The sequence below is a fragment of the Bartonella sp. AU15XJBT genome (genome assembly GCF_028618615.1).
Taxonomy (GTDB): Bacteria; Pseudomonadota; Alphaproteobacteria; order Rhizobiales; family Rhizobiaceae; genus Bartonella.
On record NZ_JAQITG010000002.1, the window covers coordinates 115,343 to 173,013 of the forward strand.

At 37.9% G+C, this 57,671-nt stretch carries 42 protein-coding genes and 1 pseudogene (2 of these 43 running past the window's edge); 26 read left to right on the forward strand and 17 right to left on the reverse strand.

Features of this window, described 5'->3' with window-relative positions; genetic code table 11:
• The 4 genes from PVV57_RS01725 to rpoZ all read right to left on the reverse strand — a co-directional run.
• Positions 1–150 carry the 5' portion of a DUF2062 domain-containing protein gene (locus PVV57_RS01725; protein ID WP_273717585.1) on the reverse strand. 465 nt of this gene lie to the left of the window's left edge, so only the first 150 of its 615 coding nucleotides appear in the window; its start codon is at positions 148–150; its stop codon lies beyond the left edge, outside the window.
• 94 nt (positions 151–244) lie between these two features.
• Positions 245–823, reverse strand: a complete 579-nt coding sequence (gene pyrE / locus PVV57_RS01730) for an orotate phosphoribosyltransferase (RefSeq protein ID WP_273717692.1) — start codon at positions 821–823, stop codon at positions 245–247.
• Between the two features lie 16 nt (positions 824–839).
• Positions 840–3,062 carry a bifunctional (p)ppGpp synthetase/guanosine-3',5'-bis(diphosphate) 3'-pyrophosphohydrolase gene (locus PVV57_RS01735; protein ID WP_273717586.1) on the reverse strand — a complete coding sequence of 741 codons (2,223 nt, stop codon included), beginning with the start codon at positions 3,060–3,062 and terminating at the stop codon, positions 840–842.
• A gap of 128 nt (positions 3,063–3,190) precedes the next feature.
• Positions 3,191–3,589: a DNA-directed RNA polymerase subunit omega gene (gene rpoZ / locus PVV57_RS01740; protein ID WP_273717587.1), complete on the reverse strand. Its 399-nt coding sequence runs from the start codon at positions 3,587–3,589 to the stop codon at positions 3,191–3,193.
• 561 nt (positions 3,590–4,150) lie between these two features.
• On the opposite strand from rpoZ, the gene PVV57_RS01745 reads away from it, so the two are divergent.
• Entirely contained in the window at positions 4,151–4,819 is a 669-nt protein-coding gene (locus tag PVV57_RS01745) for a uracil-DNA glycosylase (protein WP_273783354.1), read from the forward strand.
• A 43-nt stretch (positions 4,820–4,862) separates the two neighbouring features.
• On the opposite strand, the gene smpB is transcribed toward PVV57_RS01745, so the two are convergent.
• On the reverse strand, positions 4,863–5,339 hold the full coding sequence (smpB, locus tag PVV57_RS01750; RefSeq protein ID WP_273717588.1) for an SsrA-binding protein SmpB: 477 nt from the start codon (positions 5,337–5,339) through the stop codon (positions 4,863–4,865).
• An 18-nt stretch (positions 5,340–5,357) separates the two neighbouring features.
• On the reverse strand, positions 5,358–6,242 hold the full coding sequence (gene dapA / locus PVV57_RS01755) for a 4-hydroxy-tetrahydrodipicolinate synthase (protein WP_273783313.1): 885 nt from the start codon (positions 6,240–6,242) through the stop codon (positions 5,358–5,360).
• 250 nt (positions 6,243–6,492) lie between these two features.
• On the opposite strand from dapA, the gene PVV57_RS01760 reads away from it, so the two are divergent.
• Positions 6,493–8,586 (forward strand): lytic transglycosylase domain-containing protein, encoded by a 2,094-nt coding sequence (locus tag PVV57_RS01760; RefSeq protein ID WP_273783314.1) that lies wholly within the window; start codon positions 6,493–6,495, stop codon positions 8,584–8,586.
• Between the two features lie 1,029 nt (positions 8,587–9,615).
• Here PVV57_RS01760 and PVV57_RS01765 read toward each other — a convergent pair.
• Positions 9,616–10,395: an energy transducer TonB gene (locus tag PVV57_RS01765; RefSeq protein WP_273717591.1), complete on the reverse strand. Its 780-nt coding sequence runs from the start codon at positions 10,393–10,395 to the stop codon at positions 9,616–9,618.
• Positions 10,396–10,650: 255 nt separating this feature from the next.
• Between PVV57_RS01765 and PVV57_RS01770 the strand changes: the two genes are divergently transcribed.
• The 5 genes from PVV57_RS01770 to PVV57_RS01790 all read left to right on the forward strand — a co-directional run bounded on the left by PVV57_RS01770 (position 10,651) and on the right by PVV57_RS01790 (position 16,970).
• A complete protein-coding gene (locus PVV57_RS01770; RefSeq protein ID WP_273717592.1) occupies positions 10,651–12,828 on the forward strand; it encodes a TonB-dependent hemoglobin/transferrin/lactoferrin family receptor in 2,178 nt (725 codons plus the stop codon).
• Between the two features lie 254 nt (positions 12,829–13,082).
• Positions 13,083–14,126: a hemin-degrading factor gene (locus PVV57_RS01775; protein WP_273783315.1), complete on the forward strand. Its 1,044-nt coding sequence runs from the start codon at positions 13,083–13,085 to the stop codon at positions 14,124–14,126.
• 11 nt (positions 14,127–14,137) lie between these two features.
• Positions 14,138–15,043 carry a hemin ABC transporter substrate-binding protein gene (locus PVV57_RS01780; RefSeq protein WP_273783317.1) on the forward strand — a complete coding sequence of 302 codons (906 nt, stop codon included), beginning with the start codon at positions 14,138–14,140 and terminating at the stop codon, positions 15,041–15,043.
• 17 nt (positions 15,044–15,060) lie between these two features.
• A complete protein-coding gene (locus PVV57_RS01785) occupies positions 15,061–16,140 on the forward strand; it encodes an iron ABC transporter permease (RefSeq protein ID WP_273783319.1) in 1,080 nt (359 codons plus the stop codon).
• Positions 16,137–16,970, forward strand: coding sequence for a heme ABC transporter ATP-binding protein (locus PVV57_RS01790; protein ID WP_273783321.1), 834 nt, complete (start codon positions 16,137–16,139; stop codon positions 16,968–16,970). Before PVV57_RS01785 ends, PVV57_RS01790 begins: the two co-directional genes overlap by 4 nt.
• 601 nt (positions 16,971–17,571) lie before the next feature.
• On the opposite strand, the gene PVV57_RS01795 is transcribed toward PVV57_RS01790, so the two are convergent.
• Complete coding sequence (locus PVV57_RS01795; protein WP_273783322.1) at positions 17,572–18,546, reverse strand: phage tail protein; 975 nt, start codon at positions 18,544–18,546, stop codon at positions 17,572–17,574.
• Positions 18,547–19,919: 1,373 nt separating this feature from the next.
• On the opposite strand from PVV57_RS01795, the gene thiC reads away from it, so the two are divergent.
• The 9 genes from thiC to PVV57_RS01840 all read left to right on the forward strand — a co-directional run bounded on the left by thiC (position 19,920) and on the right by PVV57_RS01840 (position 31,506).
• Entirely contained in the window at positions 19,920–21,740 is a 1,821-nt protein-coding gene (gene thiC / locus PVV57_RS01800) for a phosphomethylpyrimidine synthase ThiC (protein ID WP_273717597.1), read from the forward strand.
• On the forward strand, positions 21,737–22,687 hold the full coding sequence (gene thiO, locus PVV57_RS01805) for a glycine oxidase ThiO (RefSeq protein ID WP_273783323.1): 951 nt from the start codon (positions 21,737–21,739) through the stop codon (positions 22,685–22,687). The genes thiC and thiO overlap by 4 nt, the downstream gene beginning before the upstream one ends.
• A 3-nt stretch (positions 22,688–22,690) precedes the next feature.
• Positions 22,691–22,888, forward strand: coding sequence for a sulfur carrier protein ThiS (gene thiS, locus PVV57_RS01810; RefSeq protein WP_273717599.1), 198 nt, complete (start codon positions 22,691–22,693; stop codon positions 22,886–22,888).
• 5 nt (positions 22,889–22,893) lie between these two features.
• A complete protein-coding gene (locus PVV57_RS01815; RefSeq protein WP_273783325.1) occupies positions 22,894–23,664 on the forward strand; it encodes a thiazole synthase in 771 nt (256 codons plus the stop codon).
• Positions 23,664–24,269: a thiamine phosphate synthase gene (locus tag PVV57_RS01820; RefSeq protein ID WP_273783326.1), complete on the forward strand. Its 606-nt coding sequence runs from the start codon at positions 23,664–23,666 to the stop codon at positions 24,267–24,269. Before PVV57_RS01815 ends, PVV57_RS01820 begins: the two co-directional genes overlap by 1 nt.
• Positions 24,260–25,018, forward strand: a complete 759-nt coding sequence (locus PVV57_RS01825; protein ID WP_273758030.1) for a hydroxymethylpyrimidine/phosphomethylpyrimidine kinase — start codon at positions 24,260–24,262, stop codon at positions 25,016–25,018. Before PVV57_RS01820 ends, PVV57_RS01825 begins: the two co-directional genes overlap by 10 nt.
• Before the next feature lie 341 nt (positions 25,019–25,359).
• Complete coding sequence (locus PVV57_RS01830; protein WP_273783328.1) at positions 25,360–26,199, forward strand: uracil-DNA glycosylase family protein; 840 nt, start codon at positions 25,360–25,362, stop codon at positions 26,197–26,199.
• Between the two features lie 68 nt (positions 26,200–26,267).
• Positions 26,268–28,895, forward strand: a complete 2,628-nt coding sequence (gene pepN, locus PVV57_RS01835) for an aminopeptidase N (protein ID WP_273783330.1) — start codon at positions 26,268–26,270, stop codon at positions 28,893–28,895.
• Between the two features lie 289 nt (positions 28,896–29,184).
• Positions 29,185–31,506 carry a PAS domain-containing sensor histidine kinase gene (locus tag PVV57_RS01840; protein ID WP_273717604.1) on the forward strand — a complete coding sequence of 774 codons (2,322 nt, stop codon included), beginning with the start codon at positions 29,185–29,187 and terminating at the stop codon, positions 31,504–31,506.
• Here the strand turns inward: PVV57_RS01840 and PVV57_RS01845 are convergent.
• The gene (locus PVV57_RS01845) at positions 31,503–32,036 is read right to left on the reverse strand and encodes a methylated-DNA--[protein]-cysteine S-methyltransferase (RefSeq protein ID WP_273717605.1); all 534 of its coding nucleotides are present in this window, start codon (positions 32,034–32,036) and stop codon (positions 31,503–31,505) included. The two genes, PVV57_RS01840 and PVV57_RS01845, sit on opposite strands and share 4 nt — an antisense overlap.
• A gap of 709 nt (positions 32,037–32,745) precedes the next feature.
• On the opposite strand from PVV57_RS01845, the gene carB reads away from it, so the two are divergent.
• The 3 genes from carB (at position 32,746) to PVV57_RS01860 (ending at position 38,223) form a co-directional block, all read left to right on the forward strand.
• Positions 32,746–36,231 carry a carbamoyl-phosphate synthase large subunit gene (gene carB, locus PVV57_RS01850; protein WP_273717606.1) on the forward strand — a complete coding sequence of 1,162 codons (3,486 nt, stop codon included), beginning with the start codon at positions 32,746–32,748 and terminating at the stop codon, positions 36,229–36,231.
• 256 nt (positions 36,232–36,487) lie between these two features.
• Positions 36,488–36,697: a cold-shock protein gene (locus PVV57_RS01855; RefSeq protein ID WP_006590201.1), complete on the forward strand. Its 210-nt coding sequence runs from the start codon at positions 36,488–36,490 to the stop codon at positions 36,695–36,697.
• A 323-nt stretch (positions 36,698–37,020) separates the two neighbouring features.
• Complete coding sequence (locus PVV57_RS01860) at positions 37,021–38,223, forward strand: pyridoxal phosphate-dependent aminotransferase (protein ID WP_273717607.1); 1,203 nt, start codon at positions 37,021–37,023, stop codon at positions 38,221–38,223.
• Between the two features lie 1,856 nt (positions 38,224–40,079).
• Here PVV57_RS01860 and PVV57_RS01865 read toward each other — a convergent pair.
• The 3 genes and pseudogenes from PVV57_RS01865 to trxB form a co-directional block, all read right to left on the reverse strand.
• A pseudogene (locus PVV57_RS01865) lies at positions 40,080–41,183 on the reverse strand (Arm DNA-binding domain-containing protein).
• 298 nt (positions 41,184–41,481) lie between these two features.
• A complete protein-coding gene (locus PVV57_RS01870) occupies positions 41,482–42,387 on the reverse strand; it encodes a LysR family transcriptional regulator (protein ID WP_273717608.1) in 906 nt (301 codons plus the stop codon).
• Between the two features lie 42 nt (positions 42,388–42,429).
• Positions 42,430–43,386, reverse strand: a complete 957-nt coding sequence (gene trxB, locus PVV57_RS01875) for a thioredoxin-disulfide reductase (RefSeq protein ID WP_273717609.1) — start codon at positions 43,384–43,386, stop codon at positions 42,430–42,432.
• Between the two features lie 312 nt (positions 43,387–43,698).
• Here trxB and PVV57_RS01880 point away from each other — a divergent pair, with 312 nt between their 5' ends.
• A complete protein-coding gene (locus PVV57_RS01880) occupies positions 43,699–45,093 on the forward strand; it encodes a TrkH family potassium uptake protein (protein WP_273717610.1) in 1,395 nt (464 codons plus the stop codon).
• A 1,195-nt stretch (positions 45,094–46,288) separates the two neighbouring features.
• Here PVV57_RS01880 and PVV57_RS01885 read toward each other — a convergent pair.
• Positions 46,289–47,347 carry a glycosyltransferase family 4 protein gene (locus PVV57_RS01885; RefSeq protein WP_273717611.1) on the reverse strand — a complete coding sequence of 353 codons (1,059 nt, stop codon included), beginning with the start codon at positions 47,345–47,347 and terminating at the stop codon, positions 46,289–46,291.
• Between the two features lie 14 nt (positions 47,348–47,361).
• Positions 47,362–47,835: a transcription elongation factor GreA gene (gene greA / locus PVV57_RS01890; protein WP_005773808.1), complete on the reverse strand. Its 474-nt coding sequence runs from the start codon at positions 47,833–47,835 to the stop codon at positions 47,362–47,364.
• A gap of 334 nt (positions 47,836–48,169) precedes the next feature.
• On the opposite strand from greA, the gene PVV57_RS01895 reads away from it, so the two are divergent.
• From PVV57_RS01895 to PVV57_RS01905, 3 genes are all read left to right on the forward strand, one after another.
• Positions 48,170–48,469 carry an SH3 domain-containing protein gene (locus PVV57_RS01895; protein ID WP_273717612.1) on the forward strand — a complete coding sequence of 100 codons (300 nt, stop codon included), beginning with the start codon at positions 48,170–48,172 and terminating at the stop codon, positions 48,467–48,469.
• 306 nt (positions 48,470–48,775) lie between these two features.
• A complete protein-coding gene (uvrB, locus tag PVV57_RS01900; protein ID WP_273783332.1) occupies positions 48,776–50,911 on the forward strand; it encodes an excinuclease ABC subunit UvrB in 2,136 nt (711 codons plus the stop codon).
• A gap of 1,273 nt (positions 50,912–52,184) precedes the next feature.
• Positions 52,185–52,907, forward strand: coding sequence for a BA14K family protein (locus PVV57_RS01905; RefSeq protein WP_273717614.1), 723 nt, complete (start codon positions 52,185–52,187; stop codon positions 52,905–52,907).
• Positions 52,908–52,954: 47 nt separating this feature from the next.
• Here the strand turns inward: PVV57_RS01905 and PVV57_RS01910 are convergent, their stop codons facing one another.
• Entirely contained in the window at positions 52,955–53,623 is a 669-nt protein-coding gene (locus PVV57_RS01910; protein ID WP_273717615.1) for an MBL fold metallo-hydrolase, read from the reverse strand.
• A 154-nt stretch (positions 53,624–53,777) separates the two neighbouring features.
• On the opposite strand from PVV57_RS01910, the gene PVV57_RS01915 reads away from it, so the two are divergent.
• Positions 53,778–54,482: a response regulator gene (locus PVV57_RS01915; RefSeq protein WP_273717616.1), complete on the forward strand. Its 705-nt coding sequence runs from the start codon at positions 53,778–53,780 to the stop codon at positions 54,480–54,482.
• A gap of 12 nt (positions 54,483–54,494) precedes the next feature.
• Positions 54,495–55,835 (forward strand): ATP-binding protein, encoded by a 1,341-nt coding sequence (locus tag PVV57_RS01920; protein ID WP_273717617.1) that lies wholly within the window; start codon positions 54,495–54,497, stop codon positions 55,833–55,835.
• A gap of 46 nt (positions 55,836–55,881) precedes the next feature.
• Here the strand turns inward: PVV57_RS01920 and PVV57_RS01925 are convergent, their stop codons facing one another.
• Positions 55,882–56,382 (reverse strand): YbjN domain-containing protein, encoded by a 501-nt coding sequence (locus PVV57_RS01925; protein WP_273717618.1) that lies wholly within the window; start codon positions 56,380–56,382, stop codon positions 55,882–55,884.
• Between the two features lie 378 nt (positions 56,383–56,760).
• Positions 56,761–57,039 carry an accessory factor UbiK family protein gene (locus tag PVV57_RS01930; RefSeq protein WP_273717619.1) on the reverse strand — a complete coding sequence of 93 codons (279 nt, stop codon included), beginning with the start codon at positions 57,037–57,039 and terminating at the stop codon, positions 56,761–56,763.
• 304 nt (positions 57,040–57,343) lie between these two features.
• Here PVV57_RS01930 and lgt point away from each other — a divergent pair, with 304 nt between their 5' ends.
• A protein-coding gene (gene lgt / locus PVV57_RS01935; RefSeq protein ID WP_273717620.1) for a prolipoprotein diacylglyceryl transferase crosses the window boundary here: on the forward strand, positions 57,344–57,671 show its 5' end (the start). It continues 551 nt past the right edge of the window; 328 of the gene's 879 nt are visible here — the first part of the coding sequence; it begins with the start codon at positions 57,344–57,346; its stop codon lies off the right edge, out of view.

Consider the following 57,671-nt stretch of genomic DNA (forward strand, 5'->3'; position numbering starts at 1 on the left):
AAACCCTAATGCAACTTCATGCGGTGATGCTGATATACGCAAAATACGTTTATAGATGTAAGAAAATGAGCGAGAAAATGAACGACGTGGCCATAACCAAAGTCGAATACGCGTTACAAAATCTATTGGTTCTCGACGACGAAAAAGCATATGACTCTCAATATACATCTTTTGATGATGAAATAATCTATATCATCCAAATTAATCTTTTTAAGTTTTTGCATAAAAAAAAATAGAAAAACAATTAAATATTTCGACTGCCTGGTTTAATCGCTGGAAGAACAGAAAGATCTGCCGGAAGTGCATCACTCGCATAAGAGGCTATTTCGTATTCAGCAAGCGCAATCAATGGAACGCCAACATCAACTTTACCACCAGAACGATCAAGGATACATGCACTTGCCAATACCTCTGCTCCTGCTGCCGACAGCGCCTCAACAGTCTCACGAATGGAAAGACCCGTTGTCACAATATCTTCGACAATAACAACCCGTGCACCCTTCTTTATTTCAAAACGACGCAATTCAAAGACACCATTGACACGCTCCACCCAAAGAGAAGGAACTCCAAGGTGACGTGAAGTCTCATAGGAAGGGATAAGACCGCCAATTGCGGGACCAACGACATAATCAATTTGTTCCTCGATAGATTCTTTTATTTTTTCAGCTAATCCACGACAGAGCTTTTCCGTCAAGTCAGCATGCATAAACACTTTTGCCTTTTGCATATAAGTCGCACTATGGCGCCCCGATGTTAAAATAAAATGCCCTTCTAGAATAGCATCTGCTTGTTTAAAAATATCAATGACATCTTGTGTATTCATTGCAAAATCTTTCTTGTTATCCATGAACCCGCCGTACTGTACTGACTGAATCTGCATTTTTTAATTGAGAAAAAATACGATTCAAATGTTTTAAATCCCAAACTTCTAAATCAATCATCATTTCTGTAAAATCTGGTGCTGTACGGATAAAAGATAAATTTTGGATATTGGCATCGTTAGCAGAAATTATTTGCGTAATTTTAGCTAAAGAACCAGGACGATTTACAGCCAAAATATTCATCCGTGCAGGAAAACGTTCATTCATTTGGGCATCAATATCCCAGCGGACATCAATCCATCTTTCTGGTTGATCATCATACGCCATTAAAGCCGAAGACTGTATTGGATAAATAACAATCCCCGCGCCTGGTTGCATAATACCAACAATCCGATCTCCAGGCACAGCTCCTTCTGGTGAAAAACGTACAGGTATATCTCCCCGGGTTCCTCGAATAGGTAATGCTCTAGATTGATGATTCTCGACCATTGCATCCTTTTCATTTTCTGGAACCTTAAAAATCATACCTTGAGCATTTTCAATATTGAACCACCCTTCTTCCCCAGGCTTAAAAAATGACTTTTGGACCACACGCTCTTGATAATCAGGATAAACTGCTTTAATCACATCAGCGGAAAACAGTTCTCCACGCCCAACAGCAGCCAATACATCTTCTACATCTTTACGTGCCAAACGTGGCAAAACTTTCTTCAAAACGTCTTTTGAAAATTGTTTTCCCATATATTCAAAAGAACGCTCAAGAATACGATATCCTAAACCCGAATATTGCTTACGTACCGCGGCTCGGCTTGCGCGTCGAATGGCTGAACGTGCTTTACCTGTGACAACAAGAAATTCCCACGCAGCCGGTGGAACTTGAGCATGCGAACGAATAATATCAACTTCGTCACCATTTTTTAATTTAGTCATTAAAGGCATAATACGACCATTGATTTTTACGCCCACACAAGAATCACCGATGTCTGTATGGACGGCATAAGCAAAATCAATAGGTGTTGCGCCTTTAGGAAAAGCAATTAATCGACCTTTTGGTGTAAAACAAAAAACTTGGTCTTGAAAAAGCTCAAGTTTTGTATGTTCTAAAAACTCTTCCGGATTATCTCCATCAGATAAAGATTGTATCGTTTGACGCAACCATGCATAGGCATTCATTTCACTTGATAATTTTGAAGTCGAATAATTGGACCCCCTCTCTTTATATATGGAATGGGCCGCAACCCCATATTCAGCAACTTCATTCATGGCAGCCGTTCTAATTTGCAATTCAACGCGTTGTCTTGAAGGACCCACAATAGTTGTATGAATAGAACGGTAATCATTTTGCTTTGGTATAGAGATATAATCTTTAAAACGACCAGGAACCATCGGCCATGTCGTATGGATGACACCAAGAGCACGATAACAATCATTCACGGATTCAACAATCACACGAAATCCAAAAATATCCGATAACTGTTCAAAAGATAATGCTTTACTTTCCATTTTGCGAAAAACTGAATAAGATTTTTTCTGACGGCTTTTAACATCTGCTTTAATGCCATTTTCCCAAAAAAGTTTTGTCAATTCATTTTCAATTGTGGAAAGCAAATCACGGTTGTGCTTCAATAATTCAGAAAGTCGATTGGTAATCGTACGATGACCTTCTGGATTTAAATAAAAGAAAGAGAGGTCCTCTAATTCCTCGCGCATATCCTGCATACCCATACGGCCCGCAAGTGGCGCATAAATATCCATTGTCTCCTCAGCAATTCGCCGACGTTTATCGTCACGCATAACACCAAGGGTCCGCATATTATGAAGGCGGTCCGCAAGTTTGACTAAAAGAACACGAACATCATCAGAAATGGCAATAAGGAGTTTACGAAGATTTTCTGCCTGTACAGCTTTCTTGGATACAAGATCAAGCTTATTAAGCTTTGTAAGCCCTTCAACCAACTTCCCAATTTCAGAACCAAAAAGCTGATCAATTTCTGCTCGTGTAGCACTTGTATCCTCAATTGTATCATGCAAAAGAGCAACAGCAATCGTTGCTTCGTCCAACCGCATATCTGTTAAAATAGCAGCAACTTCTAAAGGATGAGAAAAATAAAGATCACCTGAAGCACGCTTTTGATGCGCATGCTTTCTCATTGCATAATTATAAGCTCTGTTTAAAAGAGCCTCATCTACGTCAGACTTGTAACGCTGAACACGTCCAACAAGCTCACACTGACGCATCATACGCGCATATCCTTTATCTTTTCACACTTCTAATCCTTATTGAACACATCTTATCAACAAAAGACAAGAAAAATAACTGCTCCTTACATGACAAGGTATCTCTATTCCTGTAATATCAACCACCGCAATTAATAATCTTCACCTTTTTCTGGAACAACCAAACCTTCAATACCCGCTAAAAGCTCTTCTTCTGACATATGATCAAATGAAGTTCCTTCTTCTTGCGATGATGTATTAAAAACACTTTCAGCTTCACTTGAATGAGTGATAAATCCACTTGCCATTTCTGGCTCATCTACTTCCACATGCTTTTGCAGCGAATGAATAAGATCTTCTTTTAAATCAGCAGGCGACAATGTTTCTTCTGCTATTTCACGCAAAGCAACAACTGGATTTTTATCATTATCACGATCAACTGTAATCTGCGCTCCTTGTGAAATCTGACGCGCCCGATGACCTGCTAAAAGTACCAATTCAAAGCGGTTATCAACTTTATCAATACAATCTTCTACCGTTACGCGGGCCATTTATGCCTCTTTCTCAAATAAAAAAAATTAATAGCGGGTGGTCAGTATATACAATAATCAAAATAAAACACAAGAAAAACAACACAAGCTTTCATATTTTTTGCTTAAAGAACTTATTGGAAAAAATTCTTGGAAACTTTATAAAAAAACGTATATCCTATTGGCACTCGTTATCAAAGCTTCTCTTAAAAGCATTCCAATAGATTGGAGTGAAGCAAAGGAAGGCGTTTCTTGACAAAATATTTCTTTAGAGTCTTTATCCTTTTAAAAGAAATACCAGCTCTTGGAAATATTTTTCAATAACAACAGCCTTATGCACATTTTTTATGATAATATATTTATGAAAGATAGAATTTTTTCTTTGAACAGCATATGTATTGCACTCTTATTCATCGAATAACTTACTGAAAGATTGCTTCTTGTTACATCAGAATTAGCCATAAGTTTATATTAAACTTTCTTCTAAAGCAGTTTATTTATATTCTAGATTGTTTATCAAAACATGCCCCATCATATACGCCATAAAAGACTCAAAAGAATAAAAAATTGATGCCTAACGCCATGAATAGCCCATTAACATCCCTTTGCCCAGAGCCTCCCCAAAATTGCAATTTATGCCCTAGGCTCCATCAGTTTATCGCTGACTGGCGTGTGAAAGAACCAAGTTGGCATAACGCACCGGTACGCCCCTTCTTTCCCTATAAAGGAGCAGACACAACGCGTCTTCTCATTGTTGGTCTTGCGCCTGGATTACGCGGAGCCAATCGAACTGGACGTCCATTCACGGGTGATTATGCTGGACATTTACTTTATTCCACTTTGAAAAAATTCGGTTTTGCCCAAGGAACCTTTGAAGAAAAAGCAGACGATAATCTTGAACTGATTGATGCTGCAATTGTTAACTCTGTTCGTTGTGTTCCACCAGAAAATAAACCTACCGGTGCAGAAATTAACACGTGCCGCTCGTTTTTTTCGCCTCTTTTAACAAATCTTCCCAAACTTAAAGCCGTTATTACCTTAGGCTCCATTGCACACCATTCAACGATACGTGCTCTTAATGCAAAAGTTTTAGCTCACCCTTTTGGACATGGCAAAATCAATAACATTGGCAGATTACGCATCTTTTCAAGCTATCACTGTTCTCGTTATAATACAAATACTGGCCGCTTGACAGACGCTATGTTTCACCAAATTTTTCAAGCAGCAAAAACATACTTAGATCAATGCTAAAATTGTTTTAAAAAGCGCTATAAATAAAGGATATCCCAATCGATCATCCATATCTTTTTAAAAGTCTTGCTTTTTCACGTCCCCAGTCACGTTTTTTTTCCGTTTCGCGCTTATCATGAAGTTTTTTCCCACGTGCTAGCGCAATCTCTAACTTAACACGCCCACGTTCATTAAAATACAGTTTGAGAGGAACAAGTGTCATTCCTTCACGGGATGTTGCATTAAAAAAGCGTGCCATCTCACGTTTTGAAAGTAATAACTTACGCAACCGCCGCGGCTCATGATTAAAACGATTAGCCTGCGTATATTCAGGAATATAGCTGTTTATTAACCATAATTCCCCATTTTCAAAACTAGCATAGCTTTCAGCAATATTCGCATGATTAGAACGTAAAGACTTCACTTCCGCTCCTTGAAGAACAAGACCGGCCTCAAGATTATTAAGGATTTCAAAATTAAAACGTGCTTTACGATTGTCAGCAATTATTTTCCGTACGGGCGCGTTCTTTTTTTTATTCATGGCTTTTTCAATATCATTTTATGCTTTTAAAAGACCAGCATGACTAAGGGCTGTATCAATAACCTTCTTTGTGCTCTCTGTTAATGGAACAATCGGAGAACGCACAGTCTCACCACAAATTCCCAATTTTGCAGCAGCATATTTAATACCTGCTGGACTAGGTTCGATAAACACAGCACGGTTTAGAGGCATGAGGCGATCATTTAATTCCCGTGCTGTTTTATAATCACCATGAAAACAAGCAGCTTGAAGCTCTGCACAAAGTTTTGGAGCAACATTGGAGGAAACTGAAATACATCCGACACCTCCATGTGCATTAAAACCTAATGCTGTACAGTCATCACCGGAAAGCTGCACAAAATCTTTGCCACACTTTTCACCTTGTTCACTCACGCGCTCAATTCTACTCGTTGCATCTTTAACACCAATGATATTGTTAAAATCTTGATAAAGGTCTTTCATCGTTTCCACAGCCATATCGATAACAGAACGACCCGGAATATTATAAATTATAATCGGAATAGAAACAGCTTTGGCAATGGAAGAAAAATGCTTATATAAACCAGACTGATTGGGTCTATTATAATAGGGGGTCACAACCAAAACGGCATCTGCACCAGCTTTTTGCGCGTATTGTGCAAGCTCTATAGCCTCACTTGTGCTATTGGATCCTGCTCCAGCAACAACAGGAACACGCTTTGCGGCCTGCTCAACACACAATGCTATAATTTGCTTATGTTCTTCATGACTTAAAGTTGCTGATTCACCTGTTGTCCCAACAGGGCTTACACCGTTAATCCCTTGTGTGATTTGCCATTCAACAAAATCACAAAACGCTTTCTCATCAATTGCACCCTTCTGATCAAACGGTGTGATAAGCGCAGTTATAGCTCCCTTGAGCATGATAAACTCCCTATAATGTTCGCTTTTATTTTTTTAATAATCGCCTTTATAAATTTTAAATAGAGCATAATCTTGCTCTATCATTGAAGCAAGATGAATTTCAAAAAAAGCCTCTATAAGATGAACATGTCCCTCCTTAAATTTTGAACATTTCTTTAAAATAAGCCATCTGTATTAACGCGTTTTTCATGCTTGTGTTCTATAACCCCTTAAGTTTTTACAAAAAGCAAGGTCTTAAGGTCTTTTCTCTATGCGTGTGTTTTCCACCTCTCTTTTCGTATCAACCTTTACTGCACTTATACTGGCAATAGAAACTTTATTTTCAAGTGCCTATGCACAAACACCTCTTTTACATGGGAAAGCACCAATCCCTTCGGCACGCCCTACCCCCTTTACTGTTAAACAAGAAGCTCAAGAACCTCTTCAACAAAGACACACGACATCGCACAATACTGCGACACTCAAACAACTAAAAGCTGGGCTAGATGCCCTTGCAAACAACAATGTTGCAAAAACAATAAACCTGCGTAATTCAATGGAAAAACATAGCCTTGATCGTGATATTCTGACATGGGCGCTGGGGCTATCAAACCAAGATAATATACCAAGTTCTGAAATATATAACGCAATCAATATGCTAAAAGGATGGCCCGGTATAGAAACGATGCAACGCAATGCTGAACGTGCTTTTCTTAACGAAACCAATGTCACACGTGTCATCATCCAAAAATTTTCTCATCACTCCCCTCTCACAGCACAAGGCATGGCAATCTTCGCTAAAGCACTTATTGCAACGGGACAAATTACCCGTGCTCAACATGTTATTGCACCGTGGTGGCATAAAACAACGCTTAATGCAAAAGAAGAAGTATTTGTTCTTAAAAATGCAAGCGCTGCCTTAAAACCTATTGATCATTTAAAACGCATGCAGTTTATGCTGTATGCACATCGTTTTGATTCAGCGGCACGCGTTGCAAAATTAGCCCGTGCTCAATCTCTTTTTGATGCTTTTGTGGCCGTTGAAAAAAATGATCCCAGAGCGACACAAAAATTACAAGCTATAGAGAGAATATGGAAAAAAGATCCTCTCTTCCAGTTTGCTCGAATGCGCCATCTTCGGCGAACAAAGCAATATGATGCCGCCGCAACACTGATGATGAAAACATCAAAAGATACCTTCCATCTTATGAACCCTCATTCATTGTGGAAAGAACAACGCGCCCTTTCTCGGGAAATGCTCGATTTAAACAAACCCCAAATAGCTTATCAGCTCGTTGCGATGCACACTGGCATGACATCCGCATTAGCCGTCGATGCTGAGTTTCATGCAGGGTGGTACGCACTACGGTTCCTTCATAACCCTAAATTGGCAATGCAGCATTTTTCACGTCTTCCTCAACTCTCTTCTTTACCTTTTTCTGCATCACGTGGATATTACTGGATGGGACAAACAGCAGAAACGCTAGGAGAACACAAAAATGCTCAGCTTTACTTTCATCGCGCAGCTCATTTTGGTGCAACTTATTATGGTCAATTAGCCGCTGCACGACTCAACCAAAAAAAGCTTAATATCTCCTTTCCTAAACCAACAACCGCTGAGCGACAACATTTTAGTGCACGAAAAGCGATCAAAGCAATTCAACGTCTTGAAGAAGCCGGATATGCTGATTTTGCTAAAGTTTTTTATAGAGAACTCGGAAAAAAAATAGAAAGCCCTGGTGAATTAGCTCTTCTGGCTGTTATGGCAGAAAAAAATGGTGACTATTATACCAGCCTCAAAATCGGAAAAATGGCTGCTTTTCAGGGGAAAAATGTCGGGGCGCTTTCTCATCCTTTAGGCGCTATACCAGCTTCTGCGCATATTTCTGTAGAAGAAAAATCGCTTATCTATGCCATTGCACGCCAAGAAAGCGAATTTAATCCAACAGCCATATCAAAAGCAGGTGCACAAGGTATACTCCAATTGCTTCCTACAACCGCAAAAGCACTCGCAAAAAAATACTCAATCGCATGGTCTCATAAAAAATTCAGCAGTGATGCTCATTATAATGTGACATTAGGGGCCCATTTTCTCAATGAACAATTGGAACGTTTTAATGGATCCTATATACTCACTCTTATTGGCTATAATGCAGGTCCCCGTCGGGTCGATGAATGGATCAAACGTTATGGCGATCCTAGAGGACAATCTCTCGATAACATCATTGATTGGATTGAACGTATCCCTTATACGGAAACACGGAATTACGTGATGCGTGTCATGGAAAATTACGGTGTCTACAAAGCAAGACTCACTGGAAAAATAGATATAAAAACCGACCTGCTTTCTGGTCGATGGAAATAATATGCCTTAATCTTTCCCAAGAGCATTGCGTTTTTAAGAGACATTTTTATTCCTTCTTAAAAGAGTAACCACATACGGCCTCACTTTTAACATGCAAGTCAATGACTTTAATTGATTCAGTATCAATAGAGTTGAAGTGGAAAAATCCTACGCCATTTGAGGCACTCATTCCAAATACAACATAATGAATTATCCTTATAAATCATTATGTTGTACAAATAGTGCATTTCTTCTCAACACATAAATAATAATATCAATAGAGGTCACAATGTAAAAAGAGTAAAATGAATAGCGCATTCTTTTACTGTTGCTTATTCATCAACATTCAAATCTTGTACAACAGCATGTTTTGAAGATATTTTTTCTGCTTACAACATTTCTATACTCAATAGGCGTGCATTATTACGTATATCTGTTTGGATCATCTCTAAAGCAAAAACACAGACTCATTGAGTGAGAAAACCTTAAAGATAAAAAATATCCTCCTGCCCCTTCCCTTTTCATTCAGCTTTACAACTTTCAAACATATCAATATCTTTTAAGATATGCAGATGAAGCTTTGCCTTTTATTTCTTTCATTTTATAGATAAGCTCACATCTTTCATACAAAGCAGAATATTTAGCCCAAATAGTATACTTCGCTTATGCCTATTTTGTTTTAAAAAGCACTTTTTAATGTTTCTAAGTTCATTTCACAATGTTGAACTCGAAGAGTGCTTATGAAAAGCCTCTCACGAATGGTATAAAAATCAATTAGAATATATTGCCTTTAATGAGATGAAAGCTATAGCCCTATCAGCCCCGAATGCTCAACGTTGCAACAGCCCTTTCATTTAGAGCATTTATAAGAAATATGTTTACTCTTAAAGTTTTTTTATCCATGATCTCCCTTATGACCATATTAAGCAAATGGTTTTGATTGATTTAATGTCAAAAGATTTGGAGAGAACTATATTTCATTCAAATTATAAAATGATAAACAATCATTCTAAATCAATATATTATCTAAATAGAGCCCCTTATAAAAAATCAGCTAAATATCAAGGATACTCTGATCGTTTTATTCACTTTTGATGGTGGAGGGGGAGGAAAAGCACCAACGCGTTGAAGGGCTGCCATAGCCAATCGATCGAGTTCTGGATCTCCAGCAGAAACGACGACACGGCTAGAAAAAATACTCCCCCGCTCATGCACCCTAAATTCTAACTTCACCGTTCCTTTTGCTCGACTGGTACGCTGTCCTACCACATAATTTTTTTGCCTCTCTAATTGCGACTGTACCTTCGCTAACCACTCCATTAACACCATATCTTCAAGCCCTGCTGTACTGCCGCTCTGTTTGGCATTAAGTGAACGCACGGCCTTTACAGGTGGCTGCTTTACAACTGTCTTTGGTATTGTTTTTTTCTCAAAAATTTTATCTTCTACTTTTTGAGGAAGAGATTCTTCCAAAGATTTTACTGTAAAATCATCCTTTTCTACAGTATGCTGGAGCTCTTCCGGTTGAATTTCATCCACCGTTTCCGATATCTCTGGCTCTTGCTCAGCAAGATCTGGCTGCAATAGTTCTGATTTCATGCTGATATTTGATAAATCTGTATCATGATCTGGATTCGACGAATCTACATCAGCATCCAGATATACACTCTCTTGGGCAAGAGTTAACATCACCGTCGACGAGAGCATACCATTACTGACGCCAGTCTTTCGAAAATAAAACTGTGCTCCCAATGCAATATGCAAAGACAGAGCGCCAACAAATGCACCAATCCAAAGAGTTGATAACTGCCTGGTATTTGCAAAGTTCATCGTTTCTTCCGCCGCTATTCTAAGTGCAATATTGATATTTCATCTCATTAAAACAAGCTATTTTGAAATTGCAACTTTTTTCTTGACTGATTTTATCATGTTTAATATGGTTTCTCTGTGATTTTATGTTGTTAAATCATTCCTGCTTGGTTGGCTAATTTTTGATAGGCTTAAGTCAAGCGTTTTTACGGGCATTTTTATATGTAAATTTCAAGCTTAGAGAGGGGATGTTAAAAAAAAAGGTTATAATGAGTTATGCGAATAAGACGAGAAAATATCCATAAAAGCTGTGTGATTTTAGGTGCATTGTCGGTCTGTATGCCTTCATTTGTTTTTGCACAAAACAGTGATAAGAATGTTGTGACTGAGCTCAAACCAATCCTTATTAAAGGAAAAAGAATAGAAGATGCTTCGAATTCAATAACCATTCTAACTGATCGTAAAACCGACAAGAATATTGATGAAAAACAAATAACTGATGTTTATGACGTGAGTCGTCTTAATCCTTCTGTCTCCTATAACTCAGGAAATAACAGTTTCGTTGTTCGTGGTTTAGATGCAAACCGTGTTATTACAACGATGGATGGTATTTCTCTTCCATGGTTTGATGATATATTCCGTGGTAGAGGTGGGAATACAACTTTTGATTTCAATGCGCTTTCTACATTTGATACTATTCAAGGGTCAGATTCTAGTCTTTATGGTTCTGGGGCGCTTGGGGGGATAATTGCGTTGCGTACTCTTAATCCTGAAGACCTTATCGGGGAGGGAAAGAATTGGGGAAGCCTTATAAAAGGTGGTTATCATTCTGTTGATAACAGTTGGCGCGTTAATCAAGCTTTTGCTGTGCGTAATTACCGAACATTTTTGCTTTTTCAAGGGTCTTATGTAGAAGGTCATGAGCGCAAAAATATGGGAACAGTGGGAGGATATCAGGAACGCACGCGTAAAAACCCTTCTAACTTTGATAAAAATAACTTACTTTTTAAAATCCATCAATATTTGAGTGATAATCATCGGCTTGGTTTTACCGCAGAACGTTTTGGTCATAATAGTAACACACATTCATTAAATGAATCTGCAAGATATGCTCTAGGTTCCGTTTATGATCGGGATAATAAAATTCGTGAGCGCTTTTCTCTTTCTTATGATTATAATGGTAATGGCGATGCGTTTCTTGATGCGTTTCGTGGGCTGCTTTATTGGCAAAGGCAATCAAGTCGTCACGTTTTGACTGGCGTTCGTGTTTCAGCACCTAAAGGGGATTATTTGAGAGATAATTTTTTGCGTAATATCAATTATGGGTTCAATGCTGATGCACTTAAAAAAGTAGATTTTGGCACTGTAAGTCATACGTTAAAGTTTGCAATGAATGTTTCCTCATCTAAATTTCATCACTATTTGTTAGGCAAAGACAATTGCCATGTGAAAGAATATGCGAAAGGATGTCTTTTCGTTCCTGCTAATCGATCAGATTCACCAGACACGAATGGTTACAATTTAGGTTTTGTTTTTGAAGATGAAGTTGGGTTCGTTGATGATCGTTTTCGTGTAACGCCGGGAGTCCGATATGATTGGTACAAATATATTCCTCAGAAAACGCCTTCTTATGAGAAAGCGCTGATTTCTGATAAATTTCCTCCAGAAAGAAGTGGATCACGCTTTTCTCCTAAATTGCGCATGGAGTGGGATGTTCGTAATCAAGTAACGCTTTATGCTCAGTGGGCACAAGCTTTTCGTGCACCGCGTATTCCAGAGCTTTACGTTTCTTATATCAAACCTTCTGCTTATTACGTGAAAGGAAATTCTGATCTTCAACCAGAAACAAGCAATGGGTATGATGTTGGTCTACGGTATGGAAATGCAAATTTCGGTGGCTCCTTCAATGCCTTTATCAACCAATATAAGAATTTCATAGATACTGAGGATAAAGGTCCATCAGAGGAATTCAAATTTGCGCGTCGGCATTACATGAATCGTTTCCGCGTACAAATTTTTGGTGTTGAAACAAAAGCGCATTTAGTTCTTAAAAATGGTTTTCATAGCAATGTTGCCCTTGCTTATTCACAAGGAAAAGATCTTGATAAAAAGGAGTATCTTAACTCAATTCCTCCTTTGAAAGCAGTTATCGGATTAGGGTATGCAAAAGAGGTTTGGGGAAGCGATATTATCCTCACTTTGGCAGCCAAACGTGACAAAGTAGCTAAAGCATCTGATTACCAAAAAATTCCAGGATACTATGTCGTTGATATGACAGGGTGGTGGAAACCATTCGGTGAAACGGGACCTATTTTAAGAGCCGGTGTTTACAATCTTTTCAATACAAAATATTGGAATGCATCAGAACTTCCTTCAGGTAAAAGTTCAACACCGAAGGATTATTATAGCCAGCCTGGTCGTAACTTTAAGGTGTCGTTCGTACAAAAGTTTTAGTCACTTCTGTTAACTGTTATCGTATCGATAAAAGGATCAATTATTGTGTTTCTATTTTCAAGATCTTTAAAATTACAAGGGTTTGATAGAAAAGTTTTAATTCTTCCTTTTTTATCGTTTTTTGATTGTTCGGCTGTTGGCGATAGAGCGTTATTTTGTGATAGATTGAGCTCTTAAAAGAGTTTGATCTATTGCCTTAGAATTGTAAATTTTGAAAGTTAGTTTTTGAGTGAAAGTAAAATAAGGTAAAGTCCATGGCATATACAGCTGAAATGATTCTTCGCTTGCGTGAAGAAAAAAAAGAAATGCGAAACCGCGATTTTGCGGTTTCGATTGGTGTATCTGAAGCGGAACTTATTGCGGCCTATTGTACCGTTGGAAAGGCAAAAAGACTACAAGCTGATGTTGCTACTCTCTTGGAGAGTGCACCTCGACTTGGAACAGTCATGGTCTTAACACGAAACGAACATGCTGTTCACGAAATAACAGGACGTTTTGAAAAAATTGTTCAAAACCAACATATTCCTATAACACTTGGTGAAATTGATTTGCGTATTTTTACAAAACAATGGAAGTTCGGTTTTGAATATGATGTCGTTGTTCTTGGAAAACCTACAAAAAGTCTACAATTCTTTGATCAGCATGGCGTTGCTATTTTTAAAGTCTATTCTAAAGCTATGACCAATATGGAAGAGTGGAATAAACTTGTTGAAAAGCTTCTTCTTGAAGATCAGTCCCCTGTTCTTGACATTCTTCCCGTTTCTCTTCCAGTCCAGTGTGACATAACAGAATTGGATATTGAGAATTTTCGGGATCGTTGGCGAAAAATGACAGATGTACACCAACTTCACAAAATTATTTCCGAATTTAAAATGAATCGGCATCATGCTGTAAAATATGCTGGCAATGAATTTGCTGATGCATTACAGGTAGATGCTGTTGAAATAATGCTTAACCAAGTTGCACAACAAGAACTACCAATTATGTGCTTTGTTGGTAATAAGGGGTGTATCCAAATTTTTAGTGGGACTGTAAAAAATATTAAGCAAATGGGGCCTTGGCTTAATGTTCTTGATCCAGGGTTTGACCTCCATTTACTCACGTCTGGAATTTCTAGTGTATGGCATGTTCGCAAACCTACCCGTGATGGTTATGTCAGTTCGCTTGAAGTTTTCGATAAAAATGATGAAATGATTGTTCAGTTCTTTGGCTTGCGCAAAGAAGGTCAAAAAGAGCGTGAGGATTGGCGTTCTTTATTGAAGTCTCTTCCTCCCTATCAAGAATTAGTCGTCGCTTAGAAAGATAAAATATGCTTATACTTCTTTTGCGCAGACAATTAAGTTTTTTTCTTCTTTTTATATTGCTTTCTCTTAGCTTCTCTTCTCAACGAGTCGTAGCTGAGCCTACCACACATTTTTCTGAAAATGCACGAATTGTCTCTATTGGCGGTTCTTTAACGGAAATTGTTTATGCATTAGGTGCACAAGATCAACTTGTTGCTCGTGATAGTACAAGTGTTTATCCCAAAGAAGCTCTCAAACTTCCTGTGCTTGGCTATATGCGTGCTCTTTCCCCTGAAGGTGTTCTGTCTCTTGCTCCAGAAGGAATCTTGCTCGTTGAAGGAAGTGGGCCTCCTTCTACAATTGAAATTCTCAAGAAAACATCAATCCCTATCGTGATCATACCAGAAGACTATTCTCGAGAAAGTGTCATAGAAAAAATTCGCCTCGTTGGCAAAGCCGTCCATCGTGAAGCAGAAGCCGCTGCGTTAATTCAAAAAGTGAGCCGTGATTTTGTAGACAATGATGCTCTTTTGGCAAAAGTAACCAAGCCAAAGCGTGTCCTTTTTATTTTGTCCGTGCAAAATGGGCGCGTCATGGCATCTGGAACAGATACAGCCGCTGATGGTATCATAAAGCTTTCGGGTGGTGTCAATGCCATTACTGATTATAAAGGGTATAAACTTCTCAATAACGAAGCGTTATTGAAAGCAAATCCTGATGCTATTTTGCTTATAACACATAGTGGAAGATCTCTTAATCTTGAAAAGCTTTTAGCTATACCAGCAATTCAAGCAACAACTGCCGCCAAAAATCATGCTATTAAACAAATGGATGCTATGTACCTTTTAGGATTTGGTCCACGCACTGCATACGCATCAAGAGAACTTATTCATATGCTTTATGGAGCAAACCAAAACGGTAAAAACGGATAGAATTGGTAGCGCCATCCATGGTTGATGCATCTGAAACAAAAAAAAATAAAAAAATAAATCGCGAGAATTTGAGAAAAATACTCTTATTCAGTCTAATAATATTCCTCGTCTTTAGTATTTTAAGCGGACTTTTAAATGGTGCTTCAAATACTTCTTTCTTTGATTTTCTTTATAGCATGTTTACGCAAGAATTTTCTGTCAGTAGTAAGACACGCGATTATCTCATATTTATTGATATCAGGCTTCCTCGTGTTATCTTAGGATTATTGATTGGAGCAGCTTTAGCTGTCTCTGGTGTTCTAATGCAAGGGCTTTTCCGTAATCCTCTTGCAGATCCTGGGATTGTAGGTGTATCAGCAGGAGCCGGTCTTGGTGCTGTTTTAGCAATTGTTATCGGTTTTGCCTTTCCCGTTTCATTTGCACCTTTTCTAGAGCCATACAAAGTTATCATAGGCGCTTTTTTTGGTGGGCTTTTATCAACGATTGTTCTCTACATCATAGCGACGCATCATAACTTTACCTCTATTGCAACCATGTTGCTTGCTGGTATTGCCCTTGGGGCCCTAAGCAGTGCAGTTGTCGGAACGTTGATTTTTATCGCAAATGACCAACAATTACGCGATATTACTTTTTGGAGTCTTGGCTCTCTTGCGGGTGCGACATGGTTGAAAGTATGGCTTGTTCTCCCTTTTATCTTTATTGGTCTTCTTTTCTCCCCCTTTTTAGCACGAGCTCTTAATGCTCTTGCGCTTGGAGAAGCCGTTGCTGGTCATATCGGTTTTCCTGTTCAACGCGTTAAAAATATTGCTATTCCTCTTGTTGCTCTTATGTGTGGAAGTGCTGTTGCTGTCAGTGGTGGTATCGGTTTTATCGGTATTATTGTCCCTCATATTTTGCGTCAGCTCATTGGTCCTGATCACCGCTATCTCATTCCTTATTCTGCTCTCTTGGGAGCAGCATTGCTTATTTTTGCTGATACGTTTGCACGCTTAATTGTTGCTCCCGCAGAATTGTCAATCGGAATCGTAACAGCGCTTTTTGGTGCCCCCTTTTTCCTATGGATTCTTATATGTAAACGAGGGACAGACTTTTCATGATTGAAGCGACAGATATTTGCGTTCAGCGCGGAAAGAAACAGATTCTTAGCCACATTAATCTTCAAGCTAAAAGTGGAGCTTTTACCATCATTATCGGTCCCAACGGATCAGGAAAAAGTACTTTTGTTAAAGCATTGAGTGGGGAAATTCCTTACAGTGGAAAAATAACCTTAAATGGTTATGATGTACGCCAAACAAAAACTTGTGAAATGGCAAAAATGCGAGCCGTTTTACCACAATCAACGACACTCGTATTTCCATTCTTAGTTCATGAAGTTGTAGGGCTTGGTCTTTCTGTAAACCAAATTACCATTACCAAAGCCGAATTACAAAACCTTATCCAAGAAGCTTTAGAGCGCGTTGACCTTTCTGATTATGGAAACCTATATTATCACCAGTTATCAGGTGGAGAGCAAGCGCGCGTACAACTTGCACGTGTTCTTTGCCAAATCTGGAAACCCACTTATAATGGAATTCCTCGTTGGATGATATTAGATGAGCCTATTGCAAGCCTCGATATTCAACATCAAATTATCGTTATGGATATTGCAAAACAATTTGCCCATTCTGGAGGTGGCGTTCTTGCTGTTCTCCATGATCTCAACCTCGCGGCACATTATGCAGATAACATGATCTTGCTTAAGGAAGGAGAGATTTATTGCGAAGGAAATGCGACTCATGTTTTGACAACACAAAATCTCCACGATGTTTATCATTGTTCCTTAAACGTTTCTGAATTACCTAAAGAAGATATCCCATTTATACTCCCTCAAACAGCATCTTCCTATGAGATTAGATCCCAAAGCTATCGGCTTCAATCTAAAAATTAAAATCCATAAAAAAATAAAACACGTAAATATTAAAGAGTCTGTTTTATTTTTAAATGACCTTCTTTTTGTCACATGTCCTTTTAAAAAAGAGAATCGAACACACCGTATTTTTCGACAAAACAACCTGTTTAAAATTTTACGTGACTAAAAATATTTGAGATTTTGTTTTGCTATTAACTTATATAATATCGATATGAGCTCTCCCGCTTTTTCTATAACTTTTGTTTTTATCAACATAATCCAAGAAATATGTACAAAATTAGATGTATTGTTTATATTTTCTAAATACCCGATAGAAATCAAATCCCTTTCTTCAATCTATAAAATATTCATTTGTGGCTTTAATGGCGTTATTTTTTTCATGACACATATGCTTTAGATATTTTTATAAATAGACAAATATTAATTTATACACCTCTATAGTAAAAGCATATCAAATCATATTTTTGACTTTTCTCCCTCTATTTACAAATTGTTTTTTTAACTCTTTTAAGTATTGTAATAAGATAGTTTTTTCTTCGCATACGTAGAAAATAACGCGGAATAGCTCCGCGTTAATAAAATTATCAGGGTGTATAGATACTTTATTCCCCAATCATACTCATGATTTTATAGCGTAGATAACGGTTGTATTAACAGGGCGCGTTTCTGCTTCACCCGTACGGGAAAGGGTTATCTTGTGTGTATGTGTACCAGCTGAATCTGTTGTCCCTTTCAGGGGTGTATTATAGGTATAATGATTCGGTAGTCTCCCAATATCACCAGTTGGCCATCCAACTCCTTTATACTCAAAACTATGCGCATGCTCGCCTGCATTTTCAATGTTTCCAATATGCGTATGCGATTTTATGCTATCTTGTTGTTCATCTGCAAATTTTCTACCACCATCTACCCCCCGACCATTATCAAAGCCGCGTAAAAACATGCCTCTAAAATCAGGAACTTTAAACGTTTTATTGCTGTCTTTACCCCATTTATCACCTATTGCCTTGAATAACTGCGGATAATCTTCACGCTTATAGGCCTTACCATCACATAAAAGCCAACCATTTGGCACATTTTGCATAGCAAATGTTGCAATGAATCCAGCAGGAAAACTTTCTATCTTTGGTGGTGTAGGATTTAATAAATACCAACCCTCATGCTCTTTTATTAAAACACCATTATTGTATATCATTTCATAAATGCCATCTGTTTGAAATTCTCCACCTTCTAATGGCATAACCCCCGCATTAGTGGCTTTATAGATACGCTTTTCTCCTATATTATTAACAGTTATTGTTGTCGCACCAACATTTACACCACGAGCTTTAAAACGTATGATGATATCATTGTTGTATTTCTTTATAGGTGAAACTGTCTTTAAGGTAATTAATGTTGTTTTATCTTCTGCATTTACTGTAAAGCTTGAATTAATAGAACCACCATTATCTGCAAGATACTCACGCACGCGCTGCATCATCGCCCGTGCACTATCATTGACAGAACTAGGTGGCTGACCTTCTGCCCAGTTAATGATATTATCTGAATGAGCATTTTCATCAGCTTTTAGCGACCAATCGTAAATATTAGACATTATAAATCCCCCATTATTTTCATCGTTTTTCTAATAATTTCTCGTTCTGTGCTCTAAAATGTGCCCGCCGCATTGCTACATCATAACCGCTGCACCATTCCTATTTTACGCATTCTTTCTCTCTTCACTCCTTCCCATTGTAATAAGTTCATTTCATAAAACTTTTTTCATAACATCAGTCTTAATGCTTCCACTTCTAATGTGTAATGTAGCCACTTCATCTGAGGTTACTTAATATCTTGTTTTGTTGCTTTGTTATCGTTATATAGTTGTATTTTCAAATCCTGCATCTTGTTGCAAAGCTTACAAATACTGTTCAAATTTTCCCTTACTATAGATTTCATATAACCATTATTGAATGCAATAACTTGTCATCTGCTTAGAAAGTTTCTGATTTGAATTTTTAATGAGACATTTTATTTTTTCAGTATGTTAAGTCTATCTTTTGACTATGTTTTGTATTTTAAAAATTCAAAAGTTAGCTTCAGATTCTTTGCATGCCTCATTATGTTTTTATTTATAGGCAGATACTTTGTTCTATTTCATTCAATTTATTCTTGAAATTGCGTTATGAGATCAGCACAAATGTTTTTGAACAGACTTCTGTTCAACCTCCATGCATCATAGAAAATATATCGATAGATAATTTCTTCATACCTTCAGTGAACTGAAATACTAAGGACATATCACAGTCTTTCCTCAAGTCTGAAGATTGTACCAATCCAGATACCAAGAAACACACCCCACCCCCCAAGCTTTTATGAACATATCTCGCAAGATTTTTAAAACCAACGCTCTACAACCAAACCCGCCCTCATTTAAAACGGCTCTCCCTCTCTGTATATATTTTATTATAGGTATATTTTTTTTGCAAGAACAATAAATCCTTTTGAACATGATCTCGCAATTATTGGTGCTCTTCTTAATCATTGCACTATCAAAGTAAGTACTCTCTAAACTCTTTTGCTTACTCATCTGCCTCATCAATCCAAACAAAAAATGCCCGATTGATTTATATTTTCTCTCCCCAACTATCAAAAACAATTTCTTAATATATAGTTTATCACTTCATAATGCCTCTTTTTATTCTTAAAAAATACACCAAAATCGTTAAAAATAATATCTTTGTGATTGACAATATCCATATTTAAGCCAATCATACCAGTGCTAGCAAAAGTGTTTATGTGGGGGAGTGCAGATATTATTTAGATATTGCATTAATCTTTTCAAAATAAATTTTCTTAAACTTTATTGAAGATCACTGACTATAAAAGGTTAAAAGCATTTCTTCATTCAAGAATACATAATTGATCATTTGAATATATCCCCATACCCCTTAGTTTTTGAACTCTGTGTTTAAAAGGAAAAAATTTGTGCCGAAAAATATTCCATCAATCAGTTGCAGCCCCTTTCCCGCCTCACGCAAAATTTATCAACAGAGTCCTCTTTTTTCTGATGTGCGTGTTCCGTTGCGTGAAATTTCATTGACCGATGGTAGTGGTGAAAAACCTTTAAATGTTTACGATACTTCTGGTCCCTATACCGACAAAGAGGCAATCATTGATCTTACAAAAGGTTTACCAGCAATTGGCTCATGTTGGCTCTTTCAGCGTGCTGATACTGAACCTTATCCTGCGCGCTCAGTTAAACCTGAAGATAATGGATTAACGAGCTCTCCTATACCAGCCTTTGAAAAAAAACGACCTATTTTACGAGCCAAAAGTGGTAAAGCAATTACACAAATGGCGTATGCACGTGCAGGTATTATTACCGCCGAAATGGAATATGTCGCTATACGAGAAAATGAAGGGCTCTCAATAAAAGACCTGCAAACAGTGCAATCAAATCTATTGGGTGGAGAAATACCGGAAATTTATACTGCGGAATTCGTTCGGAATGAAATTGCAAACGGACGCGCCATTATTCCTCAGAATATCAATCATCCAGAATGCGAACCAATGATTATTGGGCGTAATTTTCGTGTTAAAATTAATGCCAATATTGGCAATTCCGCCGTAACATCTTCTATGGCAGAAGAAGTTGATAAAATGGTTTGGGCTATTCGTTGGGGCGCAGATACAGTAATGGATCTCTCGACAGGACGAAATATTCACAATATTCGTGAGTGGATTATTCGAAATTCTCCTGTACCCATCGGGACTGTTCCTCTTTATCAAGCACTCGAAAAAGTACAAGGTGTTGCTGAAAATTTAACATGGGACATTTTCCGTGATACCCTTATAGAGCAAGCAGAACAAGGCGTTGATTATTTTACTATTCATGCTGGCTTAAGGTTACCATTTATTCCGATGACCATTGATCGTATAACAGGGATTGTCTCACGAGGCGGTTCTATTATGGCAAAATGGTGTCTCCATCACCATAAAGAAAGCTTTCTCTATGAAAATTTTGATGAAATTTGTGATATTGCAAGCACCTATGATATCTCTCTTTCCTTAGGAGATGGATTACGCCCTGGCTCTATTGCCGATGCGAATGACGAAGCACAATTTGCCGAACTTAAGACTTTAGGAGAATTGACAAAAACTGCTTGGGAAAAAAATGTACAGGTTATGATTGAAGGACCAGGACATGTCCCAATGCACAAAATTAAAGAAAATATGGAACAACAACTCGATCTCTGTCATGAAGCCCCTTTTTATACTTTGGGACCTCTTACAACTGATATTGCTCCTGGTTATGACCATATTACATCAGCAATTGGTGCGGCTATGATTGGATGGTTTGGAACCGCTATGTTGTGCTATGTAACGCCTAAAGAACATTTAGGACTTCCCGATAAAAATGATGTCAAAACGGGAGTCATCACTTATAAAATCGCTGCTCATGCAGCTGATCTTGCAAAAGGTTTACCCAGAGCACAGTTACGCGATAATGCTCTTTCACGTGCACGATTTGATTTTAGATGGCATGATCAATTCAACTTGTCTCTTGATCCAGAAACAGCGTATGCCTTTCATGATGAAACAATGCCAAAAGATGCGCATAAATTGGTGCATTTTTGTTCCATGTGTGGACCAAAATTCTGTTCTATGCGTATTTCCCATGATATTCGAGATGCTGCAGCACTCCAAAAGACAAAAGGTGAAGGTATGGTTGCTATGGCTGAAAAATATCAAGAAAGGGGTGACATTTATGTCGAAGCACCTCAAAAAAAGAGAGTAAGTAGTTGAAGAATATTCTTATCAAAGGTGCGGGGGTCGGTGGTTTAACGGTTGCTTTTATGTTACAACAAAAAGGCGCTCATGTTACTGTATCGGCCCCTCCTTCTTCTCCTATAGGAACGGCAAGTTGGTATGCGGGAGGAATGCTAGCACCTTACTGTGAAAGAGAAAATGCTGAACAAATTGTTGAAGATCTTGGTGTACAAGCCATACAATGGTGGTGCAAAACATTTCCAGATCTTGTTATACGAAAAGGAACTTTAGTTGTCGCACCAGCACGAGATAAGGTAGAACTTGAACGATTTTCAGAGCGAACACATCATCATAGAATTATAAATGGTGAAGAAATAACGCGCCTTGAACCTGATCTTGCAGAACGTTTTAACCATGCGCTTTTTTATGAAAATGAAGCGCATCTTGATCCTCGCAAAGCACTTATTGCTTTAAAAGAAAACCTAATAAAAAGTGGCGTATGTTTTGTTGATGTCAAAACGTCTGAAAAAAATTTTGATATGGTCATTGATGCAACAGGAATAGCACGCTTAGGAAAAGATAAAGATATACGAGGGGTGCGGGGTGAAATGCTGCTCCTACGCAGTAGGGATATTAAACTTTCCCGTCCCGTTCGTCTTCTTCATCCCCGTATTCCGCTCTATATCGTGCCGCGGCAAGATAATATTTTTATGATTGGTGCAACGATGATTGAGAGTGACTTTGATGGCGCCATCTCTGTCAGATCAATGATGGAATTGCTCAACGCTGCCTATACATTGCACCCTGCTTTTGCTGAAGCAGAAATTATTGAATCTGGTGTTGGGGTTCGTCCAGCTTATCCTGATAACTTCCCTTCTGTATACAAATATGGTAATCACATTTCTATGAATGGATTTTATAGACATGGTTTTCTTTTATCTCCAGAAATGGCAAAACGAACAATGAAATTGGCATTGGAATAAAACATGCAGATATTTGTTAATGGTGAAAAACTTCAAACAGAAGCCACTTTTCTTAATCTCTTGCTTGTGGAATTGGGATATGAAGGAAATTGGCTAGCAACTGCTGTTAATGCTGAGGTTGTTCCTTTAGAGGCGCGCGATCAATTTATTTTGCATGAAGGGGATAAAGTAGAAATTTTAAGCCCAATGCAAGGAGGCTAATATTTATGTTGAATCTTTATGGACGTGAATTCTCATCCCGTCTTATGTTAGGTACAGCACAATATCCCTCCCCTGCAATTCTGCGTGATGCTATTTGTAAATCCGGTACAGAAATTATAACCGTTTCATTACGCCGAGAAAGCGCTGGGGGAAAACAAGGAGGGCAGTTTTGGCAATTCCTTCAAGAGCTCGATATAACAATACTTCCCAATACCGCAGGTTGTTACACTGTTAAAGAAGCTATGACCACGGCCCATTTAGCACGAGATCTCTTTAAAACTTCTTGGATTAAACTCGAAATTATCGGAAATGCCGATACCTTACAACCCAATGTTTTTTCTTTAATTGAAGCAGCAGAAATTTTAAACAGTGAAGGTTTCCATATTTTTGCCTATACAACCGATGATCTCATTGTGGCTGAAAAGCTTCTCGATGTTGGTTGCCGTGTCATTATGCCTTGGTGCGCGCCTATTGGTTCTGCTAAAGGCCCTCATAATATCGATGGACTGCGCTCTATCCGTGCTTACCTTCCTGATGTTACGCTCATTATTGATGCTGGCATTGGGCGTCCATCCCATGCTGCTGTTGCTATGGAACTGGGTTATGATGCTGTGCTTCTTAATACCGCAGTTGCTAAAGCAGGTGATCCTGTCTTGATGGCTGAAGCATTTTTTAAAGCTATCCAGGCAGGGCGTATGGGATATAAAGCAGGTATTCTCGAAGCACGCAATGTAGCGGTTCCTTCAACGCCCGTTATTGGTAAAGCGGTATTTTGATGAAATTGGATCCTTTTTATCTCATCGTTGACAATGCTGATTGGGTTGAACGCTTGGTTCCTCTTGGTGTAAAACTCATACAATTGCGTATGAAAGACGAAAACCTTCAAACAATCAGTCAACATATCAGACGCGCAAAAAACATCTGTGATCAATGGGGAGCACAATTAATTATTAATGATCATTGGCGCATAGCCATTGATGAAAAATGCAATTTTATTCATCTTGGACAAGAAGATCTAAGCAATGCTGATCTTCCTGCAATTCGTAGAAATGGTATAAGATTTGGTCTTAGCACTCATGATGAACATGAATTGGATATCGCACTCTCTGTTCATCCTAACTATATTGCTCTTGGTCCTATTTATCCGACAATCTTAAAAAAAATGAAATGGCAACCTCAAGGATTAGAAAAAATCAAACAATGGAGAAAACGAATTGGTGCTTTACCTTTCGTTGGAATTGGTGGTTTAAACCCAGAACGCGCAATAGATATTTTGAAAGCAGGAGCCAATAGCGCGGCTGTTGTCACCGACATTACCCTCCATAAAAAACCCGAAGAACGGGTAGAACAATGGCTCAAGGTGACCCAGCCATGGCGTTGACACCTTCTATTCTCATTGTTGCAGGCACTGATCCAACAGGAGGTGCTGGTATTGTTCGTGATATAGAGACAGCTGCACATTTTCACATCAAAGCAAATTTAGCCATCACTTGTGTAAATGTACAAGATGATCATCACGTCGCTGAAATTGTACCCATGAATGAAAAACTTATTGCCGCACAAATGCGTATAGCTCTAGAGGCTCATTCAGTCAGCGCAATAAAAATTGGCATGACCGGAAATCAAGCAATTATAGCAGAAATTTGTCGTGTACTCGAAGATTATCCCCATATTCCCGTTATTCTTGATCCGGTACTGGTTGCTTCATCAGGGGGGAAACTAACAACGGAAAAAATCATAGAAATTATGATCAATCAGCTTCTCCCATATGTGACTCTTTTAACACCCAATAGAGACGAACTCGCTCTTCTAAGCCAAACCCCACTGGCATCTCATCATGAAGAGACCATACAACAAGCAAAAAAACTTTTGTCATTGGGCACTCGCTCTATTTTAGTAAAAGGGGGGCATGCAGAGGGATCTCTTGCAATTGATAGCTTCATTGACAAAATGGAAGTCATCAATATTTCTGCTCCACGTTTAAAAGGAACAATGCGTGGAACAGGGTGTATTCTCTCAAGTGCCATTGCAGCCCATTTGGCACTCGATGAATCTCTTATTTCAGCTGTCAAAAAAGCAAAAGCATATACCCACACATTGCTTTTAACCCATTGTAAAAATATTTTTTAAATAATATCAGATTATATAAAAGTAATATTTATGTATTTTTGTTCATATAAATAGTATTTATAAATAAAAATATTGTCATTCATACCACTTGCGTTCCGTAGAGAATTCTTTTACCATGGAAATATTAGTCTGCTTAAAAAGTTGAAATAGCGTAATTTAAACAAATTTTACATTTAAAGATGTCTATAATTGTAAAGATTCGTATTTTACGATTTATCTTTTTTGTGAAAAGAGAAAATGCTATCAGCGTTCTTATACATTAACGACTAACGAATATATTTATAAAACTTGAAGGATAATTTTGTTTGATCTATCGTCATTAGATCATTAGAAAAAATAAAATGTTAAATCAAACACCGTGCTCAATTTCCTATGAAGAACTCTTAAACTTTTATAAAGAAAGTGGTGCGGATGCTGTTCTGGCAGATTTACCTATTGATCGTTTTAAGCAATCTGTTTGTTCAGAGAAAAAATTAATATCTGTTGTGAATGTTTCTCATAATCAACAAACACCCCCCAAAACATCTCCAACCATAAAATTAGATCATCAGCCGCTGCATAACTCTAGGGCTATACAAAATGAACCTGCAGCTATAGAGAGCGCAAAAAGTGCAAAGACACTTGATGAATTAAAATCTGCTCTTCTTGCATTTAATGGCTGTTCATTAAAGTTAACAGCAAAAAACACCTGTTTTTCAGATGGGACAGCAGGAAGCCCTCTGATGCTCATAGGCGAAGCCCCAGGACGAGAAGAGGATATACAAGGCGTTCCTTTTGTAGGAAAAGCAGGAATGTTACTGAATAAAATTCTCGCATCAATTGGCTTAACAAGAAATAATGTGTACATCGCCAACACTATTCCTTGGCGTCCACCAGGAAATCGTACACCAACACCAAGAGAAGTTGCCTTGTGCCGCCCTTTTATTGAACGGCACATTTATTTAGCGCGTCCTCGTGTGCTTATAGCACTGGGAGGCGTTGCTGCACAGTTTCTAACCGGATCTCAAAGTGGGATTATCCGAACACGAGGGAAATGGCATGTTTATGAAAGTGAGGATAATATAAAAATACCTGTTATGCCGACTTTCCACCCAGCCTACCTTCTTAGAACCCCTAGTCAAAAGAAGCTTACATGGATAGACTTCTTAGAAGTAAAAAAGCGCCTCGATAGCCTTTTGTAATTCTTTAATCTTTTTTGACTCTAAAATTAAATACCTTCTTTAACTCTTAAAATATGAATGGGAAAACTATGGAACAGCCAACAACATCTATTTATCGTTTGGAAGACTACCAGCCAACCCCTTACATTATCCCCAAAACACAACTTTCTTTCCAATTGGCACCAACAAAAACTTATGTTACAGCTATATTGTCTATTGAACCCCGTCACGATACAAAAGAATTAACACCTCTTGTGCTTGCTGGAGATGATCTTACTTTAATTTCTGTTGCGATTAATGGTGAGACATTAGCTCCAGACACTTATCAAGTTACGCCTTCACGTTTAGAAATTACAACGCCACCTGCAGTTCCTTTTACATTAAAATTGGTTACGGAAGTGAATCCTGAAAGTAACCGCCAACTTATGGGGCTTTATCTTTCAAATGGTGTTTATTGCACACAATGCGAATCGGAAGGTTTTCGTCGTATGACTTATTTTTACGACCGTCCAGATGTCCTTTCTACCTATAAAGTGAAAATTGAAGCAGACTCCCAAACAGTCCCAATCTTGCTTTCAAATGGGAATCTCGTAGAAACAGGAACTTTAGAAAATAATCGCCATTTTGCCGTTTGGGAAGATCCTTATCCCAAACCATCTTATCTCTTTGCTTTAGTAGGTGGCGATCTTGATAAGTTAGAAGACCATTTTACAACTGTATCTGGACGACGTATCGCGCTTGGTATTTATGTAGAAAAAGGAAAAACTAAACGCGCTGCTTATGCAATGGATGCGCTCAAACGTTCCATGCGTTGGGATGAACAACATTTCGGGCGCGAATATGATCTTGATGTTTTCAATATTGTTGCTGTTTCAGACTTTAACATGGGGGCAATGGAAAATAAAGGACTTAACATTTTTAATGATAAATATGTTCTTGCCGATCCCGAAACAGCAACCGATCAGGATTATAGAAATGTTGAACGCGTCATTGCCCATGAATATTTCCATAATTGGAGCGGTAATCGTATTACCTGTCGCGATTGGTTTCAACTCTGTTTAAAAGAAGGATTCACTGTTTATCGTGATCAGGAATTTTCATCAGATCAAAATGTACGCAGCCTACAGAGAATTGAAGATGTAAAAACATTAAAAGCGACGCAATTTGCCGAAGATGCAGGACCTCTTGCTCATCCTGTTCGTCCTCGTCAATATAGCCAAATTAATAATTTTTACACCACAACGGTTTACGAAAAAGGTGCTGAAGTTGTTCGCATGATACGAACGATTTTAGGTCCCTCTCTCTTTCGTAAAGGTACTGATCTTTATTTTCAACGTCATGATGGACAAGCTTGTACAATTGAAGATTTTATCGCCTGTTTTGCTGAAGTATCTGGCCGGGACTTCTCTCAATTCATGCTGTGGTATGAACAAGCTGGAACTCCCAACGTAGAAATCGATAGTCATTATCGTGATGGTGTTTTAACAATTCATGCCAAGCAACATATTCCCGCAACCCCGCAACAAAATACAAAAAAGCCTATGCTTCTTCCTATTGCATTTGGCTTGTTAGGACCTAATGGAGAAAGCCTCGCTTATGAAGCGGAAACAGATATTCAATCAGACGTTATGCTGCTCTCCAAGGAAAGCCAAACCTTTACATTAAAGGGTCTCCGTGAAAAACCTGTTTTATCACTGCTGCGAGACTTTTCTGCGCCAATCATTCTACAGATGCCATTCAATGAAAGCGAACTTATTTTTCTTGCACAACATGATGACAATCACATCAATCGCTGGCAATCTCTTAATCAATTAATGACGCAAGCTTTGATTCAAAGCATTCAAGATAAAACACTGACAAAAGCAACACTCCCTTCTGCTTTGCTAAAGCTGATTGAAACAATCATAACAGATGAAAACTTAGAGCCTGAATTTCGTGCTTTCTGTTTAAATTTACCTAGTGAAGTTGAGCTTGCGCATACAATCGGTAAAAATATCGACCCAGATCGTATTCATTATGTCCGCAATCAATTTTTAGCTTCACTTGCACAAACCCACCAAGAGCTCTTAACAAAATTCTATGAGCAGATGCAAACCCAAGAGCCCTATTCACCAAACACTGTACAAGCTGGAAAGCGAGCATTAAAGAATATCATACTGGATTACCTTTCCATTGCTGAAGCCAATCCAAATCGTGCTGCGGCACAATATGCAACAGCTGATAATATGACTGACCGAATGGCGAGTATCGCTGTTCTCGTAAAGCGTTTTAATGAAAGTGCGCAGGCACAAAATGCTTTAAATGATTTTGAAAATCGCTATCGGTATGACCCTTTGGTCATGGATAAATGGTTTTCTATTCAAGCAATGGTTGCTGGCGCATCAACACTCGAGAATGTTCAAAAGCTCATGCAACACCCGCTGTTTTCAAAGGATAATCCTAATCGTGTACGGTCCCTGATCGGTGTCTTTGCTTCTCACAACCCCACAGGTTTTAACAGAGTAGATGGAGCATCTTATCATTTTCTTTGCCAAATCATTTTGGAAATTGACAAAAAAAATCCACAGCTTGCTTCACGATTATTAACAATGATGCGCTCTTGGCGACAATTAGAACCCATTCGGCAACAAAAACTTGAAACAGAATTAAAAGCAATTTCTGCTGCACCAAAATTATCAAGCGATGTCGCTGATATCATCAATCGTCTGCTCACTTAAAACAAAAAAATATTTTAAATCAATATACTATAATATTTTTTGAAATAAATTCTATAAACACCTCAATCATCATTAAACCGATAAACAGGCACCCTAAGCCTGTTTATCGGTCATGTTTCAAATGCCTTTTCCCTTCCATATTCCACATTCATAAAAGTAAAATACTTTTTTTTAAAAAAAAGACTGGACAGAAGACTCCGGTTTTGATTCACTGCACGCTTATGGGGCTTACTCATGAAAATCGAAGCAGTTTTTAAATCACATTATTCCGGAATTAAAGGAACAAGAGATGACTAAATTGGACGCATATAATGCGCCAACGGAGATATATGCTGATTCAAAATCGAGCGCTCAAAATCATAAAGCGCAGACAAAACATATTCATCTGCCTTCTGGCTCTGCCTATCAAAAGCTTCTCTTTATTGAACCTTGGTTACGACGCTCACTTCCATTTGTCATTGTCGCATTTCTTATTGTCCTTGCGGTCATTCGTTTTGTATCAATCTATGATTGGCGCAATACAGTTGATAAAAGCACGCGTTCTACCCTCACGCTCTTAGCTTCTCATATTACTAACACAATTGATCGTGACTTATTGGCTCTTTCTCAGAAAGGAAAAGTCTCTGCCCTTTCTCATCATCATTTGCAAAATATCCTCACCGTTTTTCGCAATCAAGATCTTATTAATCCCAGCGCTCTAATCGCCATTGTTGATCAAAAAGGCAATGTCTTAGCTTCATCCAGTTCAGAGATTGTCTTAGGAAAACCTTTGCAAGATTTTATCTCTGACAGCATTGCTTTGCAATCTCTTGGACAACGCGCTGGAATTATGAAAATCACAATAGGCAAGGATACCCCTGCTCTTGCTTCATTTCACCAAACAGAAAACGGGCAATATGGCGTATTCATTAGTGAAAAGATGCAAGATAGCGCTATGGAATGGCGCAAATTTTTTTCGCTTAATATAACCCTCTTCATCGGAACAAGCGGTATTATTCTTGTTCTTCTTTATGCTTATTATAATCAACTTTTACGAGCACGTAAGACAGATCTTGTTTCAGAAAAATTTCAAAACCGTATTGATATGGCAATGATGCGTGGGCGTTGTGGATTATGGGATTGGAATATGGCAAGTGGGCGCGTTTATTGGTCACGCGCAATGTACGAAATGCTTGGCTATGTCCCTCAAGATGCATTACTCTCAATTTCGCAAATTAGCGCCATTATCAATCCCAATGATGCTAATTTTTTTGACCTTGCTCAAGAATTAATGGGAGGCAAAAAAAAACATATCGATATCAATGTTCCCATGCGTCATGCTGATGGTCATTATGTATGGATGCGGCTTCGCGCCGAAGTTACTGAAGAAGAAGAACCTCATTTGGTTGGTATTTCTTTCGACATTAGTGAACAGCAACAATTGGCTGAACAAACAGCACAAGCCGATCTTCGCATCCGTGATGCGATTGAAAATATTTCAGAATCTTTTGTCTTGTGGGATGCTGAGGGACGTTTAGTCATGTCCAACAGCAAATTTTGTGAATATGCCGCTATTCCGAAACAAATTCTACAATCAGGGATCCAACGTGCAACTGTCGAAGCCATGGCCCGCCCTGCACTCAGTGAATATCCCCTCAAAGATGATGGTACCGGCAACTTAACCAGTATTCGCCAAACGGCAGATGGTTGTTGGCTTAAAATTAATGAACGGCGAACCCAAGATGGAGGATTGGTTTGTATTGGTACTGATATTTCTGAGCTTAAACAACAACAAGAAAAATTTGAAGACAGTGAAAGGCGTCTTTTTTCTTTTATTCAAGAACTCAAACGTACGAGAGGAAGTGCTCAACAACGTGCAACAGAAGTTGAAAAACTTAATAAAAGTCTGAAAGCAGAAAAAGAGCGCGCCGAAAGTGCTAATAAGGCTAAATCAGAATTTTTAGCCAATATGTCTCATGAATTGCGCACACCTCTGAATGCTATTCTCGGCTTTTCAGATATCATGTTGCAATCGACTTTTGGACCTCTTGGTTCACAACGCTATAAGGAATATATGCATGATATTTATAATTCAGGAACCCATCTTCTAACCCTTATCAATGATATCCTTGATATGTCAAAAATCGAAGCTGGAAGATTTACGCTTGATTGTAAAAATACCGACCTTGAGCCCATCATTAGTGAAGCAGTACGAACACTAACGCCTCAAGCTCAAGAAAAAAATATTGCTGTTACAACAAATATCACCCCAAAACTTCATGCTGAAGTTGATGGGCGTGCAATGAAACAGATTTTCCTTAATCTCATCTCTAATGCCGTTAAATTTACGCCTTCTGGTGGAAATATTGATGTCTGCGCTTTCAAGAAAAAAAATAACCTTATTTTTAAAATTACAGATACAGGCGTTGGTATTCCGCAATCAGCCATCAAAAAACTTGGACAACCTTTTGAACAAGTTGAAAATCAGCTTACTAAATCCCATACGGGTTCAGGTCTTGGATTAGCTATTTCACGCTCCTTATTAGAACTACACAAAGGGAAACTTGAAATTACTTCAAAAGAAATGAAAGGAACAACGGTAACGATTATAATGCCCATCACGCAAAGTTAATTTTTTTTAATTTCCCCATTTTGTTCCCGTTGTAGCAAAATCTGTTTCCGTTTAACTCCCCAACGATACCCTGAAATAAAACCATTTTTACACACTACACGATGACAAGGAATGAGGACAGCCAATTCATTACGTGCACACGCATGAGCAACGGCACGAAAAGCTTTTGGCATCCCCACACGGCACGCTAATTCCTCATATGAAATTGTTTCACCACACGGTATATCGCATAATACCGTCCATACTTGCCGTTGAAAAACTGTACCATTTATATCTAAGGGAAAATTATATTTTTTTACCAACTTAGGCGTTTCTATCATGGCTATAATATGGGCGACATCTTTCTTAAATGCATTGTCACCCACAACTTGTTGTGCATCACCAAAGCGTACCGTAAACTCCTGTAATAATTGCTCTGTCGTATCCCCTAATGCGATATGACAAATCCCTTGTTGAGACTTAGCCACCAAAAGTTTTCCTATGGATACATCTTTTAGACAGAATATTCTCTTTTGGGAAATGTTCAGCATTTTAACTTTCTCTATATTTCAAAAAGTTCTGAACATCATCATAAAATAAAGGGAAAGTATTTACTATCTTTTAAAACCAAACATGATTATTCTGAAATTATTTTCTTCGTTACTGTCCTAAAATACACTCTCACTATTTTATGGAAATAGACACAGACAGAGATTGACCTTCTTCTTCCCCTAGAAAACCAAAACTACGACAAGAGACAATCTTTAAATAATCCAACTTCTCCTCTCACAGTCTCCAACCTTAACCACCTCAATATGACTCATTTCATAAATTCTCCTAACAAATCCTAGATTGAATTTTATCGCATACTCTAACAAAAATACCTCATGTATAATTTTATGCCTTATATCACCGCTCTAAACAGTCGTGTTTTACGGAACAACACAATAAACTTCCCATTTCATTTTACAAAACTTCATCAAAGCATAATGATTCATGTTTTATTCCCCACGAATGCTTGAATATTCTCGTTCTTCTAAGCTTTCTTATTTTCTTATCAAAGGTTATCCTTTTGATATAGTGATAGGGTAACTCAACCTCGAAAAAGAAATTTATCTTCAATTTTATGAAAAAAAGCATGGAAAAGGTATTTTAGTGCTTACTTTCTTTGTCACATAACTTATAAAATGATCGGAGCCTCAAAACTTAAATATTTTTCTTGCTATAATCGTGCACAGATATTTGTCATAGGAAAAAACCATGCCCAAACGCACAGATATAAAATCTATTCTTATCATCGGAGCAGGACCTATTATCATTGGTCAGGCATGTGAATTTGACTATTCAGGCACACAAGCCTGTAAAGCATTAAAAGAAGAAGGGTACCGGATTATTTTGGTCAATTCTAATCCTGCCACGATTATGACAGATCCAGATCTAGCGGATGCAACTTATATAGAGCCCATTACGCCTGAAATCGTTGCCAAAATTATTGCCCATGAACGTCCAGATGCCCTTTTACCCACCATGGGAGGACAAACAGCGCTCAATACCGCTTTATCATTAAAGCGTATGGGTATTTTAGACCGCTATCATGTTGAAATGATAGGTGCCAATGCCGAAGCTATTGATAAAGCGGAAGATCGTGCTTTATTCCGCCAAGCGATGGCAAAAATCGGTTTGGAAACACCACGGTCTATGTTAGCCAATGCAACAGAACTGAAAGAAGAAAATCGCCAACAACATGCAAAAACGCGTGCTGAACTTAAAGAAAAACTTTCTGGTGCAGCCCTTGAAAAAGCTCTCGAAGAACTTGAACGCAACTGGCGACATACCGAAGCAGATCGCAAACAACATTATATCGCTCATGCAACAGCAAAAGCAGTTCAAGCGCTTGATGTTGTTGGGCTTCCAGCGATTATTCGTCCTTCATTTACCCTTGGTGGGACTGGAGGTGGAATTGCGTATAACCGCTCTGAATTTTATGAAATTATCGAACGGGGGCTTGAAGCTTCTCCTACAACAGAAGTTCTCATTGAAGAAAGTGTTTTAGGGTGGAAAGAATATGAGATGGAAGTTGTTCGTGATAAGAATGACAACTGTATCATTGTTTGTTCTATTGAAAATATTGATCCGATGGGGATTCATACCGGTGATTCGATCACCGTAGCCCCTGCTCTCACCTTAACCGATAAAGAATACCAATGTATGCGCAATGCTTCGATTGCTGTTTTGCGTGAAATTGGTGTTGAAACGGGAGGATCCAATGTACAGTTTGCTGTCAATCCTGAAAATGGGCGCCTCATTGTTATTGAAATGAATCCACGTGTTTCTCGCTCTTCAGCGCTTGCCTCAAAAGCAACGGGGTTTCCCATTGCCAAGATAGCAGCAAAACTAGCCGTTGGCTATACACTTGATGAATTAAAAAATGATATCACAGGTGGTGCAATACCAGCGTCATTTGAGCCTTCTATTGACTATATCGTGACAAAAATTCCTCGTTTTGCTTTCGAAAAATTTCCTGGGTCATCATCTGTTCTGACGACTGCAATGAAATCTGTAGGAGAGGTCATGGCCATTGGACGTACTTTTCAAGAATCATTACAAAAAGCACTCCGTGGACTTGAAACAGGACTTACTGGTCTTGATGAAATTGTCATCCCAGAACATGCTGAAGGTGATGAAAAAAGTTCTATACGCTCAGCCATTGCCATCCCAAGCCCTGACCGTCTGCGTTATATTGCTCAAGCCATGCGTGCAGGCTTACCCTTGAGTGAAATTCATCAAATAAGTAAAATTGATCCGTGGTTTTTAGAACAAATAGCCTCCATCATTGAAATGGAGCAGCGTATCCGCATCCATGGGTTACCCCAAGATGCAGATAACTTGCGTATGTTAAAAGCTATGGGATTTTCAGATGCCCGATTAGCCACCCTTAGCGGACAAGGACCCGATGATATCGCCGCTTTGCGCAAATCACTGAATGTTAAACAAGTCTTTAAACGGATTGACACTTGTGCTGCTGAATTTTCTTCTCCTACAGCCTATATGTATTCAACATATGAAGTTCCCTTGTCCGGTATAGAACACTCAGAAGCACAGATTTCTGAACGCAAAAAAATTGCTATTCTAGGTGGTGGTCCAAACCGCATTGGGCAAGGGATTGAATTTGATTATTGTTGCTGCCATGCGGCTTTTGCACTGCGTGATGCTGGCTTTGAAGCGATTATGATTAACTGCAATCCTGAAACCGTTTCAACTGACTATGATACCTCTGATCGTCTTTACTTTGAATCTTTAACAACAGAAGATGTTATCGCTATCTTAGAAGCAGAACAGGAAAAAGGCGAACTCGTTGGAGTCATCGTTCAATTTGGCGGACAAACGCCATTGAAATTGGCAAGTGCTCTCGAAAATCACAATATTCCCATCTTAGGGACTTCACCGGATGCTATTGATTTAGCAGAAGATAGAGATCGCTTTCAAAAACTGTTATTTAAACTTAACTTAACACAGCCTCAAAATGGTATTGCCCACTCTATCGAACAAGCACGCCTTATCGCCCATGAACTAGGCTTTCCATTGGTTGTACGTCCCTCTTATGTTTTAGGAGGACGTGCTATGCAAATTATCCGTGACGAGCGAAGTTTGCAAAATTATTTACTTGAAAGTGTTCCTGAATTAATCCCTGAAGATATCAAAGCCCGTTATCCCAACGACAAAACAGGACAAATAAACATATTGCTTGGTAAAAATCCGCTTCTCTTTGACACCTATCTAACAGAAGCAATTGAAGTAGACGTTGATTGTCTTTGTGATGGCAAAGAAACACTGATCGTTGGGATTATGGAACATATTGAAGAAGCAGGAATCCACTCCGGTGATTCCGCGTGTTCTTTACCAGTCCATACGCTCTCACAGAGCATAGTCGCTGAATTAGAGCGCCAAACCAAAGCACTCGCACAAGCACTTCATGTTCGCGGCTTAATGAATGTACAATATGCCATTAAAGATGGCACCATTTATGTCTTAGAGGTCAATCCCCGCGCTTCACGGACGGTTCCATTTGTTGCAAAAACAATTGGTCGCCCTATTGCTAAAATGGCTGCACATATTATGGCAGGAGAAACGCTGCACAATGCTCTCCAAGCTTATGGTGGATTACCTTCTTCGCAGGAAAAACAACATATCGCTGTCAAAGAAGCCGTGTTTCCTTTTGCTCGTTTTTCAGGTGTTGATACACTTCTTGGTCCAGAAATGCGCTCAACCGGTGAAGTTATGGGACTTGACTATGAGTTTGCGCTTGCTTTTGCTAAAGCGCAACTTGGAGCTGGTGTAAAACTCCCTAAGGAGGGAATCGTATTCGTTTCTGTAAGAGATGAAGACAAAAAACGCATCTTAAATCCTGTAAAACGTTTAACAGAGCTTGGCTTTTCTATTGTTGCTACAAGTGGAACACAAAAATTCCTCACCGAACATCATATTAAGGCAAAAAAAATCAACAAAGTTTTAGAAGGACACCCTCATATTGAAGATGCTATTCGTAATCGCCAAATTCAATTGATTTTTAATACAACCAGCACTGCCAGTGCCATCTCAGATTCTAAATCATTACGCTATGCAGCACTCATGCAAAATGTCCCCTATTATACAACAATAGCAGGAGCCGAAGCCGTTGTAGAAGCGATCAAAGCACTCAAAAAAAAGCGCCTTGAAGTGCGTTCCCTGCAAAGTTATTTCAGTTGAATTTCTTGCTATGTGGAAAAGCATACGCTTTTTGATACTTTTTCTCGATTTTTTCTTTATCAAAAATAGCAATTAAAGCTTGCTTTTTATTCTAAAGGCGCCTATATGAGTTTTATCGAATTTTCGGTTACGTGACTTTCTTTCCTGTGTATTCTGCACTTTTGACGAGACTTCTCCCACCTAATTTCGATCTACAGCCGTATTGAAGAATTATAGCTTCAGTACACAATATAATTATATATCTAAGGAGTTTCCTATGTCTACAGGAACAGTTAAGTGGTTTAATACAACAAAAGGTTTCGGATTCATTCAGCCTAGTGATGGCAGTGCAGATGTATTTGTACACATTTCCGCCGTTGAGCGTTCTGGTCTAAGCAATCTTAATGAAGGACAAAAAGTGTCTTATGATGTTCTTCAAGACCGTCGTTCAGGGAAATTTGCCGCTGGCAACCTTGCAGCTCTTTAAAGTTTGAATTCTGCAATATTTTATTTAAAAATCTTCGTCTATAACGACGGAGATTTTTTTTATTTTGTAGAAAGCAAAATTGACCTGGATAAAAGAAAACACGGCTTATCTATTTTGCACAATTTATCAAAGTATTCCTATCCTTCCTCTAAAACTTTTATAATCCTTAAGAGAAGAATTCCTTGTTAAAATTCTCAAAAAACAACACTATAAAAACGCGTGTCAAAGTATTTTGGAAGTTTTTTATTGCATACAATATAATCTCTTATAGAATATCCTTAAAGCAATAATCATTTGTTGATATAATATAAGGATTTTAAATTATGGCTTTTATTGCCGACAAGCTGTCTCGTATCAAACCTTCTGCAACAATTGCTGCTTCCCAAAAGGCCCGTCACTTAAAAACATTAGGACGCGATGTTATTGCTTTAAGTGCTGGGGAGCCAGACTTTGATACTCCAGACAATATCAAAAACGCGGCCATTGAAGCCATTCGACGGGGAGAAACAAAATACCCTCCTATATCTGGAATTCCAGAGTTGCGCCAAGCAATTTCTGCAAAGTTTAAAAGAGAAAATAACCTTCTTTACCAACCAGAACAAATTATTGTTGGGACCGGTGGAAAACAAATTCTCTTTAATGCTTTGATGGCAACGTTGAATAAAGGAGATGAAGTCATCATTCCATCCCCTTATTGGGTGAGTTATCCAGAAATGGTCGCGCTTAACGAGGGTACGCCTGTCTTTTTAGAAACAAAAGCCGAATTTTCTTATAAACTCCAACCACAAGAGCTAGAAGCTGCTATTACCCCCAAAACAAAATGGTTTATCTTTAACTCTCCCTCAAATCCGTCGGGAGCCGCTTATACATATAATGAATTGAAAAAACTCACGGATATTTTAGTAAAATATCCTCATATCTATATCCTTTCCGATGATATATATGAGCATCTCACGTATGAAGGTTTTACCTTTGTGACTCCCGCTCAAGTAGAACCAGCGCTTTATGAGCGTACACTCACAATGAATGGCGTTTCCAAAGCCTATGCAATGACGGGCTGGAGAATCGGTTATGCAGGTGGCCCACAAGAACTCATTAAAGCGATGGATATCATTCAAGGTCAGCAAACATCTGGCACGAGTGTTATTTCACAATGGGCTGCTGTTGAAGCACTCAATGGACCTCAAGACTTTATCGCTAAAAATAAAAGTATTTTTCAAGCTCGCCGTGATCTCGTTGTTTCCATGCTAAACCAAACTCCCGGCATTCATTGTCCAACCCCCGAAGGTGCTTTTTATGTTTATCCTTCTTGCGCAGGACTTATTGGCAAGAAAACACCAAACGGCCAATGTATTCGGAATGATGAAGACTTTGTGATAGCACTTCTAGAAACAGAAGCTGTCGCTGTCGTCCAAGGGGCTGCTTTTGGACTTGGGTCAACTTTTCGTATTTCTTACGCAACATCAGAAAAATTACTTGAAGAAGCCTGCACACGTATCCAATGCTTTTGCAACAGTTTAATTTAAAATTTTTAACATTATCTCTTGTGATTGTTTTTTTGCCGAATGTCAATCTATCCGACAAAATATCGAAAGCTATGTTAAGGATAGAGCCTATCGATTTAGCAAAAATATTCATGAATAAACATAATAAAAAAAATAGAAGCTGGCAGATAATGATCAAAAAAAACCAGCGATCAAATAAATGAATCAGTCTATTGTCATGAGAAATGAAAAACCTGTTTAGTTTTCTCTATCGAAAATATAAATTTCAGGATTAATAGGGAAATTCAAATTAAGAAATCATCTTGTTTGCCCTCTCCTCACTTAAGAAAGAACGATGTATTTGTTGTTATAAATGTACGATAAAAACGGAATTTCAGAAAAAGCGCGTTATATTTACATTTTGTTTTAATTTATAGGCAAGAGCATTCTTCTCGCGAATTTTAGTTTAATTATAATCAATGTTTTTTCTATATACAGAGGGATTTCTAAAAAAGAGATATCTTTAAAAAATTTAGTCGTTTTTATCGTTTTTGAAGGTATGTTTCATATGAGAGATTATAAACAAAAGCCTCTCAAGCAAAGTTTACATCATATAATATTTTTAATCTATTGTGGTCTTTCACCCTCCTATGGAAATGGACTGATTTAAATTTCGCATCTCTTTATTTTCTCCAGATACAATACAAATTATATTATATTTTATAGTTACGTTAAGTTATAATAAGTGATATATAGAAGAATATTGATTTATAAATTCGTTGATTCTTAACTTGAAGTATCCTCTTGTAAGATTCCCTTATTTCAAATCTATCTGAGACAAAACGATATCATTTTCTTATATATCACAAGCAGAGTTGATGTGTTGGTAAAAACTTAAAAAAAGGAGCAAAAATACCTCCCTCTCTCAAATGCAAGGATTACGCAACTATTGAAAGCTTATAAAGAATGATCATGCTGCAACCTGCTTCTTCATGAGTGTAAAAATAGTTGTACAGTGAATCTTATACCATTTTGTCAAAACTTTTACGTGATGCTATTCACGGATATCAGAAAGCTTGGGCATACTGAAGAATATTTCTTAAAGAAGCGCGTAAATTGATAAAACTTGCCTTCCCTATCCAATTTATAACACTAAGAAAGACCTCGTACTTTTAAACACAATCGCTCTTATAATTAAACGCCCCTTACAATTAAACCTTTCTATTTCACGGCATCGTTTTCGCCTTAAAATAAAAAAGAATCTACCCTTCTCCGCTGCATAAATAGTTCAATTTCTCTTAAGTTCTCCCTACTAACCACTTGATTGACTTCATAGGTTTTACGAAAAATCCCTCAATATTCATCTCATACTCTCATAAAAAACACTGCATGTATAAAGTTTACATGCTTTATATCCCCCCAAAGACAAAGTTTTATGGTACAAAAGAATAAATCTCTCTCAAATTCCTCGTTGAGTTTTAGCCTACCTAAAAAATTCGTTGGATATCCATAAGTTTTGAAATTTTTTTCTTATCAATCTTCCCATGCATTGCAATTTCTAAGCACTTTTTTAGGAATAAAAAAAAAGCCGGACAAACGTCCGGCAAATCTGGAAAATCTTCAGAGATAAAATCAATCTGTCAGATCTTCGTAAGGGAACACTCAAGAAAATGCAATGGGAGGCAACATAATCAAGAGATAATATTCTATGTCATTTTATAAGCAGAAGCACAATAAAGACTTAAGCGTATCTGCTATGCAATAAACACATAGCTTTAATTCTTCCTCAATCTTGGACCGCTCTCTTTAATTAAATAGAAAGAGGTCACCCTTATACGATTGTCTAATTTTTAATGTTATAACAGCCTTCACATTTGAGCGAATTCATAAAAGACATTTTATCCCTTTCTGCAAAAGTATTTATCCACACAAACACCTTCCACCCTATGACCTAAAATAATTTCAGCGACCTCATAAGAAGTATCTATTGTTTCAGCGAGCCAATTCTGTCAACTAGAGTCAAACCCATGCGAACAAGCTTTACATTTTTTCTCATATACTTTGATATACAACTATCAGCAAAGGGACCACGACCTCAAAAAAAATCTTTGTGAGACAGCAGGCGCACTTGTTTTAAAATTGCTAATACCTCTCATGATAAAAGCACGCGAAACTCTGTTATAGTATCCGTTGACCTTTTATATTCTCGAATTAAGGATGTCCAAATATCACCCTCAACCTGATTTTTATGAATATGACATAAGAGAAAAAACGAACTCCTTTAAGAATAAGCAAACGCACAGTCAGTTGTGTTAGGGTTGTTATTTAGCAAAATATTTTGTAAAAAGTCGGAATATCTCTCCAACCCATAGCTGGAGAGCTTTACGTTTTATGACGTTGTTTTCCTAAAAGAGCACGTGCTGTTTCTGTTGCTTGTAAATCAACATCTAAACCCAAGTCAGCCGCATTTTTGAAACAAATATTAAGACGGTTCAGCGCTTTACGAACTGTATCAACTTTTTTATATGCTAGATAGAAGTAAGCGTATTTCTGTTCTTTGTAATTTCTGAAAAGGGAGGCGGCCTTATTGGGAGAATAATATGAAATTTTAAGGATAAAAAACCAACTGCTATTTTTACCATCACCTTTTAATTCTGCTTTTTGACTTTCAAAAGTCTCTCGAGAAATATCTTTTAAATAATAGAGATTACTTATTGCCTCACGCTTTTGTTTATCGCGTTCTTTAATGGTGTTGTGATCTTCAACCTTCATATAAAACAGATCGCCATTGCGTTGCATACTCACACGCTTGTTTTAAAAAGACATCTCTCAAAGCATCCAACCCCATCTCACGATGGCGCACCCCGTGAATGTTATAACGATAAAGCCATTGAACCCTTCCATCTTTACGCTTGTGAAGGAGAAAACCGACACCATCACACACTTTGCCAGCCCCTATGTTTCGATAGCTCTTGGCACTTGAGACGATTCAAAAGAGGCATGCTTTTCTTGTATAATTTTTATCCACATGTCCTCCCCGCTTGTGACGTGCAAGCAAGTGATTTTGATTGATTCAATATAAACGGGTTTGAAATGAGAGAATCTTACGGTACTTAAGCTTCTCATTCAATATGAATGAACACTGGATTATCATTATAAATCAATAAGTTGTATACTTATAATGTCATTCAATGAATGATTTTAATTGATTTAATATGGGAAAATTTAAAACGAAAGAATATTACGAGAATCTTAAGGTGCAAAACAATTAATTGTTCCTTATAAATTAAGGCATGAATATTAAAAAGACCACTGACGCGCTTTTAAGAAAATATAATCTCGAAAAGCATTCAACCTTGCCAAATTCTTTAAATTATAAGGATAACAAAAAAAAGTATCAAAAGAAGGAATATCAACCATATCAGGAAAAAGACGTACCAAGTGCTCATCATTGTTGACAATATAATCAGGCAACACAGCAATCCCAAGATCACGCATAAGCGCATTCTTGATGGAGATGATATTGTTGATTTGCAGGACTGAAACACGCAATGATCCATCATTTCTACCAGCTTTTTCCAACCAATTTAAACCCGACAAATAAGGGGGAACAGGTTCTCCGAATGAAATAATACGATGCTCATCGAGATCAGATAATTTTTCAGGCTTTCCATAATTTGCAATATACTTTTCTGAAGCATAAACATGCATATGAATTGTAAATAATTTTCTTTGTATAAGATCAGGTTGTTGGGGTTGATGGAGGCGAACAGCACAATCTGCATGACACATTGTCAAATCAAGTTCTTCATCAGAAAGCAAAAGCTGGACCTGCATATCAGGATAAAGACTAAGAAATTCTGGCATACGCTCTGCAATCCACCCGGCCCCCATTCCAAAGGTCGAGGTCACACGCAAATGCCCCGTTGGTTTTGCATAGCTTTCACTTAATTGCAAACGTACACTTTCAAGCTTCATCAAAACATCATGAGCTGTACGATAAAGAGTTTCTCCTTGTTCTGTGAGAATCAAACCACGCGCATGACGCTGGAATAAAGATACCCCAACTTCTTGTTCTAAAGCCGAGACCTGCCGTGAAACCGCTGATTGGGATAAATGAAGCTTTTGAGCAGCATGCGTAAAAGATCCCGCTTCTGCTGCTGCGTGAAAAACCCTTAACTTATCCCAATCCAACGGTGACGCCACAATTAATTCTACCTCTCGATTCTCTCTATTCTCAATGAATTATTAACGCTTAGATATATCTAAAAACCGTTCTGCTTCCAATGCTGCCATACATCCCCTTCCCGCGGCTGTTACAGCTTGACGGAATGTTTCATCTGTTACATCCCCTGCAGCAAAAACACCCGCAATGCTTGTTGCTGTTGAATCCGGTGCTGTCCATAAATAGCCGCCTCGTTTTTGTTTCAGCTGTCCTTCAAATAGAGAAACAGCAGGATCATGCCCAATGGCAATAAATATGCCCTCTGCTTCCACTTTCATCTCGTAACCTGTTTTAACATTTTTCAAACGTGCCCCCGTTACAACAGCTCCCTTTGCCCCCTGAGCTGGCAGCCCCACAATTTCTTCCACCACATGATTCCAAAGAACACGTACATTATTACAAGCAAACAACCTATCTTGCAAAACTTTCTCTGCCCGAAACTGTTCTCGCCGATGAACCACGCTTACACTTTTTGCTATATGCGATAAATAAAGAGCTTCTTCAACGGCCGTATTGCCTCCTCCTACAACAATAACATCCTTATCTCGATAAAAAAAGCCATCACACGTAGCACAAGCAGAAACACCACCACCCATAAAGGTCTGTTCACTTTCTAAACCAAGCCAGCGCGCTTGAGCCCCTGTTGCAATAATCAGCGCATCACAAGAATATTGTGTTCCTAAATCCCCATATAAGACAAAAGGATACTTCAATAAATCTGCCTTTGTAATCGTATCATAGACAATTTTTGTCCCCATATTCTCAGCTTGTTTTGCCATTTGTTCCATCAACCACGGTCCTTGAATGGGGTCAGCAAAACCTGGATAATTTTCGACATCCGTTGTAATTGTCAATTGCCCACCCTGCTGCAAGCCTGTCACTAAAACCGGCTGGAGCATTGCTCTTGCCGCATAGACCGCCGCTGTATAACCAGCCGGACCTGAGCCAATAATCAGCAGACGAATATGCGATTGTATCATTCAATCCCCTTCACTTTTTCAACTTAATTATTCTATAAATTATAACGGAATGCAGCCTTTTAAAAAAATATTTCTCAATAACCTTAACTATGTTATATATACATACTTCTTTTCAAGTTTTATGAAAAGGTCTGATTACCAATTCATCAAGGCATGTTCATGTTAAGGATTAATCTTTATCCTATAAAGAGAAAAACGCAAATTCTTATGAGCAAAAAAACATAATAAAAAGAGATATAAAGATAGGGAACGGTCATTTTTCAGTTTATTATTAATGTCTGTGCACGTTTTGCGTTAATCATGGGAGGAGCAATGCTTTTGCCAATTTTTGTGGATCTGCACGACAACAACCGTAATTGGATAAACTTTCTCTATTCTTGTGCCATAACCACCATGTTAGCAACGCTGATTCTTTTAGCAACGAAGGGAGCTACTTGTCGTTTTTCAGCACGGCTCGGCTTTATGCTCACTGTTTGTCTTTGGCTTACAGGAAGCATCGTAGGTGCCTTACCTCTTTATCTTTCCCCTCTTCCCATTTCTCTAGCAGGAGCCATTTTTGAATCTGTTTCTGGAATTACAACAACAGGCTCCACAGTCCTTTCTGGTCTTGATAATTTATCGCGAAGTATTTTGTTATGGCGTTCTATTATATGCTGGATTGGGGGCATTGGTTTTATCGGTTTAGCCCTCTTGCTTTTGCCTTCACTGCGTGTGGGGGGGGTACGACTTTTTCATATGGAATCATCTGATAAATCTGAAAAAATATTGCCTCGCATCAACCAAATTGCTAACGGAATTATCATCGCTTATGTTGGACTCACATTGGCTTGTATGCTTTCTTATTTTGCTGCGGGCATGAGTTTATTTGATGCCATTAACCATGCAATGAGTACAGTAGCAACGGCTGGGTTTTCAACGCATGATGCTTCTTTTGGCTATTTTTCTGATACACCAGCCATCTTAATTATTTCAACAATCTTCATGTTGCTTTCTGCTTTGCCCTTCGTACTTTATGTTAAATTAGTCCTTCCTGGACACTCCAAACGTTTCCTTGACCCACAAGTGATTGTTTTTCTTCATATCGTCGTCCTTTTCAGCTTTGCTTTAGCAGCATGGCTACGGTTTCATGATCATCGCGCTTTCCACTTGATTTTCCTTGATGTCATTTTTCACCTTTCATCCATTATTAGCACCACAGGTTACAGCGCTGAAGATTATCAACTTTGGGGACCGTTTGCGCTTGGAATTTTCTTCATTGTTTCTTTTACAGGCGGATGTGCTGGTTCTACTTCTGGTGGTATGAAAATCAATCGCCTTATTATTCTTTGGCGTATTACACAAACAAATATAGAAAAACTTCTTTCTCCTAATGTCGTTGTAAAGGCGCGTTACGATCACTCAAATATATCAAACGATGTTGCTCAAGCCGTTTTGTTTTTTGTCTGTCTTTATATGTTCTGCCTTGTGATCGGCACTGCACTTTTGCTTACAACCGGTCTTGACTTCACCTCTGCCTTTACGGGCGTCTTAACAGCACTTTCAAATGTTGGTCCAGGCTTTGGAGATATTATTGGCCCTGTTGGTAATTTCTCTACAATCAATGATAATGCTTTATGGATTTTAAGTTTTCTAATGTTAGCTGGACGCCTTGAAATCATAACAATATTCGTTCTTTTTATTCCCGCTTTCTGGCGTGAACAGTTCTAATGCATAGAGCATTTTATTCCACCATGATAAAAAATTAACAAAATAAAAAGACGTGAACAATATGCGGAATAATATTCAATCTTCAATCAATCGACGGAAGATTTCGTGAAATTTCAAATAAATCATCGTATAAATGATTGATATAAAAATGTTTTGGAAAAAACAATCAAATGTCAACAGTTTTCAAAACCATAACATATAACACTTTATATTATTGAGCTTCTTTATCAAATAAAATGAATAGATAGAACATCTTTCTTACGAATAATCTCTCATGCAAAAAATATGAATATTTGCTGATAAAATTGCTTTTTCTCTAATAAGTCATGTCCTTATAAAAAACAAAATACCATTTATTACAAATTCAAAAGCTTGTTAAAAAACATCTGACAATACTCATTCACCCATTTCAAAACAGTCCTCATGAAAGCTATAAAATGGGCATTATCACTTTTACTTAAATAATAAGCTGCAAATCGGTACCACAAAATAAGATATAAATTAGCACCACCATACTATTTCTGTTAATGTTGTAATAACCTGCATTTCAGACAATTTATAAGAAATCTCTTTACATATTGTCTTCAATAGTTTTTATCCACCACATGCCATCTTTCAATTGTGATGTGCAAGAAGATAGCCCTTATTGTTTTAATATCAACAGATTTGACATGAGAAAATCTTACGATATTCAAAGCTCTTATTCAAACTGAAAAGGTAAATTATCTATATGAATCAATATATTGATCTTAGAGTCATTTTATTATGAATTTATTGAAAATATGGATGACTATTTTATCCATGGAGATACCCTCATTACCTTTTTAAAGATAAGAAAACATTTTTTTGCTATCTATTTAAGTCTTACAAAACGAACAATATCGGCACCATATCGTTAAGATGGTGCATAAATCTCTAGTCTTGAGTTAAAGCATTATTTTCTTATTCTAAAATATCACTAGAATAAAAATAGCTCTCCTCCCTCCTCGTATGCTTTATCATAAGCCACATATCGCTCTCAAGCATATAGATTTTTAATTTTTTATCCAAAATTTTGAGAACTGCTTATAGCATTCTAAGAAAGCCAAGCTTAAAATAAAAAAATTATATCATTGAGCTATTTTCTTGATGATTATGAAATAACCTTTAAGGAAAGCAATTTCTATCACTCTTCAAGAAGATTTTTGATATAATATTAAAATGTTTTTTCCGCAAACAGTTCTTTGTAAACACTTTCAATCTCACTTGCCTCTTTTTCCAAAGGAAAATGCGTACGAACATGGCTCAAAGCTTTCTTTCCAGCTTCCAATGTTTTTTCTACATCAGCAAAATAAGGTTCAATTGCTGCCGTTAAAGCCGAACCATCTCCTGCTTTTACAACCGTTCCTGTTGCTTCTACAACCAATTCTTTATAAGCTCCTGCATCACTCGTTACAACCGCAACCTGTGATGCCATTGCCTCCAATGGTGTTAAACCGAAACCTTCTGTACGAGAAGGTGCAACATAAAGCGACAGGCGACGATACCACAAAGGGATGTTCAGTATCTCACCAAGGAAAATAATACGATCATCCAAACCAGCTTTAGCAATCTTTTGGCGTAATTCTTTTTCAAAATGATAATGTTGCTCTGTCGTACGACCAGCGATAAGCGCTGTCCACTCAGGATAGTGGGGCAATAATGCTATCATAGAATCAACAAATAAGTCTGTTCCCTTTGAGCTGCGCAAACGCCCAAAACATCCTACCGCATATTTTCCTGGAAATCCTGTCGAAGCAAAGCAATCATCAAGATTCTGTGGTGGCGTAAAACGCCTCACATCCACCCCATGCATAATAACCTTATGTGGCACTTCTAGATAAGCGCCCGTATGTGTACTGGTAGCAATAACCCTATCCATACGGCGAATCAACCATTTTGTAAAAGGCTTATGATGACGTTGTGAAGCCGATGTAAAAATAAGTTTCAGCTTCATTTTCAAGATATCGCGCAAAAAGATCCCACAAAGCATCTCAATATTACGCCTTGCGTGCCAAATACGAAACGACTTCCCTTTCGGACTTTTCCAAAGTCCGAAAAGGTCCCTAAAGGCAAGAGCCGGCAATTCTTTCGGTAACCCAAACCCCAGAGTGGATATACGCACCCCCTGCTCGCGCTGCAGTGGAATAAGCTGAATAATCGTAGATGTTACTCCCGATAAACGCCTTTTAAAGTGAGGCGCAATAATCTCAGTTTCTTCCAAAGACACACGCATAACACTTTAGATATTTAGATGTACTGAACCTTAATGATTTCGTAATTATGCGCACCACCAGGCGCATTCACTTCAATCACATCACCCTCTTGCTTGCCAATGAGTGCACGTGCAATCGGTGAAGAAATAGAGATTTTACCAATTTTTACATCAGCTTCTTGATCCCCTACAATCTGATACACCTTTTTTTCTTCAGTATCCTCATCCAAGAGTTTAATGGTCGCTCCAAATTTGATTTTGTCACCTGAAAGACGAGAGACATCTATAACTTCTGCCCGCGCGATATAATCTTCAAGCTCATTTATACGCCCCTCATTATGACTTTGTGCTTCTTTAGCAGCATGATACTCAGCGTTTTCTGACAAATCACCATGTGCACGCGCTTCAGAAATTGCTTCAATAATGCGTGGACGTTCCTGTTGTTGACGCCAACGCAACTCTTCTTTAAGACTTTCAAAGCCAGCTGTAGTCATCGGAACTTTTTCCATAATCCGTCCCTTTCTATTACACGGAAGGTTTAATAAAAATACAAAAAACGGCTTCCAAAATTACTTTTGGAATCCGAAAACTACGATCTTTTCCATTATATAGTACAGTATCTCTGTTTTCCATATAAAAATAAATAAAGGGAACAAAACATGCATTAATAGTGTTTAAAACATCTCATTTTGGTGTTTAAAACGTTAAACTTCATTCTCCTCCTTAAAATCTCATAAAGAAGAAAGAATTGTAATTTTTTTTATTTTATCATAGTCTAGCAAAAGAAATCGTATGGGATACGAAGAGAGAAGGATCATTGCTAAAGAATTTTTTTGCAGAAAAATGAAAATTTTCGTCATTTTTTTTATGTTGGGCCCTTTCTTTTTAGCCACAACAATGTCTAAGGCAGCAGATGCCTTTGTGACAACAAATCTTAATTTTAGAACAGGCCCCAGCACTCAATATGCAATTTGTGGCTTAATCTCTGCTGGAGAGCTGGTTTTTGTTAAAAATTGTGAAGGAAATTGGTGCCATATCCGATATAACACTCAAATAGGTTGGGTGTCATCTCGTTATCTTTCATTTAAAGATGGAAATGATCTTTATCACATATACACAATGTCTTTAGTTCCAAAACCATAGTCTTTAGTTCCAAAACAGACCCCATATGATTATTCTTCATAACAGCCATGATAACTTATTATTGCCCTCTTGAAGATCATCATGGCAAGAATGCAATAGTGTTCACGAACAACCACAAATATGCCCCCTCCAAAGAAACATTTCGAAGAATTAGTCACATAGAAAAAACTTGATCAATATCCTCATGAAAGTACCAGTAAACCAAAATAAACCTGTTTAATAACGTTTTGCTGTTATCGTAATGAAATTGTAAAAATTAGTATTTCCTTTAAAATCACCAGCACTTTTCTATCAAAGGATACAACAATGAAAAATGGTGTTACTGCAACCGTAGAAGCTCTTTCTGCTCTCATTGCTTCAGGTAATCCTCTTTTTAAAAATGGTGCATTATGGACACCTCACCGCCCTATTCCTCCTGAAAAATCTGAAGGTGGTATTCCGTTTCAACTCGAAACATCCTTTAAACCGGCGGGAGATCAGCCTCAAGCCATTAAAACTCTGGTTGAGGGAATTGAAAAGGATGAACGTACACAAGTGCTTTTGGGGGTTACTGGCTCAGGCAAAACCTATACAATGGCGAAAGTCATTGAAAAAACACAACGTCCAGCTCTCATTTTAGCCCCCAATAAAACTTTAGCCGCCCAGCTTTATGGGGAATTTAAAAACTTTTTTCCTCACAATGCTGTCGAATATTTTGTTTCTTATTATGACTATTATCAACCAGAAGCCTATGTTGCACGCTCTGACACTTATATTGAAAAAGAATCCTCTACTAATGAACAAATCGACCGTATGCGCCATGCTGCAACACGTGCTGTCTTAGAGCGTGATGACGTCATTATTGTTGCATCTGTCTCCTGTATCTACGGGATTGGCTCGGTAGAAACCTATACGGCCATGACTTTACAAATACAAAAAGGGGACAAACTCAATCAACGAAAATTCTTGGCTGATTTAGTTTCTCAACAGTATTATCGACAAGATATCAATTTCACTCGTGGTTCTTTTCGTGTGCGAGGAGATACCATTGAAGTTTTTCCAGTCCACCTTGAAGATCGTGCTTGGCGTATCTCGCTCTTTGGCGATGAAGTAGAAACAATTACGGAATTTGATCCTCTAACGGGACAAAAAACAGAGGATCTTCAATCTATTAAAATTTATGCCAATTCACACTACGTAATACCGCGTCCAACCTTAAATCAAGCAATGAAAGCCATCAAAATGGAACTGGTTCAACGTCTTGATGAATTGAATGCTGCTGGACGGCTTTTAGAAGCACAACGCTTAGAACAGCGTACAATTTTTGATTTAGAAATGTTAGAAACAACGGGTTCATGTCCGGGAATTGAAAATTATTCACGTTATTTAACAGGACGAAATCCTGGTGAACCACCACCAACCTTATTCGAATATATTCCACTCAATGCTCTTGTTTTTATCGATGAAAGCCATGTAACGATTCCCCAAATTGGTGGCATGTATCGCGGTGACTTTCGCAGAAAAGCCACTCTAGCAGAATATGGTTTTCGCCTCCCTTCCTGTATGGACAACCGTCCTTTGCGCTTTGAAGAATGGGACGCTATGCGCCCACAAACAATTGCTGTCTCCGCAACACCAGGACACTGGGAAATAGAACAATCCCATGGTATTTTTGCTGAACAAATTATTCGCCCAACAGGGCTTGTTGATCCAGAAACAGAAGTTCGTCCAGCACGCACTCAAGTTGATGATGTTGTCAATGAAATTCGTAAAACTATTCAAAAAGGCTACCGTACATTGGTCACTGTCCTCACCAAGCGTATGGCCGAAGATTTAACGGAATATCTCCACGAACAAGGTATTCGCGTACGCTATATGCATTCTGATATTGATACATTAGAGCGGATTGAAATTCTTCGTGATCTGCGACTTGGCACCTTTGATGTCCTCATTGGGATCAACCTCCTTCGAGAAGGTTTGGATATTCCAGAATGCGGTTTTGTTGCCATACTAGATGCCGATAAAGAGGGTTTTTTGCGCTCAGAAACCTCACTCGTACAAACCATCGGTCGCGCCGCACGCAATGTAGATGGTCGTGTTATTCTTTATGCGGATACAATTACGGGCTCTATAGAACGTGCCTTACAAGAAACACAAAGACGTCGACAAAAACAGATAACCTACAATAAAGAGCATCATATCACACCAACCAGTATCAAAAAAAATATCAACGATATTCTCAATGCAGGAAGTGAAAACCATCAAACTCTTACAAATATTTCTAATTTTATCACGCAAAATAATGTGGATCGTAAAAATTTAGCAAGCCATATTCAATCTCTGGAAAAATCAATGCGTAAAGCAGCAGCGGATCTTAATTTTGAAGAAGCAGCGCGACTTCGTGATGAAATAAAACGACTCCAGAAAATAGAACTCGCAATCGCGGATGACCCCTTAAAATAGCCATAGCAAACAGCCTACTCATGAGCACATTAACTCTTAAATGACATAAATCTTGATCACGAAGGTTTATCCATAGATACCAACGTTTTTAAAAATCAAAAAAAGAAAAATTTTGCAAAAAAATAATCTAAAAATCTTAAAGCCTCTCAAATAAACCTTGAATTTCTGAAATTCCACACGAAATACGCACAAACAAAACATGCTCTATACTTCAATAGAAATGTCTCATGTAATGAAAAAAGGATACTTTAAAAAACTTCAAATATGAGTCTTTTTAGACAATTTTTTCTTATTTAAATATATGATACTGAAAAGCTATAAGATTTTCTAACAATACTTCTAAATTCTCAATCAATAATAATAAATTAAAGAGAATATTTTTTATGACCACAAAAATTGATTTATAAATGTAATTTATCGTTTTTCATATTGTATAAGAAGCAAAAGCGCCGTGAGATTTTCTTATTTCAAACCTGTTCATGATAAAACAAAACGTTCGTCTTACACCTGATAAAAATGACCCGCTTAAATAAAACTCATTAAAAAAAACTCTCATCTCTTCTAAACTATCTCAATGCCAAGACCGATCGCAAAATGAAGAGTTCATAAATATAATGATGTCATCACTCTTGTATTTTTATAAGTGTAAAGATGATGCTGCATACACGAGAAAATATGCTGAAATGAGATTGAAAACAACAAAAAGCTTTAGAAAACATAGAAACAGCACCACGATGAAATAGGTACGAAAATTTAATTGTAAAAATCTTTATCATAACCATTTGCTTCTTTTCTGCAAAAAATTGCAAATCTCTTGAAGAAAAGCGCATTGCTCACTCATTTTTCTTCCAAATCTACTGAAAAAACTTAACTTATCGAAAAGTGAATCATGATCTATGCGCTCAAAAAATACAACATATCTCCTTGTTATAAAAGTATATGTCTATGATAAAATTAATAATATTTTTTATTCATATTTTTATTTTTTAAAGTTATGTGGAATCCATTGATGCAAGAACTACTATTGAATAAAAAGCTTTGTTACTCTTGTAAAAAATGAGATTTTATAAAATAATTTTTGTCAATTAACATCAATAGATGTCTTTATTTTATGAAAGGTGATCTTTATTTCCTGTTTATTTTATCATTTTTTGTCAACCAAATAGCTCTTTATTCGTTTTTTCAAAATAAAATCAAAAGTCGTTCAGATTATATTCAGTTTGTCACATGTATGATGTGAGAAAAATATGAATTTAAGTTAAGGAGTGTCGCTATGAGAAGATCGAGTAAATTAGCGGTGTTATCAGTGGTATCAGTCGCAACCATTTTGATGCCACTCAGTACAGTGCTTGCGGATATGAAATGGATGCATAGTGAAAATCATATTGAGAAGCAAATAAATGATATGAGAAAAAGTATGGATGAGCAAATGGGGGATATGAGAAACGGAATGAATTCCTATTTTCCTTCTTATCATTCTAACAGCCGTTCTAATTTTGAAAGATATCACTCTTCTCATACTTATCCCTACCATCATGTTGACCATAAAAGGCGAGAATATGATCGTCATTATGTTGAACACAAAACATATCGTTACATTGAACGCGAAAAGACAACACATCATCATATATATGAGCATCATGTGACGCGCGATAACTCAGGGGATGCTTTAGCAGCAGGTATTCTTGGTCTCGCGGCAGGAGCAATTCTTGGCAATGTTTTAAAAAAACCAGAACCGCCACAAATTATCTATCAACCTGTACCACAAGGACAAGTCGTATATCAAGAAGTTCCGCAAGTGCTGTATCAACAAGTTCCACAAACCGAAATCATTTATGAATCTCAGTCAACAGCTACCTATCAGCCGTTCCAGCGACCATGGACTCGTAGCTGGCTTCAATATTGCAAGAAAAAGTACCGTTCATTTAATCCCCAAACAGGTACTTTTCGAGGCTATGATGGACAAGACCACTTTTGTTATGCCCCATTGAACTAACATCTTTGCTTTGGCTTAGAAAAATTTAAGTGGCCCCTCAAAACGCTTTAAAGCGTTTTGGGGGGGTATGTACTGAGATCTTGAAGAAAAGGATTCCACTGACGCTCGTAGCCTATATGACTTCCAGGACCATGCCCACAGATAAAACGAACATCATCCCCTAAAGGCAAAACTTTTTCTCGAAGTGATGTTATCAATTTTTCATGAGAACAAAAAGGAAAATCTGTACGTCCGATAGAACCACGAAAGAGAACATCACCCAGTAAAGCGAAACGTTCTTTTTCATTAAAATAAATAACATGACCAGGAGAATGCCCTGGTGTATGAAAAACCCTGAACACATGTTCAGCAAAACGGACACTATCGCCATCTTCTAACCATTGATCAGGAATACACACAGAGGCATCCGTGATACCATAGCTTCTTGCACTCTCAACCACAGCATCCATCACAGGCTTATCATCGCAGTGTGAACCGATAATTTTAACATTAAGGGCTTCTTTAGCTTGCATTGCAGCTCCCACATGATCAAAATGACCATGTGTTATCCAAATCGCTTCAACGGTAATACCCTCCTTTTTAATGACTTCTTGAATTAGAAGCCAATCTCCACCAGGATCCACTAAAACCCCTACTTTTTGTTCTTTATCAAAAAGCAGAGTGCAATTTTGCTGAAAAGGCGTAACCGGAATAATATGTGCACTAAAATGACTCATGAAATCCTTTATTTAAAGTAAATCTTTTTGAAGCTTACCTTCTTCAAGCTTACAAGGAACATTCCCTTTTTTCTATAGGATAGCCTGCTCGACAGCTTTGTGCAACTTATGTAAAGTTAAATTTTTTGAAGAAATAATTTAAAGGTTTTGAAGAATGACCAATCACGTTCAAGTTTTGTGTGACGATGCCCCTCACCTTCTTGTGATTGATGATGATACACGTATTCGCAATCTTTTATTTCAGTTTCTCATTAACAATGGATTTCGTGTTTCAGTTTCAGCCAATGCTAATGAAGCAAGACGACTGTTGGCACGTTTAGACTTTGATCTTCTTATCATTGATGTCATGATGCCTGGCGAAAACGGTATCAACCTTACCCATTCACTCCGCCAAACAAAAGAGGTTCCTATCCTCATGCTAACAGCTTTATCAGAAACAGACAGTCGTATCCGTGGATTAGAAGCAGGCGCAGATGATTATCTGGCTAAGCCATTTGATCCTCGTGAACTTCTCCTTCGCATCAACGCCATTTTACGACGTGGTTTTCCCCTTAGCCAACCCAAAATTGAGCAAATCGTTTTTGGACCTTATATATTTTCGATTTCACGGCGCGAACTCAAAAGGGGAGGAGAAATTATTAAGTTAACCGATAAAGAACAAAAAATGATGGTCATTTTTGCCGAAAATGCAGGGAGCATCATTCCGCGCCATCAATTTGCAATGGATGACAACACGATCGGTGAACGTGCTATTGATGTACAAATCAACCGCCTTCGTCGTAAAATCGAAAAAAATCCAGCACTGCCCATATGGCTCCAAACCGTGCGAGGAATAGGGTATAAACTCTCAATTGAATAGGCACACGCAAAAATGATCAAACCTTTAAGATTTTTTTTTCGATGGTTAACGAAAAAGATGCCTAAACGGCTTTATGCTCGCTCTTTGATCATTATTATCGCTCCCATGGTACTTCTGCAAACGGTCATTGCTTACGTCTTTATGGAACGTCATTGGCAAATGGTAACTGAGCGTCTTTCAACAGCTGTCGTACATGATATTTCAGCCATTATTGATATTATTGAAACATATCCACAACAAGATAATTATGAAGATATCAAGCGTATTGCACAACAACGTATGGGATTAAATATTTCTATTCTCTCTCCTGCCCCCTTACCCCTTCCAGGACCTAAGCCATTTTTTGCAATTCTTGATTATTTTCTCAGTGAAGAAATCACCCGCCAAATTAATCGCCCCTTCTGGATTGATACCGTAGGGGATTCTGATCTTGTTGAAATCCGTATCCATCTTGGTCACAACATCTTGCGCGTCTTTGCTCCACGCAGTCAAGCTTATGCTTCCAACACCGCTATTTTTTTAAGCTGGATGGTAGGAACAGCCCTTGTTTTATTGCTGATAGCAATTTATTTCTTGCGCAACCAAATCAACCCCATTCAACAATTGGCTGAAGCGGCTGAAAGTTTTGGACGTGGTCGTCCTTTACCAAAAGGATTTCAACCACAAGGAGCCGATGAAGTTCGTCGTGCTGGCATTGCTTTTTTACGCATGCGCGAACGTATTGAGCGGCAAATAGAACAACGCACTATGATGCTCTCAGGTGTAAGCCATGATTTAAGAACTATTCTTACACGTTTTAAACTTCAGCTAGCATTAGCAAATACTGATTTTGATATTAAACCGCTTGAGCAGGATGTCAGTGATATGCAAAATATGTTAGAAGATTATCTTGCTTTTGCCCGTGGTGAAGGAAGTGAAAGTGTCAAGACCTTTGATTTAAATGCTCTTATGCAAAAATTCTCCGCTGATGCCCATCTTCACAAACGTCAATTTTCTTATACCATTGAAGGCCCTACACAAATACAAGTACGCCCCCATGCTTTCACACGCTTGGTCAGCAATCTTGTCTCAAATGCATTTTGTTACGGCATGACCATTAAACTAACAGCCAACTCTCAACAGGAATCTTTTATATTGATCATCGACGATGATGGACCTGGAATTCATAAAGATATGCGTACAGAAGTTTTTAAACCATTCTTTAGACTTGATAAAGCTCGTAATCAAGATGCAAGTGGAACAGGACTTGGTCTTTCTATTGCCCAAGACATAGCACGCAGCCATGGTGGCAATATACAACTCGATGAGAGTCCTCTTGGGGGAGTACGCGCTATTCTTGATATCCCCCTATGAGCAATCTTTCAGCAAACCGTCTATAAAAAATAACAGGCTTGATATTTTAAGCATTCCCTACAGTTTCAAACAAAGTGTATTGCAATGCCTTGTAAGCGCTTTCCCCCGATAAAGCCACCATCTGAAAGGCAACATAATGGCTTTCACAGGCTTTAAGTGCGTGTATCAACAATGTTTCAACCTGTATATGAGATGGATGCACTCCGCCAGCCAAAAGAAGACCTTGCCGATAAATAACAGAATTATTTCTTTGCCAGTAATCAAAATGTCCCAACAACAACTTTTCATTAATCGCTAGCAATAAGCGTTGTATTTCAGCTGTTCGAGCATTTTCAATAGAAAGATCAAATGAACAAGCCAAATGAAGTGCTTCATGCTCTTCCATCCACGAAAAAGCAAGACGATAATTTGCCCGTTTTCCTTCCACACAAACGCTAATTTCATCTTGTGCATCCCGCTCAAACGACCAATCATATTCACAGGCAATCTGTTCGATAAAATCAACAGGATGCTCTTTTCTTTCTGTGGCGCAAAATGCAAGCCTCATCACAATCCTCAATCATCTTAAAACATTGTCAACAGAATATAAACGGCTTAAATTGTAACAATATTTTGTTACAATCAGAACCTTTACACCAAACAAATACACATTAAAAACATCGATACTACACACCCCCCCAGAACACAATCGCGCTCTTTAGGGCAACCTGATAATCATCAAACGAATCATCAAGTCTTTTCAGTGTATTGATACAATTTCATAGCGCCAGCCCCCCTGATTCAAAAAAATGTATTTTACCCCCAAAAAAAATTAAAAATAGACAAATGCTCCCCTCTAACAGACTCAAGATTAAGCATTTTTTAGTTTCACGCATCATATTGAAAAATTGGGGATATTTTTTTGAAGATTCTTTTTTTAGAAAAACTATTTTACTTTTTTTCGTGTCTGCTTTTTTTCTAAATCATCTTTTTCTAAATCATCAAGACGCCTTTTCAAATCAGCATTATCAGCATGGACTTTCAGCACCATCTCCTTAAAGGTCTCAAATTCTTCACGTGAAACAAGATCAAGTTTGTTGGCTATCTTTTCAGCCTGCACACGAAAAGCTGTTCCAGCTTCACGTCGTATACCTTGCACGACGTCAGCGGCATCTGTTGCTAATTTTGCTAATTCATCAAGAATACGGTTTGATCCATTACGCATAACATTTTTCCTTAAATTTTAATATTGAGGCACGCATTATAGCGTATTCTTATAACATTTAGATACTGTAATTTGTTCCTTTTACTCTATTTTTGTCTTATTGTACCGATTTTTCATGACGATTTTGTTTAAAATTTTTTATATTCCTTTTATCACCATAATTTTTTACCACGATAAACTCGTGGAAATTTATTCCCCTTTTTAACTTGCCTCCTTCCTGACTTGACCGTTGTGCATTCATCTGTCATTTCTGATCATCAGTGTCACTTCATATCCATATCATATAATGTAAAGTGCTTAATTCATGAACAATCTTGTCTGTCCAGCCATTGCTTTTCCGTCTTTTCTTGATCCTGTCATTATCCAGCTAGGCCCCATAACACTTCATTGGTATGGACTTGGTTACGTTGTGGGTATTCTTTTTGCTTGGTGGTATGCGCAAAAATTATTAAAAAAACCATCTTTATGGCATAGAAACCACCCTCCTATGGATAAAGAGAAGATCGGAGATTTTGTTGTCTGGTCTGCCATAAGTGTTGTTGTCGGTGGTCGTTTAGGACAAGTCCTTGTATGGGACCCCATTTACTATTTTAGCCATCCAAGTGCCATCATCGCCGTATGGGATGGGGGAA

Coding starts and splice junctions, on each gene's coding strand:
- PVV57_RS01765 (WP_273717591.1), bottom strand. CDS start 10,395: ATGAACTTTGCAAATACCAGGCAGTTATCAACTCTTTGGATTGGTGCA.
- pyrE (WP_273717692.1), bottom strand. CDS start 823: ATGAATACACAAGATGTCATTGATATTTTTAAACAAGCAGATGCTATT.
- PVV57_RS01905 (WP_273717614.1), top strand. CDS start 52,185: ATGAGAAGATCGAGTAAATTAGCGGTGTTATCAGTGGTATCAGTCGCA.
- PVV57_RS01895 (WP_273717612.1), top strand. CDS start 48,170: ATGAAAATTTTCGTCATTTTTTTTATGTTGGGCCCTTTCTTTTTAGCC.
- PVV57_RS01780 (WP_273783317.1), top strand. CDS start 14,138: ATGCTTATACTTCTTTTGCGCAGACAATTAAGTTTTTTTCTTCTTTTT.
- greA (WP_005773808.1), bottom strand. CDS start 47,835: ATGGAAAAAGTTCCGATGACTACAGCTGGCTTTGAAAGTCTTAAAGAA.
- PVV57_RS01825 (WP_273758030.1), top strand. CDS start 24,260: ATGGCGTTGACACCTTCTATTCTCATTGTTGCAGGCACTGATCCAACA.
- PVV57_RS01925 (WP_273717618.1), bottom strand. CDS start 56,382: ATGAGGCTTGCATTTTGCGCCACAGAAAGAAAAGAGCATCCTGTTGAT.
- PVV57_RS01860 (WP_273717607.1), top strand. CDS start 37,021: ATGGCTTTTATTGCCGACAAGCTGTCTCGTATCAAACCTTCTGCAACA.
- PVV57_RS01885 (WP_273717611.1), bottom strand. CDS start 47,347: ATGCGTGTGTCTTTGGAAGAAACTGAGATTATTGCGCCTCACTTTAAA.
- PVV57_RS01845 (WP_273717605.1), bottom strand. CDS start 32,036: ATGCTGAACATTTCCCAAAAGAGAATATTCTGTCTAAAAGATGTATCC.
- PVV57_RS01745 (WP_273783354.1), top strand. CDS start 4,151: ATGAATAGCCCATTAACATCCCTTTGCCCAGAGCCTCCCCAAAATTGC.
- rpoZ (WP_273717587.1), bottom strand. CDS start 3,589: ATGGCCCGCGTAACGGTAGAAGATTGTATTGATAAAGTTGATAACCGC.
- PVV57_RS01920 (WP_273717617.1), top strand. CDS start 54,495: ATGATCAAACCTTTAAGATTTTTTTTTCGATGGTTAACGAAAAAGATG.
- dapA (WP_273783313.1), bottom strand. CDS start 6,242: ATGCTCAAGGGAGCTATAACTGCGCTTATCACACCGTTTGATCAGAAG.
- PVV57_RS01770 (WP_273717592.1), top strand. CDS start 10,651: ATGCGAATAAGACGAGAAAATATCCATAAAAGCTGTGTGATTTTAGGT.
- PVV57_RS01880 (WP_273717610.1), top strand. CDS start 43,699: ATGCTTTTGCCAATTTTTGTGGATCTGCACGACAACAACCGTAATTGG.
- PVV57_RS01785 (WP_273783319.1), top strand. CDS start 15,061: ATGGTTGATGCATCTGAAACAAAAAAAAATAAAAAAATAAATCGCGAG.
- uvrB (WP_273783332.1), top strand. CDS start 48,776: ATGAAAAATGGTGTTACTGCAACCGTAGAAGCTCTTTCTGCTCTCATT.
- PVV57_RS01795 (WP_273783322.1), bottom strand. CDS start 18,546: ATGTCTAATATTTACGATTGGTCGCTAAAAGCTGATGAAAATGCTCAT.
- PVV57_RS01910 (WP_273717615.1), bottom strand. CDS start 53,623: ATGAGTCATTTTAGTGCACATATTATTCCGGTTACGCCTTTTCAGCAA.
- PVV57_RS01915 (WP_273717616.1), top strand. CDS start 53,778: ATGACCAATCACGTTCAAGTTTTGTGTGACGATGCCCCTCACCTTCTT.
- PVV57_RS01735 (WP_273717586.1), bottom strand. CDS start 3,062: ATGATGCGTCAGTGTGAGCTTGTTGGACGTGTTCAGCGTTACAAGTCT.
- PVV57_RS01790 (WP_273783321.1), top strand. CDS start 16,137: ATGATTGAAGCGACAGATATTTGCGTTCAGCGCGGAAAGAAACAGATT.
- thiS (WP_273717599.1), top strand. CDS start 22,691: ATGCAGATATTTGTTAATGGTGAAAAACTTCAAACAGAAGCCACTTTT.
- PVV57_RS01815 (WP_273783325.1), top strand. CDS start 22,894: ATGTTGAATCTTTATGGACGTGAATTCTCATCCCGTCTTATGTTAGGT.
- PVV57_RS01760 (WP_273783314.1), top strand. CDS start 6,493: ATGCGTGTGTTTTCCACCTCTCTTTTCGTATCAACCTTTACTGCACTT.
- PVV57_RS01840 (WP_273717604.1), top strand. CDS start 29,185: ATGACTAAATTGGACGCATATAATGCGCCAACGGAGATATATGCTGAT.
- PVV57_RS01830 (WP_273783328.1), top strand. CDS start 25,360: ATGTTAAATCAAACACCGTGCTCAATTTCCTATGAAGAACTCTTAAAC.
- PVV57_RS01930 (WP_273717619.1), bottom strand. CDS start 57,039: ATGCGTAATGGATCAAACCGTATTCTTGATGAATTAGCAAAATTAGCA.
- smpB (WP_273717588.1), bottom strand. CDS start 5,339: ATGAATAAAAAAAAGAACGCGCCCGTACGGAAAATAATTGCTGACAAT.
- PVV57_RS01820 (WP_273783326.1), top strand. CDS start 23,664: ATGAAATTGGATCCTTTTTATCTCATCGTTGACAATGCTGATTGGGTT.
- trxB (WP_273717609.1), bottom strand. CDS start 43,386: ATGATACAATCGCATATTCGTCTGCTGATTATTGGCTCAGGTCCGGCT.
- PVV57_RS01855 (WP_006590201.1), top strand. CDS start 36,488: ATGTCTACAGGAACAGTTAAGTGGTTTAATACAACAAAAGGTTTCGGA.
- PVV57_RS01775 (WP_273783315.1), top strand. CDS start 13,083: ATGGCATATACAGCTGAAATGATTCTTCGCTTGCGTGAAGAAAAAAAA.
- carB (WP_273717606.1), top strand. CDS start 32,746: ATGCCCAAACGCACAGATATAAAATCTATTCTTATCATCGGAGCAGGA.
- pepN (WP_273783330.1), top strand. CDS start 26,268: ATGGAACAGCCAACAACATCTATTTATCGTTTGGAAGACTACCAGCCA.